Annotated in this window: 40 protein-coding genes and 4 pseudogenes; 23 read left to right on the top strand and 21 right to left on the bottom strand. The window is 39.6% G+C overall.

Annotation, left to right across the window (positions count from 1 at the left end; all coding sequences use genetic code 11):
* Positions 1-74: 74 nt before the first annotated feature.
* The 6 genes and pseudogenes from AB5443_RS23510 to glyA form a co-directional block, all read left to right on the top strand.
* Positions 75-653 (top strand): annotated as a pseudogene (locus tag AB5443_RS23510) (hypothetical protein); the annotation flags it as partial.
* Between the two features lie 103 nt (positions 654-756).
* Complete coding sequence (gene pyrB / locus AB5443_RS23505) at positions 757-1,698, top strand: aspartate carbamoyltransferase (RefSeq protein WP_044654187.1); 942 nt, start codon at positions 757-759, stop codon at positions 1,696-1,698.
* Positions 1,695-2,156, top strand: coding sequence for an aspartate carbamoyltransferase regulatory subunit (gene pyrI, locus AB5443_RS23500; protein ID WP_277135535.1), 462 nt, complete (start codon positions 1,695-1,697; stop codon positions 2,154-2,156). The genes pyrB and pyrI overlap by 4 nt, the downstream gene beginning before the upstream one ends.
* Before the next feature lie 36 nt (positions 2,157-2,192).
* Positions 2,193-2,762 (top strand): flavin reductase family protein, encoded by a 570-nt coding sequence (locus AB5443_RS23495; protein ID WP_277135536.1) that lies wholly within the window; start codon positions 2,193-2,195, stop codon positions 2,760-2,762.
* An 18-nt stretch (positions 2,763-2,780) separates the two neighbouring features.
* Positions 2,781-3,518, top strand: a complete 738-nt coding sequence (locus AB5443_RS23490; protein ID WP_082073412.1) for a porin family protein — start codon at positions 2,781-2,783, stop codon at positions 3,516-3,518.
* A gap of 135 nt (positions 3,519-3,653) precedes the next feature.
* A complete protein-coding gene (glyA, locus tag AB5443_RS23485) occupies positions 3,654-4,934 on the top strand; it encodes a serine hydroxymethyltransferase (RefSeq protein ID WP_044654190.1) in 1,281 nt (426 codons plus the stop codon).
* Positions 4,935-5,274: 340 nt separating this feature from the next.
* On the opposite strand, the gene AB5443_RS23480 is transcribed toward glyA, so the two are convergent.
* Complete coding sequence (locus AB5443_RS23480) at positions 5,275-6,942, bottom strand: formate--tetrahydrofolate ligase (RefSeq protein ID WP_022138024.1); 1,668 nt, start codon at positions 6,940-6,942, stop codon at positions 5,275-5,277.
* A 117-nt stretch (positions 6,943-7,059) separates the two neighbouring features.
* On the opposite strand from AB5443_RS23480, the gene aspT reads away from it, so the two are divergent.
* Together aspT and aspD are read left to right on the top strand one after the other, a co-directional pair.
* The gene (aspT, locus tag AB5443_RS23475; RefSeq protein WP_277135537.1) at positions 7,060-8,754 is read left to right on the top strand and encodes an aspartate-alanine antiporter; all 1,695 of its coding nucleotides are present in this window, start codon (positions 7,060-7,062) and stop codon (positions 8,752-8,754) included.
* Positions 8,755-8,806: 52 nt separating this feature from the next.
* Positions 8,807-10,450, top strand: a complete 1,644-nt coding sequence (gene aspD / locus AB5443_RS23470) for an aspartate 4-decarboxylase (RefSeq protein WP_368114528.1) — start codon at positions 8,807-8,809, stop codon at positions 10,448-10,450.
* Between the two features lie 2 nt (positions 10,451-10,452).
* Here the strand turns inward: aspD and AB5443_RS23465 are convergent, their stop codons facing one another.
* The gene (locus tag AB5443_RS23465) at positions 10,453-12,561 is read right to left on the bottom strand and encodes an outer membrane beta-barrel family protein (RefSeq protein ID WP_277135539.1); all 2,109 of its coding nucleotides are present in this window, start codon (positions 12,559-12,561) and stop codon (positions 10,453-10,455) included.
* A gap of 401 nt (positions 12,562-12,962) precedes the next feature.
* On the opposite strand from AB5443_RS23465, the gene AB5443_RS23460 reads away from it, so the two are divergent.
* Positions 12,963-14,069 carry a site-specific integrase gene (locus AB5443_RS23460; RefSeq protein WP_277135540.1) on the top strand — a complete coding sequence of 369 codons (1,107 nt, stop codon included), beginning with the start codon at positions 12,963-12,965 and terminating at the stop codon, positions 14,067-14,069.
* A 332-nt stretch (positions 14,070-14,401) separates the two neighbouring features.
* Here the strand turns inward: AB5443_RS23460 and AB5443_RS23455 are convergent, their stop codons facing one another.
* The 3 genes from AB5443_RS23455 to AB5443_RS23445 all read right to left on the bottom strand — a co-directional run bounded on the left by AB5443_RS23455 (position 14,402) and on the right by AB5443_RS23445 (position 17,139).
* Positions 14,402-14,812, bottom strand: a complete 411-nt coding sequence (locus tag AB5443_RS23455; protein WP_277135542.1) for a hypothetical protein — start codon at positions 14,810-14,812, stop codon at positions 14,402-14,404.
* A 265-nt stretch (positions 14,813-15,077) separates the two neighbouring features.
* Positions 15,078-16,346, bottom strand: coding sequence for a Y-family DNA polymerase (locus AB5443_RS23450; RefSeq protein WP_277135543.1), 1,269 nt, complete (start codon positions 16,344-16,346; stop codon positions 15,078-15,080).
* A complete protein-coding gene (locus AB5443_RS23445; RefSeq protein WP_277135544.1) occupies positions 16,321-17,139 on the bottom strand; it encodes a S24 family peptidase in 819 nt (272 codons plus the stop codon). The genes AB5443_RS23450 and AB5443_RS23445 overlap by 26 nt, the downstream gene beginning before the upstream one ends.
* 289 nt (positions 17,140-17,428) lie before the next feature.
* On the opposite strand from AB5443_RS23445, the gene AB5443_RS23440 reads away from it, so the two are divergent.
* The 8 genes from AB5443_RS23440 to AB5443_RS23405 all read left to right on the top strand — a co-directional run bounded on the left by AB5443_RS23440 (position 17,429) and on the right by AB5443_RS23405 (position 22,656).
* Positions 17,429-18,265: a helix-turn-helix domain-containing protein gene (locus AB5443_RS23440; protein WP_277135545.1), complete on the top strand. Its 837-nt coding sequence runs from the start codon at positions 17,429-17,431 to the stop codon at positions 18,263-18,265.
* 155 nt (positions 18,266-18,420) lie between these two features.
* Positions 18,421-18,561 carry a hypothetical protein gene (locus AB5443_RS23435; protein ID WP_277135546.1) on the top strand — a complete coding sequence of 47 codons (141 nt, stop codon included), beginning with the start codon at positions 18,421-18,423 and terminating at the stop codon, positions 18,559-18,561.
* A 338-nt stretch (positions 18,562-18,899) separates the two neighbouring features.
* Positions 18,900-19,172 (top strand): TfoX/Sxy family protein, encoded by a 273-nt coding sequence (locus AB5443_RS23430; RefSeq protein WP_032531279.1) that lies wholly within the window; start codon positions 18,900-18,902, stop codon positions 19,170-19,172.
* 120 nt (positions 19,173-19,292) lie between these two features.
* Positions 19,293-19,790, top strand: coding sequence for a GNAT family N-acetyltransferase (locus tag AB5443_RS23425; RefSeq protein WP_277135547.1), 498 nt, complete (start codon positions 19,293-19,295; stop codon positions 19,788-19,790).
* Positions 19,787-20,719 (top strand): hypothetical protein, encoded by a 933-nt coding sequence (locus AB5443_RS23420; protein WP_277135548.1) that lies wholly within the window; start codon positions 19,787-19,789, stop codon positions 20,717-20,719. The genes AB5443_RS23425 and AB5443_RS23420 overlap by 4 nt, the downstream gene beginning before the upstream one ends.
* Positions 20,720-20,721: 2 nt before the next feature.
* The gene (locus AB5443_RS23415) at positions 20,722-21,519 is read left to right on the top strand and encodes a helix-turn-helix domain-containing protein (protein WP_277135549.1); all 798 of its coding nucleotides are present in this window, start codon (positions 20,722-20,724) and stop codon (positions 21,517-21,519) included.
* Positions 21,520-21,589: 70 nt separating this feature from the next.
* Positions 21,590-21,958 carry a DUF6463 family protein gene (locus AB5443_RS23410; RefSeq protein ID WP_277135567.1) on the top strand — a complete coding sequence of 123 codons (369 nt, stop codon included), beginning with the start codon at positions 21,590-21,592 and terminating at the stop codon, positions 21,956-21,958.
* The gene (locus AB5443_RS23405; protein WP_277135550.1) at positions 21,955-22,656 is read left to right on the top strand and encodes an epoxyqueuosine reductase; all 702 of its coding nucleotides are present in this window, start codon (positions 21,955-21,957) and stop codon (positions 22,654-22,656) included. The genes AB5443_RS23410 and AB5443_RS23405 overlap by 4 nt, the downstream gene beginning before the upstream one ends.
* A gap of 189 nt (positions 22,657-22,845) precedes the next feature.
* Here AB5443_RS23405 and AB5443_RS23400 read toward each other — a convergent pair whose 3' ends face one another.
* The 6 genes from AB5443_RS23400 to AB5443_RS23375 form a co-directional block, all read right to left on the bottom strand.
* The gene (locus AB5443_RS23400) at positions 22,846-24,870 is read right to left on the bottom strand and encodes a hypothetical protein (protein ID WP_368114529.1); all 2,025 of its coding nucleotides are present in this window, start codon (positions 24,868-24,870) and stop codon (positions 22,846-22,848) included.
* 7 nt (positions 24,871-24,877) lie between these two features.
* Positions 24,878-26,638: a hypothetical protein gene (locus AB5443_RS23395; protein WP_277135552.1), complete on the bottom strand. Its 1,761-nt coding sequence runs from the start codon at positions 26,636-26,638 to the stop codon at positions 24,878-24,880.
* On the bottom strand, positions 26,635-28,311 hold the full coding sequence (locus AB5443_RS23390) for a hypothetical protein (protein ID WP_277135554.1): 1,677 nt from the start codon (positions 28,309-28,311) through the stop codon (positions 26,635-26,637). Before AB5443_RS23390 ends, AB5443_RS23395 begins: the two co-directional genes overlap by 4 nt.
* A 594-nt stretch (positions 28,312-28,905) precedes the next feature.
* Complete coding sequence (locus tag AB5443_RS23385; RefSeq protein ID WP_277135556.1) at positions 28,906-29,427, bottom strand: DapH/DapD/GlmU-related protein; 522 nt, start codon at positions 29,425-29,427, stop codon at positions 28,906-28,908.
* Positions 29,428-29,442: 15 nt separating this feature from the next.
* Positions 29,443-30,003: a flavin reductase family protein gene (locus AB5443_RS23380; protein WP_005820162.1), complete on the bottom strand. Its 561-nt coding sequence runs from the start codon at positions 30,001-30,003 to the stop codon at positions 29,443-29,445.
* Positions 30,004-30,009: 6 nt separating this feature from the next.
* A complete protein-coding gene (locus AB5443_RS23375; RefSeq protein ID WP_277135558.1) occupies positions 30,010-30,546 on the bottom strand; it encodes a flavodoxin in 537 nt (178 codons plus the stop codon).
* 305 nt (positions 30,547-30,851) lie between these two features.
* Here AB5443_RS23375 and AB5443_RS23370 point away from each other — a divergent pair.
* Positions 30,852-31,418: pseudogene (locus tag AB5443_RS23370) on the top strand (type 1 glutamine amidotransferase domain-containing protein); the annotation flags it as partial.
* Here AB5443_RS23370 and AB5443_RS23365 read toward each other — a convergent pair.
* Complete coding sequence (locus AB5443_RS23365; RefSeq protein WP_277135559.1) at positions 31,386-32,435, bottom strand: trans-acting enoyl reductase family protein; 1,050 nt, start codon at positions 32,433-32,435, stop codon at positions 31,386-31,388. The pseudogene AB5443_RS23370 and the gene AB5443_RS23365 overlap by 33 nt on opposite strands.
* 313 nt (positions 32,436-32,748) lie before the next feature.
* Here AB5443_RS23365 and AB5443_RS23360 point away from each other — a divergent pair, with 313 nt between their 5' ends.
* From AB5443_RS23360 to AB5443_RS23350, 3 genes are all read left to right on the top strand, one after another.
* Positions 32,749-34,263, top strand: a complete 1,515-nt coding sequence (locus AB5443_RS23360) for a sensor histidine kinase KdpD (protein ID WP_277135560.1) — start codon at positions 32,749-32,751, stop codon at positions 34,261-34,263.
* A gap of 32 nt (positions 34,264-34,295) precedes the next feature.
* Entirely contained in the window at positions 34,296-34,991 is a 696-nt protein-coding gene (locus AB5443_RS23355) for a response regulator transcription factor (RefSeq protein ID WP_022138014.1), read from the top strand.
* Between the two features lie 116 nt (positions 34,992-35,107).
* A complete protein-coding gene (locus tag AB5443_RS23350; protein ID WP_022138013.1) occupies positions 35,108-35,647 on the top strand; it encodes a hypothetical protein in 540 nt (179 codons plus the stop codon).
* A 48-nt stretch (positions 35,648-35,695) separates the two neighbouring features.
* Here AB5443_RS23350 and AB5443_RS23345 read toward each other — a convergent pair whose 3' ends face one another.
* Entirely contained in the window at positions 35,696-36,718 is a 1,023-nt protein-coding gene (locus tag AB5443_RS23345) for an SDR family oxidoreductase (RefSeq protein WP_195407875.1), read from the bottom strand.
* 192 nt (positions 36,719-36,910) lie between these two features.
* On the opposite strand from AB5443_RS23345, the gene AB5443_RS23340 reads away from it, so the two are divergent.
* Positions 36,911-37,813 carry an AraC family transcriptional regulator gene (locus AB5443_RS23340; RefSeq protein ID WP_044654625.1) on the top strand — a complete coding sequence of 301 codons (903 nt, stop codon included), beginning with the start codon at positions 36,911-36,913 and terminating at the stop codon, positions 37,811-37,813.
* 43 nt (positions 37,814-37,856) lie between these two features.
* Complete coding sequence (locus AB5443_RS23335) at positions 37,857-38,756, top strand: AraC family transcriptional regulator (RefSeq protein ID WP_277135562.1); 900 nt, start codon at positions 37,857-37,859, stop codon at positions 38,754-38,756.
* Between the two features lie 379 nt (positions 38,757-39,135).
* On the opposite strand, the gene AB5443_RS23330 is transcribed toward AB5443_RS23335, so the two are convergent.
* From AB5443_RS23330 to AB5443_RS23295, 8 genes and pseudogenes are all read right to left on the bottom strand, one after another.
* Positions 39,136-40,341 (bottom strand): reverse transcriptase/maturase family protein, encoded by a 1,206-nt coding sequence (locus AB5443_RS23330; protein ID WP_277135563.1) that lies wholly within the window; start codon positions 40,339-40,341, stop codon positions 39,136-39,138.
* A 132-nt stretch (positions 40,342-40,473) separates the two neighbouring features.
* Positions 40,474-41,766, bottom strand: coding sequence for a hypothetical protein (locus tag AB5443_RS23325; RefSeq protein ID WP_277135565.1), 1,293 nt, complete (start codon positions 41,764-41,766; stop codon positions 40,474-40,476).
* Positions 41,756-42,325: a hypothetical protein gene (locus AB5443_RS23320; protein ID WP_277135566.1), complete on the bottom strand. Its 570-nt coding sequence runs from the start codon at positions 42,323-42,325 to the stop codon at positions 41,756-41,758. Before AB5443_RS23320 ends, AB5443_RS23325 begins: the two co-directional genes overlap by 11 nt.
* A gap of 125 nt (positions 42,326-42,450) precedes the next feature.
* Positions 42,451-42,576 (bottom strand): annotated as a pseudogene (locus AB5443_RS23315) (helicase); the annotation flags it as partial.
* A gap of 53 nt (positions 42,577-42,629) precedes the next feature.
* A pseudogene (locus AB5443_RS23310) lies at positions 42,630-42,821 on the bottom strand (hypothetical protein); the annotation flags it as partial.
* Positions 42,822-42,825: 4 nt separating this feature from the next.
* Positions 42,826-43,053, bottom strand: coding sequence for a tyrosine-type recombinase/integrase (locus AB5443_RS23305; RefSeq protein ID WP_349815026.1), 228 nt, complete (start codon positions 43,051-43,053; stop codon positions 42,826-42,828).
* The gene (locus tag AB5443_RS23300) at positions 42,996-43,274 is read right to left on the bottom strand and encodes a hypothetical protein (protein WP_349815027.1); all 279 of its coding nucleotides are present in this window, start codon (positions 43,272-43,274) and stop codon (positions 42,996-42,998) included. Before AB5443_RS23300 ends, AB5443_RS23305 begins: the two co-directional genes overlap by 58 nt.
* Entirely contained in the window at positions 43,246-44,052 is an 807-nt protein-coding gene (locus tag AB5443_RS23295) for a phage integrase SAM-like domain-containing protein (protein ID WP_349815025.1), read from the bottom strand. Before AB5443_RS23295 ends, AB5443_RS23300 begins: the two co-directional genes overlap by 29 nt.
* Between the last annotated feature and the right edge of the window lie 77 nt (positions 44,053-44,129).

Here is a 44,129-nt window from a genome sequence, read left to right as displayed (position 1 = left end):
GGCAAACATAAAATTACTGTTTGCTAAAATTAATGGATTTAGCACATAAAAAAGCACGGAATTTGACGAAGAACCAAGAGGAAATAATGGAAAAGGTTATGGAACTATTATTGGAGAAGGGATTTTTCCATAAGGAGACGTTCGAAAAATATGGTGTACTGACTTCGGAAAGAATTCAGGAAGTGTGGTTCGAAGCAACTACGCGGCGAAAAATAGATTTCTCCCAATTACCTTATATATTGGAAAACAAAAAGAAAAAAGGGAAACAGAAAGAGGATGCGGGTAAAGAAAATGCAGACATTTTTCCAACTCAAGAGAACGTGAATCCGGAAAATGATGACATTTCCGGACAAACTAAACTAAAGCAAACTAAACTAAATCCTGAGGAAGAAGAAATAAGCGATGCTTTGTTTGAAATTCCGGGGTATGCCTACAATCAGGCTACGCACAACATAGCTGGGCTGATAGAAAGCCTGGAATGCCATAAAGTGACGAATCCGAAAGAGAGGCAGACGATTCTCCGGATGTCGGATTATGGCAGGAAAGGTACTCAGGTGTGGAAACTGCTTTCCAACACGTCCTGGAACAAAATCGGGGCGCCGGGGAAATATATCATTGCGGCGTTAGCCGGCGGACGGAAACAAGCCGGATGATAAAAAGCTGATAAAAAAGGTACGAAAAATCTGTGCTTTTCACAAATTCTTCGTACCTTTACACTCCGGTAAAACAAGTTCTATCCACATAAAATATAACAAAATGGAAAACAGAAGTTTAGTAACCATTGCCGAACATTCTAAAGAAAAAATCCTCTACATGCTCGAAATGGCGAAGCAGTTTGAAATGAACCCCAACCGCCGGTTATTGCAAGGAAAGGTTGTAGCAACCCTGTTCTTCGAGCCTTCCACCCGTACCCGCCTGAGTTTTGAAACAGCTGCCAACCGTCTCGGCGCCCGGGTTATCGGATTTACCGATCCCAAGGCTACCAGTTCTTCCAAGGGGGAAACACTTAAAGACACGATTATGATGGTGAGCAATTATGCGGACATTATCGTCATGCGCCACTATCTCGAAGGAGCGGCACGCTATGCCAGCGAAGTGGCTCCGGTGCCTATTGTCAATGCAGGAGACGGAGCCAACCAGCATCCGTCGCAAACCATGCTCGACCTTTACTCTATCTACAAGACTCAGGGTACGCTGGAGAACCTGAATATTTTCCTGGTAGGCGATTTGAAATACGGACGCACCGTACATTCACTATTGATGGCAATGCGCCACTTTAATCCTACTTTCCATTTCATCGCTCCCGAAGAGCTGAAAATGCCGGAAGAATACAAACTCTATTGCAAGACTCACCAAATAAAATACGTTGAACATACGGACTTCTCCGAAGAGATTATCGCTGATGCCGATATTCTATATATGACCCGTGTGCAACGCGAACGTTTCACCGACCTGATGGAATATGAACGGGTGAAGAACGTGTATATCCTCCGCAACAAGATGCTGGAAAATACCCGTCCGAACCTGCGCATTTTGCACCCGCTGCCACGTGTCAACGAGATTGCATATGACGTGGACGATAATCCGAAAGCGTATTACTTCCAACAGGCACAAAACGGCTTGTATGCCCGCGAAGCAATTCTTTGCGATGTGTTAGGTATCACATTAGATGACGTTAAAAACGATATTTTATTATGAGCGAAAATAAACAAGAACTGCAAGTAGCTGCCCTTAAGAACGGGACAGTGATTGACCATATTCCATCTGAAAAGCTCTTTACCGTAGTACAACTGCTCGGTGTAGAACATATGACGAGCAACATCACTATCGGATTCAATCTCGAAAGCAAGAAGCTGGGCAAGAAAGGCATCATCAAGATTGCGGATAAGTTTTTCTGCGATGAGGAGATCAACCGTATTTCAGTGGTTGCACCTCATGTCAAACTGAATATCATCCGTGATTACGAGGTAGTGGAAAAGAAGGAAGTGCAGATGCCGGACGAGCTTCGCGGAATCGTGAAATGCGCCAATCCGAAATGTATCACGAACAATGAGCCGATGGCTACGTTATTCCACGTGATAGACAAGGATAACTGCATCGTGAAATGCCATTATTGCGAGAAAGAACAGAAACGTGAGGAAATTGCCATCCTCTGAATTCTTTGATTCCTCATTTTTAAATCTTCATTCAAATTGAAACAGGACTGGAAACCAGGAACGATGATCTATCCGCTGCCGGCTGTACTAGTCAGCTGCGGAAAAGAAGAAAGTGAATATAACATTATCACTGTGGCATGGACGGGTACGATTTGCACAAACCCGCCCATGTGCTATATATCCGTACGACCGGAACGACATTCTTATAAGATTATCAAACGGAATATGGAATTCGTTATCAACCTGACAACTAAAGACATGGCTTTTGCCACCGACTGGTGCGGGGTTCGTTCGGGACGCGATTATCATAAATTCAAAGAGATGAAACTTACTCCGGGACGCTGTACGGTAGTCAGCGCACCGCTGATTGAGGAGTCTCCCCTTTGTATCGAATGCCGTGTGAAGGAAATTGTTTCTCTCGGTTCGCATGATATGTTCATTGCGGATGTGGTGAATGTACGCGCCGATGACCGGAACCTGAATCCCGAAACCGGAAAACTCGAACTGGCGGAAGCTAATCCGTTGGTATACGTACATGGCGGGTATTATGATTTGGGAGAGAAAATCGGTAAGTTCGGATGGAGTGTAGAAAAGAAAAAGACATAAACTAAGGACGATATAGCCATGAATATGCTGCGCAAAATCTTTCTTTTCGGTTCGTTATCTGTAGCCTGCATGGCTTTCGGGCAGAACTTTAACACAGATAGAGTAGACCGCCCCAATACGAAGAAAATAAATTTCGGTATCAAGGCGGGATTCAACTCGTCCATGTTCATGGTATCTGAATTGAAGATTAAGGATGTGACGATTGACGAGGTGCAGAATAACTATAAAATCGGTTATTTCGGAGCCCTTTTTATGCGCATCAATATGAAGAAGCACTTCATTCAGCCGGAAGTATCGTACAATGTGACCAAATGCGAGATTACTTTTGACAAGTTGGGATCGCAGCATCCTGCCATCGAGCCGGATTATGCTTCGGTGCAATCTGTACTGCATAGTATCGACTTCCCTGTCTTGTACGGGTATAATGTGGTGAAGAAAGGGCCGTATGGAATGTCTATCTTTGCAGGCCCGAAGCTCCGCTATTTATGGGGGAAGAAGAATGAGATCACTTTCAAGAACTTCGACCAGAAAGGTATTCACGAGAAGTTGTATCCGTTCAATATCAGTGCCGTGATCGGTGTCGGCGTCAATATTTCCCGTATCTTCTTCGATTTCCGCTATGAGCAGGGGGTGGGAAATATTTCCAAATCCATTGTGTATGATAATATCAATTCCGACGGTAGTACGGGAGTCAGCAACATCACTTTCCGCCGTCGCGACAGCGCGTTAAGTTTTTCGCTGGGATTCATCCTTTAGAAATAAAATATCATTAAATCCCGCTTTTTACTAACATTTTTCTTGCACTTCCTTCATTCTTTATTTATTTTCATTAACTTTGTGCGCTTAAAAATAGGTATCTCGAATTAGAAATTTAATCTTACTTATAAAAGAATGAAAAGAGACGACTTAATTTTCGACATCATCGAAAAAGAGCATCAACGTCAGCTGAAAGGTATCGAGCTGATTGCATCAGAAAACTTTGTGAGTGACCAGGTAATGCAGGCAATGGGTTCTTGTCTGACCAACAAGTACGCAGAAGGTTATCCGGGCAAACGCTATTATGGTGGTTGTGAGGTTGTAGACCAAAGCGAACAAATCGCTATCGACCGCCTGAAAGAAATCTTCGGAGCCGAATGGGCAAACGTACAGCCGCACTCAGGAGCGCAAGCTAACGCAGCAGTTTTTCTGGCTGTCCTGAATCCGGGCGACAAATTCATGGGATTGAACCTTGCACATGGCGGACACCTTTCTCATGGTTCACTGGTGAATACTTCGGGGATTATCTATACTCCTTGCGAATATAACCTGAATCAGGAAACAGGACGCGTCGACTACGACCAGATGGAAGAAGTCGCTCTGCGCGAGAAACCGAAAATGATTATCGGCGGTGGTTCTGCTTACTCACGCGAATGGGACTACAAACGCATGCGCGAAATCGCTGACAAAGTAGGCGCTATCCTGATGATCGACATGGCTCACCCGGCCGGTCTGATTGCTGCCGGAGTACTCGAAAACCCGGTAAAATATGCACATATCGTCACTTCTACTACACATAAAACACTTCGCGGACCTCGTGGTGGTGTCATCATGATGGGTAAGGATTTCCCCAATCCGTGGGGCAAGAAGACTCCGAAAGGTGAAATCAAAATGATGTCTCAATTGTTGGATTCTGCCGTATTCCCCGGTATCCAGGGCGGACCGCTGGAACACGTGATTGCTGCCAAGGCAGTAGCTTTCGGCGAAATCCTGCAACCTGAATTTAAGGAATACGCCAAACAGGTACAAAAAAATGCGGCTGTACTTGCACAGGCTCTTGTAGACCGTGGTTTTACCATCGTTTCCGGTGGTACTGACAATCACTCCATGCTGGTAGACCTGCGTAGCAAATATCCTGACTTGACAGGTAAAGTGGCAGAAAAAGCATTGGTTTCTGCTGATATTACCGTTAACAAGAATATGGTTCCGTTTGACAGCCGTTCGGCATTCCAGACTTCCGGTATCCGTTTGGGTACTCCTGCCATCACTACCCGTGGTGCTAAGGAAGACTTGATGATCGAAATTGCTGAAATGATTGAGACTGTATTGTCTAACGTAGAAAACGAAGAGGTTATTGCACAGGTACGTGCACGTGTCAACGAGACAATGAAGAAATATCCTCTTTTTGCTTATTAAAAATATTTATATATATGATAGTTTTAGCCGGCTATCATATTCTGATTTGTGAATTTTCATGGGTCTGCTCTTTGTGAAAAGGGCAGACTTTTTTTTGTATTTATTAACTCCGCTCTCCGAACTATCTGTCAGGTATTTCGTTTTTCTTATTGCAAAAAGGATATAAAAAATATCTCTTCAATAAAGATGAATTCAATCGTACAGTGTGCAAGAAGAGATATAAAAAAGCGCACTGGACTCTATATACAAGCATCCCCGTCTTTCCCTATTGATTTATAAGGAAAGACGGGGATTTACCAACGTAGCGTTGGAGCAAGGTTTCCTTGCGGTTCAACTGTTGTTAACTCAGCCCTTCAATTTCTCCATCCACAATGTCGATATGCAATGCCTGCGGCTCTTTCGGAAGTCCCGGCATACGAAGGATTTCTCCTGCTATCGCCACAATCATTTCCGCACCGTTATTGATAACTATATCCTTGATATGGAATTCGAAGTTATTCACCGCACCATAAATTTTAGGATCGGCAGAGAATGAGTATTGCGTCTTGGCGATGCAGACCGGATAGTGTGTAATTCCCATTTTCTCAATCAGCTTGATACGGTTGCGGGCAATGCTGCTGTAAGTGATGACACTTGCTCCGTAGATATTAGTAGCTACCTTTTCAATCTTCTGCTCTATGCTGTCTTCTTCTTTGTACGTATAACGCAGAGATTCAGACGGTTTGTTTTCGATGGTGTCCACTACCAGGCGTGCCATATCCACTGCCCCCTCTCCGCCTTCACTGAATGCGTTGTTGATGGCAAATCCTACGCCCAGTTGTTCGCAATGCTCGCGAAGCAGTTCCATTTCTTCATCCGTATCGGTAGCGAACTTATTGAAAGCAACAATCACAGTCTGTCCGAAAGAGCGGAGATTACGGACGTGCTTGTCGAGGTTGCGCAATCCTTCTTTCAGCCCTTCCATGTTCGGTTCCTTGATGCGGTCGAGACTGACGCCGCCATGCATTTTCAGCCCTTGCGCCGTGGCAACGATTACTGTCAGGCGTGGTTGAAGCCCGCTTTTACGACATTTGATATTATAGAACTTTTCCGCACCGAGGTCGGCACCGAATCCGGCTTCTGTGATTACGTAGTCGCCGAAAGACATGGCCAGTTTGGTAGCCAGGATAGAGTTGCACCCGTGGGCGATGTTCGCAAACGGGCCACCGTGTACGAAAGCGGCAGTTCCTTCAGTGGTTTGAACCAAGTTGGGGTGGATGGCATCTTTCAGCAATACAGTGATGGCTCCTGCCACCCCCAGGTCTTTAACTGTGAAAGGTTTGTCATCGTAAGTGAATCCGAGCAGGATATTTTCAATACGGCGGCGGAGGTCGTTCACGTCTTTAGAAAGGCAGAGGATAGCCATAATCTCTGAAGCGGGTGTAATGTCGAAACCGGATTCTTGGGTGATACCATTCGATTTCGGCCCCAACCCAACGACAATGCTGCGCAGTGAACGGTCGTTCACATCGAGCACCCGACGCCAAAGGATTTCTTTCAGTCCGAAACCTTTCGCCTGGTTCTGATAAAGATAATTGTCCAACAAGGCGGAAATCATGTTGTGCGCAGAGGTGATGGCGTGAAAATCACCGGTGAAGTGGAGATTGATTTTGTCCATCGGGAGTACTTGGGCGTATCCGCCGCCGGCTGCTCCGCCCTTCATGCCGAAGCATGGGCCGAGAGAAGGTTCGCGCAAGGCAACAATAGCGTTCTTTCCTATTTTATTGAGTCCCAGGGCAAGACCGATAGATACTGTAGTTTTACCGATACCCGCTTTGGTGGCTGTAATGGCAGTTACCAGGATAAGGTTACTCTTCTTTACTTTCTCCTCGTCAATCAGTTGTTCGGGAATCTTTGCGATATAGCGACCATAATTTTCTACTTCCTCGCGGGGGATTCCGATACTTTCAGCAACTTGCTTTACTTTCTTCAGCTCAATGCTGCGGGCAATTTCTATGTCTGATTTCATATAGAATATGGTTAGTTTTATTTTGAAAATGCAAAAGTAACAAATCTGCGTCGAGTAACAAACTCTTTCCGCACAATAACTGTTGTAAGTAACATAAACCTAAACAACAACTTAATTATGGAATGGATTATTAATCAACTAAGGGTACACCCGGAGCTTGCCATTTTTCTCACTCTCTTTGCGGGATTCTGGTTGGGCAGGCTTAAAATCGGGAAGTTTTCTTTAGGTACTGTGACCAGTGTCCTGTTGGTCGGGGTATTGGTAGGACAACTGAATATTACCGTAGACGGCCCGATGAAAGCCGTATTTTTTCTGCTCTTTTTATTTGCCGTAGGCTATAAGGTAGGCCCGCAATTCTTTCGCGGGCTGAAAAAAGATGGGTTACCACAAGTGGGATTCGCCGTGCTGATGTGTATTGTCAGCCTGATAGCCCCGTGGATACTGGCCAAAATCATGGGGTATCATGTGGGGGAAGCTGCCGGATTACTGGCGGGTTCACAGACTATTTCAGCCGTTATCGGTGTGGCAAGCGACACAATCAACCAGTTGGGTATCAGCGAAGCGCAGAAGGCTACGTATATCAATGCCATTCCGGTGGCTTACGCCGTGACTTATATTTTCGGTACGGCAGGCTCGGCATGGCTCTTGGCTTCCCTAGGCCCGAAGATGCTGGGCGGACTGGACAAGGTAAAGGCGGATTGCAAAGCATTGGAAGCACAAATGGGGACTTCGGAAGTAGATGAACCGGGATTCTCTCCTGCCCTTCGTCCCGTGGTGTTCCGTGCCTATAAAATCACGAATAAGTGGTTTGGCAAAGGAAAAAAAGTCAGCGAACTGGAAACCTATCTGACCGGGAAAGACAAACGGTTATTTGTGGAACGGGTTCGCCAGCAAGGAGTCGTGAAGGAAGTCAGTCCTGACATGATTCTCCAACCGGGAGATGAAGTAGTATTGAGCGGACGACGGGAGTTCGTTATCGGTGAAGAAGATTGGATCGGGCCGGAAGTGGTGGATGCACAGTTACTCGATTTTCCGGCGGAGACGTTGCCGGTCATGGTTACTCACCGGACTTTCGCGGGAGAAAAGATTGCGACGATCCGGGCACAGAAGTTTATGCACGGTGTCAGTATCCGCAGCATCAAGCGTGCAGGTATCAATGTTCCTGTACTTGCGCAGACGGTGGTGGATTCGGGAGATATCCTCGAACTTACAGGAATGAAGCATGAAGTGGAAGGAGCTGCCAGGCAGATGGGATATGTTGACCGTCCGACTAATCAGACGGATATGATTTTCGTAGGGCTGGGTATTTTGGTCGGCGGTCTTGTCGGTGCGCTTGCCATTCATTTGGGCGGTATTCCTATCAGTCTCTCCACAAGTGGCGGCGCATTGATTGCCGGACTTCTATTCGGCTGGCTGCGCAGCAAGCATCCTACGTTCGGTGGTATCCCCGAACCTTCTTTATGGGTACTGAATAATGTAGGATTGAACATGTTTATCGCGGTAGTCGGCATTGCCGCAGGTCCCAGTTTTATAGCCGGATTCAAGGAAGTGGGAGTTAGCCTGTTCATCGTCGGCGCGCTGGCAACAGCCATTCCTCTTCTTGCAGGGTTGCTGATGGCAAGGTATCTGTTCAAGTTCCATCCTGCCCTGTCTTTGGGATGCACAGCGGGAGCACGTACTACAACTGCCGCGCTGGGAGCTATCCAAGACGCGGTGGAAAGTGATACTCCGGCTTTGGGATATACTGTTACCTATGCTGTCGGCAACACGTTACTGATTATTTGGGGAGTGGTTATCGTGTTACTGATGTAGACGTTGACCGGATATTTTAGACAATTCATTAACAAATTATAGATTTCACATTATGGAAAAAAAAGACAATAGCCCGGCTATCAGCAAAAGCTACGCCAGGAGAATGGAAACCATCAGCCCGTTCGAGCTTAAAAACAAGCTCATTGACATGGCGGATGAAAGTATCAAGAAAATAGCGCATACCATGCTGAATGCCGGGCGAGGTAATCCGAACTGGATTGCTACCGAACCACGGGAAGCGTTTTTCCTGTTAGGACAGTTCGGGCTTTGCGAATGCCGCCGTGCGTTTTCACTGGATGAAGGGATAGCGGGTATTCCACAAAAGGCAGGAATTGCCGCACGTTTCGAGGCTTTCCTGAAAGACAATGAGAAAGCGGCAGGTGCCAACCTGCTGAAAGAAGGATACAACTATATGTTGATGGAACACGCTGCCGATCCGGACACGCTTGTTCACGAATGGGCGGAATCCGTTATCGGCGACCAGTATCCTGTGCCCGACCGTATCCTGCATTTCACGGAACTGATAGTACAGGATTATCTGGCACAGGAAATGTGCGACCGCCGTCCGCCGAAAGGAACTTTCGACCTTTTCGCCACTGAAGGGGGAACGGCTGCCATGTGTTACCTGTTTGATTCACTGCAGGAGAACTTCCTGCTGGATCAGGGAGATGCCATCGCATTGATGGTTCCTGTATTTACACCTTATATCGAGATTCCGCAACTACGGCGTTATCAGTTCGATGTTACCGAAATATCTGCTGACCAGATGACGGCCGACGGACTGCATACGTGGCAATATAAGGATGAAGATATTGACAAGCTGAAAGATACGCGAATCAAGGCATTGTTTATCACGAATCCGAGCAATCCGCCCAGTTACGCGCTCAGCGCGGAAACTGCCGCCCGTATTGTCAACATCGTAAAGAATGACAATCCGAACCTGATGATTATTACGGACGACGTGTACGGAACATTTATCCCCCACTTCCGTTCGTTGATGGCGGAATTGCCGCATAATACGCTTTGCGTCTATTCTTTCTCCAAATATTTCGGAGCTACGGGATGGAGAGACGCGGTTATTGCATTGCACGAAGACAACATCTACGACAAAATGATTGCCCGCCTGTCGGCGGAGCAGAAGGCAATCCTGAACAAGCGTTATTCGAGCCTGAGTTTGCAGCCGGAAAAGATGAAGTTTATCGACCGCATGGTGGCAGACAGCCGGCAAATTGCACTGAATCATACCGCAGGGCTTTCACTGCCGCAACAGATGCAGATGAGTCTGTTTGCCATGTTCTCACTGCTTGACAAGGAAGACCGCTATAAAGCCAGGATGCAGGAAATTATTCATCGCCGTCTGCATGCGTTATGGGACAATACCGGTTTCACACTGGTGGAAGACCCGCTGCGTGCCGGATACTATTCGGAAATAGATATGCTGGTATGGGCGAAGAAATTCTATGGAGATGATTTCGTCGCTTACCTGCAAAAGTCATATAATCCGCTGGATGTAGTTTTTCGTCTGGCAAATGAGACTTCACTCGTGCTGCTGAACGGCGGCGGCTTTGCCGGGCCGAAATGGAGTGTCCGCGTATCGCTCGCCAATCTGAATGAAAACGATTATGTTAAAATCGGGCAGAGCATCAAGCGGGTACTGGAAGAGTATGCCGAAACCTGGAAAGCATCCGTATCATAAGTTTATTTAAAACGGGAAGTATCAATTTCTTCCCGTTTTTTCTCTTTATATCCACCGAATTTATAGTTGAAAGAAATGCCGAACTCACGTGTTGTTCTCATATAATGGTTCTTCACGTTCTGATTGCCGAAACGGATGCGTGTGGAAATGGTAGAGGTATTGAATATATCATCGCATTTCAGTGTGAGTTGCGCCTTGCCCTTGGCGAAAGTATAACGCAGTGCTGTATTCAGGTTTCCCGAACGGGGAAGGTCGAATGTTCCCTGTATCATTTTGTTTTGATAAAAGCCGGTCAGGGTCAGCTTCAAATCCGGTTTGGTGGAGAGGGTGAAGGTATTGTTCATGGTCAGCACAAATGTATAGAGTTTGCGGTCGAACGGAATATCCCAAAAATCGCTGTCCTTTTGGTGGTAACGAAGTCCGACTGCCGTCAGGCGGGAATCCAGCCAATTCTTTATTTTAAACGGAACGGCCATCATAATTCCTGCCTGTTCTGAAAAGTCGAAGTTGAAAAATTTATAGATTTCTACCAAGCGGTCGGGAGATTGGTAAAGGGTCTGCATCTCATTATTTTTCGTATAGCTGTAATAGGCGGAAAAGACGTATTTGCCTTTTAAGATATAGCTAAGTGTCGTTTCATAATTCGCGGCGGGTTTGAGCAGGGGATTGCCCTGGATTTCGGAATAAGCACCCATATAAGAGGAGGCGTTCTGTACGCTCCAATATTCGGGATATTCCTTATCGCTGCTTAATGAGAGTTGCAGCATGTGCCCGGTGGCGGGAGTATAAGTAAGGTTGGCAACCGGATAGAAGCTCCATTCATTCCAAATGTCCGTATGATATTGTTCGGCCGCTAAAGAGATATCCGCCGAGAATTTCCGCCCGAAGCTTTTGCTCAGGCCGGCGTAGAAGTTGAGGGTTTGTTCACGGCGGCGGGACTGCATGTTATTGTCAGGCAGCAGGGTTTCAGTTTCGGGTTCGTAGTATCTTTGGAAGCTATGGTCTAAGGCGGTCGTGTATGCCATGCCATAGTTCAACCCCCAGTCCTTGCCTAAGGTATGTTCTTGTCCGGCATAGAAACGCCATTGGTTGATTCGCTGGTTATCCCGGCTTAGGAAGTTCATGGTTTCGTTTCCCAGCGTACTGTATAGAAGTTGGCTGCCGGGAGAACGGTAATAGGTAAATTCCACGCCGGCTTTCAGGCCGAACGGGGTTTGATAGTCGAGTTTCGTATTATGGAGCTGATTGTCCGCGTGCGAGTTTGTCAATGAGTTTTGTGCGCCGGTCACTGTGGCTTTGTGTTTGGAGTCTGTAAAGGCTGTTGTATATACAAGGCTGAGCAGATGTAGGTCTGTAAAGGCATAATCCATTCCGAGACGTATCTGATGGCTGTTGTTACGGGAGATTGTGTTTTCATACATATCCATCTGATGCGTTGAACCGTCGGCAAGCGTGTGAAGCGCTTCTTTATCCGTCTCTCTCCGGTCGCGGTCGTAAGAGTAAGAGTAAAGAAGGTCAGCAGAGAATTTACGGCCGGAATAAAGAAGGCTTCCACGCTCTGCCAAGGATTCGAAATGGTTTTGATTAAAAGCGGTATAGAGTTCTCCCTGAAGGGAAGGTTCGTATCCTGTGCCTGAAGCCAGTACCAGGTTTATCATAGCACCCCGGACTTGGTAACGTGCTGGGGCGGAGTACATCACTTCCGCCTTTTCGATCCGGCTGACGGGGATTGATTTCAATAATGCGTTTAATTGTCCGGTAGACAGGGTGGTCACTTTTCCATTGATAACGACGGTTACTTCCTGACCGCCCAGCATCAGTCCTTCCCCCAAGTCCATGACTCCCGGAAGGTTTTTCACGGCGTCATAGGCATTGTCTACGGGCAGGTTGCCTACCAGTCTCGGAAGGTCATAGACCAGCTTTCCCTGTTCCGCCTTAACGATGGGGCGTTCGCCGGTTATCATTACTTCGGGCAGTTCTTTGAATATGCTGTCGATGTAAGCTATATTTTTCACGCTATCCGCAGGGGCTTGCATTTGCTGTTCCTGCTGCGCCGCTACCGGCATCCATGCGCAGACGCAAAGCGGAAGTAGTAAACTGATTCGTTTCATTTCGTATTTCATTAATTTTGGTACTCTGCAAAATACGGCAGAAAAAGCGAGACTTTGCGTTATCGCCCGCTTATCTAGTGTTATTTAGTCTTATCGCCCGCTACCATACAAAACAAAGAAAAACAAGGTAATAATACCGATAACAGCTTGAATAACAACATCATGTGTCAATTGTTGGTTTTTTAGGGAGATAGGCTTTACAGGTCAAAAACAAGCCTTTTGAAGACAAGTTGGAGTTACCAATTCGTTACCTATTCCCAAATAAATCGTTACCGGTAACTATTTAATAACAAATTGTATATCAGCAATTTACAAGGGCGACATTTCATAGTACTGCTTCATTTTTCATAGAGATCATCTGAAAAGAAAGCATTAATTTTATCACCTAAAAAGATGTTCTTATGGAAGAGAAAAAATCGACATTCAAAGTGCTATTCTATTTAAAGAAGAGTGCACCTAAAAAAGACGGAACAGTACCCATTATGATTCGTATTACTGTTAACGGAGTTGACAAAACAAGAAGCGCAAAGATAAGCGTACATCCCGATCGTTGGGATAAGGTAAAAATGAGAGTAACAGGGAGAGACGCCTACGCTACAAAAATCAATAGTACGTTAGATCTTTGGGAACGTAACATTGGAGCTAAATACGATACGCTGTTCCATTATGAAGGATATGTTACCGCAGAGAAAGTGGATAATGCAGTTATGGGAACGGATATTAAGAAGATGACCCTCTTAACATTGTTCAAACAACACAATGATGAATTTAAGTTGAAAGTCGGAAAGACCAGAGCCGAAAGTACCCATCGCATGTATTGTGATGTGTACAATCATGTCTCTAACTTTCTGAAACTGAAATATAACATATCAGATATTCCGCTAGTTGAATTAAAAGAAAGCTTTATTAAAAACTTCGACTTTTATTTACGCTGTGAAAAGAATTTCAGAGCCAACACTGTACGTCTCTATATGGTTCCACTGAAAAGAATTTCAGCAATGGCACATGACTACAATATCATAGCCATTGATCCATTCAAGCACTTTGTAGCAGAAAAAGAAAGTGTGGATATAGGATATCTAACAATGGATGAAGTTGAAGCAATGATTTCGGTAGAATTACCGACTAATTTATTAGAAATTATCAGAGATATGTTTATTTTCTGCTGTTTTACAGGCGTTTCGCATACTGATTTAAAAATGCTCACTAAGCAAAATATACAAGATTTTTTTGATGGAAATAGTTGGCTAATATATAGGCGAAGAAAGACCCATATAAAATCAAGTATACCATTATTAGAGATCCCGAAGAAACTACTGGAAAAATATCGTGATTATCAAATTGGAGATCGTATTTTTCCTGTTCCTGAATATGATCCGTGTAATAATCTTATAAAAATCATCGCAGGGTTTGCTCGTATAAATAAACACCTGACGTTCCACCTTTCGAGACATTACAAATTGTCTTTACCATTGAAATTTAATGACTTGCATAAATCTGTCTCGTGATAGGTAACGACTTAGAAACGAGCAAAGTTCTGTATTCTATCTTGTTTTGCATTACATCAAAAGAACGCCTTTCTGTGAACAAAGATAATTTATTTCCAATAAAAAAACAAATCAAGTGCATACAGAAACCAATGTAAAATGACAGTATAATTATTTTGTGAAAAATTCGCTGTTACAGAATGAAGATAGCACATGAAGTTGCCCCCCTAATCCCTTCATGTGCTATTTTTATTGTAATTTTTCTGTGTTTTATCGCCTGAACTTATCCGGCAGGACATGATACTCCGGAAGAAGTCCGATGGCCCTCTTCTGATTCAGTCCGTAAAGTCATGTCATGCCACTTTATTCTTCCTTTTTTTGATCTTGTCTATCATCAGTACAGCATTTGCCGTATGTATTCCAAAGAAAATCCACAGGATCTCAGTCCTACAACTTATTGTTTTTTCCGGAATAACATTTTTACTTGGAGCAGTATTTCCAATAGATTTATCTTGAACAGACAAAACATCTTTGTCTTGGTTAATATCTTCGACCGGACTTCCTGATGTTTCTACTTCTCCCCCACCAATACATTTATTTTTAACTGATAAGATATTCTTTTTTATGGATCTGTGCGGTGGATTATTTAATTTATTCTTCTTGTTTCTTTCGTATTTACTAAAATACTTTCTTTTACTCTTTCTGTGTTTACGGTTTACTGAATGGAATTTATGGTGAATCCTTCTTTTAGTCCTGTTTTTCATGATTGATAGAATTAATATTCTCAAAGGTAAGTAAATATAGTGAGAAGTCCTTCCATATTCGTACATAGATTTAAAGAATTCTCTAATATACTAACAATTCATAAGACATACGCTGTGACTAAAGAAATTCATTGCAGGCATATTAAAGAAATCAAGGAGTTACTCTTTTTCATTCAAAAGCTGTAACCCTTCCAGATAGCAAAACAAATAAATAAGGCGCTCATTAATGAATAAAAAATATCTTCAGAATAATCAGGAAAAGAGACTATCGACAGTTTATAGATAAAATCTCTCCTATATTAGTTGTATAACATTGGGACAAATGGCTTTGCTTCAAATGCCATTTTGCAGATGCATCAGTACCTTGGGCTGCCAAGCGAACACCATACTTATACTTATTGTTAATACGATCAATAGCCTCCATCAACTTGTTTGATTTTCCAGTATCACATGCATTAAAAAGATTCAATTGAACACAATCCTGATCTGCAATCTCCGTGATTATTACTCCAGCCTTTTTATAACGAAAGCCCGAAAGGAATATTTTCTTTAGTCCTATTTGCGCATAATGAATGATTTCTCTCGTATCCGAAGATGGAACCGGCAATTTAATAAAGATATTCTTTGCATATTGAGGCTGATCAGTCCGGAAGTGATTGGTATGTATAAATACCATTAACGACACAGCTACAGATTTTTGTTGTCTTAGCTTATGAGCACAACTACTGGCATAATTTGCAATAGCCTCTGCCAAATCTTCATATTGAGAAGTCATCTCACCGAAAGATCGACTGGTACAGATCTGTTTTCGAGAAGGAGGCATAAGTTCCATCTCAATACAAGGTTCACCCAAGAGTTCCCGATACGTACGTTCTCCCTCGACAGTGAGGTTTTTACGAACCCATCCGATTGGTAAACATATAAAATCATAAGCCGTCCTTACTCCACGTCTTTCCAGTTTAGCTGCCTGCTTTTTGCCTATGCCCCAGACATCCGCTACATCAAATAACCTCAATGCCTTTTCACGTTTATCATTATTATCAATGATACAAACGCTCCGGTAAGCAGAATACTTTTTAGCAAATTTATTTGCGACCTTTGCAAGCGTCTTAGTCTCCGCAATCCCCAAGGAAATGGGAATACCGGTTCCCCGTCTTACAGTTCTTACAATCTTTTCCCCATATTCGTAAAGATTGTAGTTCTGAAATCCGTTAAAAGATAGAAAACTTTCATCAATAGAATAGATTTCATATTCTTCAACAAAGTTACCGAACAGCGTCATTACCCGGTTAGAAAGATCCCCATACAAAGCATAATTTGAGGAATATACCGCTATATTATGCTTCTCGATCATCCCCCAACTCTCATACAAGGATTGCCCCATTTTTATTCCATGATTCTTCGCCTCATTCGACCGGGCAATAATACAACCATCATTGTTTGACAAAACGACAACAGGACGGTCATTTAGTGAAGGATTAAACAGGCGTTCACACGATACATAGAAATTATTGCAGTCGGCCAGACCTACCACTGGTTATCCTCCCATAACGAAATTGTTTAATATTTGAAACGACAATTCCCCAGACGAGAAAATCATCATCCTCTGATAATTTAATTTCAGGATAAGCCGGATTAGATGGTAAAAGCCAGGCACACCCGTTATCCACTTTCACCCTTTTCAATGTAAACTCCCCGTTAATATAACAGGCAGCCAGGCATTGGTCATAAGGTGCAATTGATTTGTCAATAATCAGTAAGTTACCATCGTCAATGCCATCCTCTATCATAGAATCTCCATTTGCAACAGTCACAAATGTTGTAGCATAGTTCTTGAGTAATATTGTGTTAAGATCGATCTTCCCTACAACTTGCTTCCGCACCAAAGAAGGCAGAGACGGATATTCTTCAGGTAATATAGGTAAGGACTCAATACCATGATGAAAATGCTCCTTATAAATTTTGATGTTAGCAATTAACACACCTAACAAGATCAGATCGTTTTTATCTTCTTCCCCAATCCTGCCAATTAAAAATTCACCATCTTTTATATAAGCTAATAAATCGTTTTCACGTGGAGTCAACGACTGCTCTATTACCAAAAGGTTCCCCTCTTCAATACATTCCTCATTAGAAATACCTTTCTCAGCAATAATAATAAAGGTATTATCCGGTTTCTGGACAATGACCCGATTCATATTTATACTTTCCTGTAGATAATCTGTCGCAGGACTTGGAAATCCTGCTTTGATTCCATCTCCAATGAAAGTAACTTCACTCACGTGCATCGCTTGCACGCCATATATAGTTATTCCTTTTTTTTTCATTAATGATCTCCTGACACAAAATTAGGAAGAACTTTAGTTAAGTGATGCAAGGGAAAAAAAATAATGCTGATTTATAGTTAAGAACACCCTTAAATTATCAAATAGAACTCTAACAGAAAGAAATTTTGCAATGATGAAAGCTTAATCAACCATTACTATAATATTTGTAAAGTATATATAGAATCTATAATTATTAAGGTATTCTCTGTTTTCTTTTAAAAGAATGCTATTTATGGTAACCTTTTGCGCAATCTATTGATTAACTTTGTACCTAAATAACAGGGAATTCATGAGAATCAATACATTGCCTCAATCATTTGAATACAACATAAGAAACCTATACACTCCAGTTCAGCCAGCAGTAATGGGTACTGATGGCGAGATCTCATATGTTGAATTAGCGCCTGATGCCCAACTACAAGACTTTATTTATTGCTACTGGAATCTAAAGACAAATAAGCCGCTAAATAATATATACAATTATCGTGTAGTTTCCGATGGGTGTATTGATGTCGTTTTTAACTGTACTAATCATGATGAAGCATATATAATGGGGTACTGCAATTCTTTTGTGAAGATTGGTATTGATAAAGAATTTAGTTATTTTGGAGTACGGTTTCTACCGGGTATATTCCCTTTACTATTTAATATAGATGCGTCAGATTTAAGTAATCATTACGAGCATTTGAATATCGTACAACCTCATTTATATAACGCAATTCAACAATCGGAAAATGAATGCTCATGTCTTCAAAATTTGTGCAATGAACTCAATCGCTATTTCATTAATCATATTAATAAAACAGATAAACTTTTTGATAATAGATTTTTCTGTGCATTAGAAACTATTCTAAAAAGCAAAGGACTGATTAATATTGAGAAAGATTTGAATGATGGAATAAGTAGTCGTCATTTACAACGACTTTTCAATTTTTATATAGGAGATACAGCCAAATCTTTCTGCCGAATTGTTCGTTTCCAGAATCTTTTAAAGATTGATCCTTCAATCAAATCAATAAAAGCCGAAAAATCATTTTATGATTTTGGTTACTATGATCAAACTCATTTCATAAAAGAGTTTAAATTATTTTACGGTAAGACTCCCTCAAAGGTTGCTGCTGAATAAGCTGTCCGATTTTTCCTATTTTTGAAAAGTTCTATGTTTTAACTTCGCGGCATGGAATTACATAACATAAAGGAGCTGCTTATATCTTATGTAATAGCCAGTAAAAATGAAGCTAAAGATAAACAGCGATTGAAGAACGTCTTAATGACCAGGTAATGAAGTATATAGAAAGATATATTGTTGTAAACAAATGGATTGAAAGTTATGAAAATTCTATCATATTAAAGAAAGATGAAAAAGTTGTAATCAACTTAGCTATAAAAGAAACTGATCCGGAATGGGTAAATTGGGTTTGATGTATAGCGGGCAATGGAATGACAGGTTGGATACCTATACAAATTTTGAACGTATGTGAAACCTTACCGAATGAGCGACAAATAGCTATTGCATTAGAAGACTATTCAGCTTATGAGTTACCAGTAAATCAAGACGAGATAGTAATCGGCTCAAGATGCCTAAATGGTTGGTTATGGTGTCGAAAGGAAAATTCAACCAAGGAAGGTTGGGTACCGATTAGATGTTAAAGCAATCTATTGAATCATTGTAGAATAAGCATTGCCGAAATGACAGAATAATACCGAATTTGTAGATTATTACTACAAGAAGACTATATATTACGTAATCCATAGTAAAAATGAAACCAAAAATAGACAACAATTTAAGAAATGCGAAGAACATAGGCACAACTATTGAGAAATACCTTAATGAAATTGGTATATTTACTTTAGCCGATCTTGCAGAAACAACCTCTGTCAAAGCTTTTATAAAGATACGTGAACAACATCCTGAAAAGACTATACCTGTGTGCTATTATCTCTATTCTTTAGAAGGAGCTCTATTAAACTTACACTGGAATGATATTCCATCAGAATTAAAAAAAGAACTAAAAGATAAAATTCAGGATTAACTATTAGAACAAATTTGATTAATGATTAGGCTATTAAATAGAATTAGCAGATTGATTCATTTTTACACTTATTAATATGACATATGAGATTACCTTTGCAAAAACAATAAGTACATTAAAATGATACGATTACAAAATATAAACCTAAATCCACCTGAGGATATACAGCAATTAGCAAATACTCACGCTATCGCTGTAAACTTACGGGATACTTTTCCATATCCTTATAAGATTGAAGATGCTACTACATTTCTTGATTTAGCTACAAATGGATCATTAGGAAACGTCTTCAGGATATATGAGAATAATACATTCGTTGGTTGTTGCAGCCTAATACCACAGTATGACGTATATCGTATTAATGCAGAAATTGGATATTGGATTGGAGAACCTTATTGGGGCAAAGGATATGCTACCGAAGCGGTAAGGTTATTGATAAAATTTGCTTTTGAAGAACTTGACTTATTGAGGATTTATGCGAAAATTTACGAGTATAATATAGGTTCAATGAAAGTTTTGGAAAAAACAGGTTTTGAAAAGGAAGCCATTATTAAGTCCTCGGTTATAAAAGAGGGACAAATAGTTGATGAACATTTATATAGTATTAGGAAAAAATGAAAAAAGATATAGGCGATCACATTATTAGTAAATTAGATTTGCAGGATATAGTTAAAGTGTTGTCTGATGAATTAAGCGGGTCGGAACTGAACACTGTTTTACTGGACGTTTTCAACAAGCGTGTTGGGCAGGAAACTCCCTCGTCTTTACTAAGTAAATATGAGGGTAACAAGCTTGTTAAGCCCGCCTTATTAGAAGATGTTTTAGAATATAAAGAAAATGAATTACGGTGCTATAAATTAATAGCAGGTAGAGGATTTGAACCCATAGAACTTTCCCCGGTCGCTCAGTTTGGGACAAGTAGTGTTATAGCAACAGTAGATCAGAAAAAAGTCCTTACTTCTTTAAGAAACACAGAAGTACAGGCAGACCCGACGAATGCAATAGCATTACATTACGCATTGTTAAAGAAAAAAGGAGAATTAGATAACAAAACCTATAATTACAGCAACATTTCACGGGTAATAAGGACACAGGTATTTAATAATCCTAATTTCACTCCTCATTTTACTGTTCTCGCCCTTATTTCATGTGGTAGAGATACTGGTAGCTTTAATTTTGAGAAAGAAGAACTATTAAAACATTTAACTACATCGTATGAAATATGTAAAAGTTACGGTGTGGAGAAAATATATTATGAGATTATTCCATGCAAAGGTTATGACAGTCAAAGCCCGCTTATAATGGAATCAATATCGTATGTCCGGGAAAAGAATAGTAATCTTGAGGTCTTGGTTATAGCACCGGAACATGATAATAACTATTATCATGGTTTCAGAATAAAGCAGCAAATAGTGATCGGCGGCAATACTATTGAAATTGCTGACGGTGGATTGCTTGATTGGACACAACAGCTATTAACCAACAAAAAAGAGCGAATGATGACATTCGGGCTTGGTATTCAGGTATTATATCACCTAACTAAATAAACATGGTAAAGAGTAAAGTCATATTTGAAGATGAAGAACAAGTAGAGATTAAATATCCTTGTTTTGAATTAAAGGATATTGTTGAGTATTATTTTGAAATATGTACTCCTAAAAATTCTATAACTCCATTTTCACTTGTGGCTTTGCCCAATGCTAATATCTTAGTTTCAATTTATATCTCCGATAGTAGTCAGACATTCAAAGTACCTCGTGAACATGGTATAATTGATACATCGGGTGATAAGATATCTGGTAGCTTAACAGAAGCGATCACTGTAATACACGCTCCCGGAACCCATGAATTTTCAATAAAATTCAAGCCGGGAGTTTTGTACTCCTGTTTATCTAAAGATATTTCAACTTTGGTGGATAATTATTTGTCTCTGCAAAAGTATCTAAATCAAAAAGTAATAGACGAACTAAAATTGCAAAGCTCTTTTGCCGAGCGAGTTCAGTTTGTAGAGAATTGGCTTTTAAATAATATGAAAATCTTTAGTTCTGATTTCAAACTCAACACTGTAATAAAAACAATTTACTATATCAATACTAATCGTAATTACAAATTGAACACAGTAAGTAAGGAAGTTGGTGTGTCAAATCCTACACTCAATAGATATTTCAAAGAAGTATTAGGTATATCACCCAAACAATGCTTTAAAGCTTTACGCTTTAAAACTGCATTGAAGAACTATCGTGCAAATGGTAGTTATGATTTATACGACGAATTGGGATATACCGACTTTTCCCATTTTGTAAAAGAAGCTAAAAATTTGGCAAACACAACTCCATCAGAACTATAAGAAAAAGAGAAAGTAATAAAGACTATAAAAGCACATTAATAAAATATTATCTATGACAATGAATGAAAATATGAAACTTTGGAAATACAGTGGGACATTTCTTGTTATAACAGGAGTAATCCACACAGTATATGCACTATTACTTGGGAAAGAGGACTTTACGGACATGATAAAAGATGGATTAATAAACTCCACAGATGACAGTTACAGCCGTGCTTTCGCCCTTTGGTTTTTAGTATGTGGGATTATACTTATTCTTTGGGGGCTAACACTCCAATGCTATATCAAAAAAGAGCAGAAACCCGCACCTCTGTTTTTGGGGTATTGTATTTTGGCGTTTGCTGTGGCTGGATGTATCATAGAGCCGATTTCCGGTTTTTGGCTGTTTTTGCCGCAAGCATTGATAATAATTACTGCAAATAAAAAAATGGAAACATGAAATACTTAAACCAAGAGATAGAAAACGAATTAAAAAATCAAGGAGCAGAACTGATACGTTTTGTCAGTATATCGCATTTAGACGAAAAGCAAAACAGACAACTCCCGAATGCCATCGTTTTTGCACTTCCGCTAACCGCAGAATATGCTAAAATGGTATTTAATATTCCCGACTACGTACAAGCACGGATAGCGGATAATTACAATTTCGACGATGATGAATATTCGCAAACCGAACATAAGGCGGGAGAAATAGCAGACGAACTGACCAAGTTCATCACCGGAAAGGGTTATAAAGCCATTTCACAATCCGATACAGGATTAGTGGCTGACGGCGTATTCAATTTTGAAACAAAAGAATCAGTATTGCCCCATAAAACCATTGCACTACTTGCCGGATTAGGGTGGATTGGAAAAAATAACCTGTTAATTACCCCTGAATATGGCGCAGCGCAATGTCTCGGTACGGTTTTAACTGATGCTCCACTGGAAACGGTATTGCATGAACCCTTATCTCCAAAATGCGGTAATTGCATTACTTGCGTCACTATCTGCGAGAGAAAGGTCCTTAAAGGTAAAGTTTGGAGTAGATCTGTTTCAAGAGATGAAATCGTTAACATACATGGATGTAGTACCTGTTTGAAATGCCTTGTGCATTGTCCCAGAACACAAACATATATAAAGAGGAAGATTGTCTGAATCTCCACAAGTAACAAACGAGAGTTCACAAGAATAAAAACGGAAAAGGGGGATGTGTCAAAACACCAAAAATATGAAAATCACCCCCGTCACAGATATCTGTAGCAAGGGTGATTTTGTTAAAAAGAGAGTTTTGACACACCCTCTTCGCATTTTCCTCTGATCCCTCTTAGAAGGAACCGCTATACATTAAATAGCTTCAGTTATCTTTTTATCCTCGATGATAACCTGTAAGAAAACGCCTATGAACATGGATATACAAGAGAATATTGTTAAGAACGCAGGAAAGTACCTTATATATATTCCAGAGATCAATTTCTTTTCAACAAACAAATTAGTACTTACAGGATTATTACTGAATTTCAAATATTTCAAACTGTCAAAATAGCTGTTTGCTGATAGTTTATAGGTCATCAGCTTCTTGAAAAGGGATAAACACTGCCAGTTATCATGATCACTAAATGTTTGCATGGGAATTTCATAATAATGAGAGATTCCATAACAAATAGTATCACTAAGAATATCTGAACATACGATATACATTAATCTACTATGATTTACTTCACTTCCTAATAAATTATTCCATTTATTAGGAAGCTTTTCAAATTTGATCTCCTGAGAACAAATGGGATTTTTACCTATTATAGAATCTATTGACAGACTATCATTATTAATTATTCTTTCAACCCTTTTCATATATTGGTCCGCCTTACCAGGATCAAGACATTCATTGATAAAAGTCCTACCCAAATATGAATAACATTCATCCATATCCAATGATTGTCGTTCTAAAATCGCCGTATTAAGAAAATCTTTTAAATATGTGGTATTTCCCAGAATTTTCTTACTGGCGAAACTACTTAACGCAATACCGATGACCAGAGAATATACAAATCCTAATGTAATAATCCAGCCAGAGGACAAAAATTTATTTCTACTCGTTACAAATGGATTTACTTTTTTAATTTCCACCACAAACAGGAACATGATCGCAAGAATAATAAGGACCTGTAAACAATAATTTCCCCAGTTAAGCTCCAAGTCACAAAAACATTTCAATATTTCAGTATTACAGATAAGTACAATCCAAGTAGACATGATTATAGCCCAAAGTCTTGGCAACAATAAATTCAATGCAGAATGGCATTTCTTTTTATAGATAGCAATAATCCAATATACTAGAGCAGCCAAAGGGATGAGAATTAAAAATCGATATAGATTGACTAAAAAGAATATGAAAACAAAGATCACTAAGAAATATTGACAAAAAATCAAGCCAAACTTCATCTTCCCATGTTTTCCAATATTTTTAGCAGGTGTTTCTTTATATGATGGAAAGAACATTGTTAGCGTATTTCTAAAGGAGAATCTTTTTACTAACCAATTTATTGACAAATCCCACATCTCCTTCCAATTCTCATTGTTCTTTATGGGTATATCAATTTTTTCATCTTTCACAGGCCGGAACATATCCACTAACTCCGATTCTACGTCGTCACACCAATCTGAACTATGAAAGAGATATTCATTATCTCCGGTTCTTATAAAGTTATTCCAGTCTTTAGCATTCTGTATAAACTGTGGCAGAATCGTTTTTCTGACTACGGCCTGTTTATAAATATAATACTCTTCTTGAGAAAAATAAAATCTGGCCTTTTTGACAATCGCGTTAAAGAGCTGATTTCTACACACTTTAGACAACAGGGCAACGCTATTGGGAGACATATCAAAAACAGAAGCCGACCGGTCTAAGTCAAATAAAAAATCCAAGATAATCTTCCTTATCAAATAGAAAGGCTTATCCTCATTTTGTTCCTTATTAAAAACCTGAAGGGTTGAATACGATTTATACTTATTTTTCTGAGAATTATAGGATTTAAGCAAAAGCTGTAATATCTTATGATCCGGGTCTTCATTGAATAATGCAGAATACGACCTTTTAAGCATATCTGTAAAGTCTCCCCCTGATATCATCCCTTTATCAAGTGGTATTCGGAACAAGCTAAAATGAGTATGCGATCTATCATTTTCATTATTTGAAACATGCACTTCAAAATTTATAAAATAGGGAGAAATATATACGTAAATAGGGTATCGAGTAGAACCGATCTTTTCCCATTCACTTATTTCAATCCCTCTATAATTAAAAACAACAATTCTATTTGTTAGATCAGAATGTTCTCTATTCAAAGAAAAAAAAATCCCGTAATTCATACCTATATTAATTATAAACTTTAGACAACCGCAAAATATACACACGGATTACTTCTATCACTTCTTCCAAATCTTTCCCATCCAGACAATATAACTCTTCTAACATCTCATGCCATTGAGGAGCATTTCCATGGGCAATAAGAAACATCAGATGTATCAAATGTTCCCAGAAGGAATTTTCATATCGACCCATGTCTTTGTATATTGATTTAATAAGGATAGATGAATATTTTTTCTCCTTGAATAGAGTAATTTCATTTTTCAAAATCCGGTAATTACCTCTAATCTGAAGAAAAACCTCAAAATTCTTTGAAATATGCTCTGATAGACTATTTATTGCGTCTAAATTTTGCAAATCAACGCTATGAGTTTCACTTTGCTGGATTTTTACACTTGCCAAAACACCGTCGATTATTTTATCCAAAAGCTCCTTTAGTGTAAATATACCTCCCAAATCATCACTATTTTTTCTTATAGATAAACTTAAACTATTAATCTGCTTATCCATAAAATGGTATAAACGGTATTCAAACAATTCGGGGGTATTGATTGGACAAGCCCCCTGTCCTATCTGCCAAAACTCATCATTATAACTATAGCCTTTTTCCTGTAAGCGTTCTTGAATAGCACTTCTAAAAGAAGAAATATGGAAAATCCAAAATTTTTTAAATGGTCCGGCCAAACGTTGAAGCGCTTTATCTCCTTTGATAGCATCTAATAATTCATAGCTATATTCTCTTTGTACGGCATTTTTATACTTCAGTAGATAATCTAACAAGATTATATCATAGCATCTATACTTTAACAATTCTATTGCCTGTGAATGGATCTCCGATATAGTATCAATCCATATTTTCACTTTATTATCTGTTTCTGTATATAACGCTATAGAATTTTGGAATACTCTGTACTTGAGCCCAAATCGTTTTGATAAAATATTTACTATTATCTCCGTTTTACTTAAATTACTACCACCTTTAGGATAAGTCTTTAATGCTTCGGATGCAAAATCATCAATAATGAGCATTCTCCATCTAAAACCATCGTTAAAATACTTTTTGATCCTCTTAGACTCCTCATTAGAGATAAGTAGCTGCTCCATTTCTGTTTCCGAATGGAACAGATGAGGAGATACATTTTTAGTATGCGCCCCTACCCCAGACATAAATGCCTGTTTAGCTTGCCTGGCATGCAAATCTGCATATTCTCTTGCATTATTGATAGTATATAGCCCATTTACAGAATTTGATATGATTTTCGATAACGTCAAGATGAATCTGTCTTTAAATGCTTTGGACGAATTCCCTTTCCTATCGAAAGGAACATAATAATTCCATATACTGCTATCAATATATTTAATATAGCGTGGAAGTATTATTCCTCTGGCTTTAATGACCTCTTCATCAAAATAGTCTATACAACTCATATGAAGAATAGGAGCATAAAGAGGATAGAATCTTCTCTGAGGATTGATACAAGTAAATCGATCCAGTAAGAAGCTATCTTTAACCTTCTTCTTATAAAGTCCTTCTGTATCTGGATTCTTATTATATAAATCCCTTTCGTCTGCATGAAAACTACTGAGTTCTATAAAATTAATATAGAACGTGACACTTGTATTTCTGACATTCTCATCAAGATACCGAAATAACTCGTTATAATCGTATGATCTTATCAATCGTATAAACAAATTATTTTCTAACTTCTTCGGAATGATCAATTTAATATCGAAGTCATTTATTTTTATAGTTACTTTATATCCTTTCATATTGAGTTTATATCTTTAATCAGTTCTACAGGAATACAGATTTTCTTTTCAATATCAGTTCCTTCTTTTTTAGTAATCAGGAAATAATTATCCAAAACTTGCAGCATTTTGGTCAAGAATTCTTTTTCTAACGAAAGACTGCTATCATTAGCCTTTTGATTATTCAAATCCGATAAAGCATTTCTAACTGAAATATAAAACAATCTCAATTTCTCATTGAGTTTTGCAATATCAAGCTTGCCATAAATCATCTTTTCTATATCTATCATCGTTTGAACTCTCAACTCCATAATAAGTTGCCTATATTCAAAAAGACGTCTCAAAGGCTGTATCTCTTCTTTTTTAAGTATTTTAGCAATTTCTCCTTTATTATGTTTAAACACAATTATGTTTTCTATTTTGCCGAAATAAGTTTTACGATTAGGTATACGTATTTTGATAAGTTCCCGATAAATATCAAAATTTTCCGATTGCAGAATACTGAAATCCAATTTGGGTTGAAAGACTGTTTTAGTATTAAAAAAATCATCTGCATTTGATATCGATGGAGAAAGTTCTTTTTTGCCTTTAACTATTATTTCTAATTCTTTTTCTGCCAATGATTTTTTGATATTATCCAATACGAATTTAAATTCTTTCTTTTGAAGCAACACTGAACTTCGTATTAGCTTTCTGCCTATATCATAATCATGTATAAGGATATTGTATTTGTATGTTTTATCAAGTTTATCTTCAACCTCCTCAATAAGAGATAATAGGTAGTCCAATCCAAAATCCGGGTCTGTTCTCATATCAAAACATTGAACTATAAACCATTTCTCGTTTTCAGTATCTATGTTATATTGATAAATAGGTTGTTCTAATGAAAATTGGTTTTTGACCTCTTGGGAGTGTAAAGATTCTGCTTTCTTGAACACATCTTTCCCTTTCAGAAAATCATAGCAAGCTTTTGCATCTTCACTTCCCCAATACAAGCATTTGTTCTTTAGGTAAATCTGCCGGTGCCACCATGTTGGAATAGATTCTATTACAATTCGCTTTAAAACGCTATTGATTACAGTATCAATAACCATAGTAACAGAGCTCTGCAAACCTTTATATTTCCATTTGAAACTTTTATTTTCCACAACCATATCGACAACTTTCCCTATATCCTCATTGTCTAGTGCATAAAGCAAATCCCACGTTTCTTCAAATATTATCAGAGCAACTTCGTTGATGGCATTTTTCATCATAGGATAAAGTTTATCATAGTCAATTTTGTCATTATCTATATTAACAGCTTTATCTTTACTACTACTTTCAAATGCAAATCCTCCTTTTGCCGTTTTCAAAATTAACAATATCGTATTTAAGATTTTAAGAACGATGTTAATCTTACCTTCTTCTTCTCGTTTTTCAATCTCTTTATTTATCTCCTCTCTCGTAATTTCTTCAATATTATCCAATCGGTCACGAAAAGATCTATTCGCTTTCGTACGAATGAGTTTTTCTACCACCCGTATATCCGCAAATTGTATTATATCGGTAAAATAATGAGGGAAAGCGATTTTATACCAATCTCCATCCTTATTGAAATTTACTGGAGAACAGTTTTCTCTGTTAAAGAGCGTTCTTTGATTTGCTTCACAATTAAAACTTCGAGTCGTTACTATATAAATTGTTTTGTCCATGAATATAAGATTTAGAAATAGCTGGTTAACACTTATATTTTTTATGAAAATAGTGTTGCAATGTATAAATTTTAAATTGAATGTCCAAAAAAGAAGATACAATTATCTTACTTTTTCAGAGAAAACCACAAAATTCTCTACACATTGTATTTCGATCTCTCTGAACGAGTAAAAAACTACCATTATTTTCATTATCCACTGCACAGTAGAAAAACATTCTCGCTTCTATCTGTATTTATTTCTTAATTAAATTATATTTCACTCCGCCGATTGGAAAAACATCGTTGAAGATAAATCCGTGCCTATTATCGAACCACAAAATATTCCCGTATAATTTCTCATTGCTATTCTAAAAAAGATACAAATATTGTCATGGCACTATTCCATATCTACTATTTGCATGAGTAAAAATATGAGTTGAGCTTGTCAATACCACAAAACGGTTATTATTTAATTGAAAATCAGGTGTTAAATTAGAAGTTGAATCCGAATCAAGTCTCTACTTTATGGGTATTGTCAAATGAAAAAACGGAAGAGAAATCAATCCCTTCCGTTTTTATTCTTATATTTTTCCATAACCAATAATCGGAAAATCTAAATCTTCCGAATTACTCTGGCGGGATTACCTGCCACAATCGTGTTCGGTTCTACATCGCTGGTCACAACACTACCCGCTCCTACAACACTATTCTCACCGATTGTAACTCCCGGAAGGATCGTAGCCCCTGCTCCTATCCATGCCCTACGGCAAATATGCACTGGCTTACAAGTAATAATCGAGCGATTGTCGAGATCATGATTATTTGATATCAGTTGTACGTTGGCGGCTATCTGAACATCATCGTCAATCGTGATACCACCGGCAGACATCATCAGGCAACCATTCATTATAACGACATGACGGCCAATCTTCACCTCATGAGGACGAACGACAGTAAGCGGGGTATTCACACGACTGCCTTCCCCCATATTTGGAAAAAGACGATGAAGCAGCTCATCATATTCATCCGTCATCAGCATAGTATGGTTCAGGCGGAATACCAATTGTGCCTGTTCTTTTGCCAAAGCAAGCTCCGCCTCACTCTGGTGTGCACAGTCTATTCTTATTTCTTTCATATATAATGCTACTCCTTATTTCAATCTCTTCCCATCCGAAAAGGCGTTACCTACCTTCTTACCCACTTCCAGGTAATCGTTATTGAACGGATCGAATATAATAGGAGACACTTTGGATACATCCACTTTTCCGTTTTCGTCAAGAACACGTTCATCTACACTCACATTTATTATTTCCCCACGCAAAATACAGGTTTCAGGATTATAATCCTTCAACTTACATTCCAGCACTACAGATAATTCGTCGATCAACGGTGCATCTACAAACTCCGAACGAGTAGCATGGAAACCTGCACGAGCAAATTTATCCGATACCTTATTACCGGAAACAATACCCACGTAATCACAGGCAACAACTTGTCCGACCTCTGCCATACTCACGGTAAAAGCCTTACGCTTCAGTATATTTGCAGTCGTCTTATGTCCCTCACTAATACAAATACTAATTTCATGCATCTCGCTGATACCACCCCAAGCCGCATTCATAGCATTGGGAGTACCATTTTCATCATAAGCAGCGATAATAAACACCGGCTGCGGATAAGTAAAGGGCTTTGCCCCAAAATTCTTTCTCATAATAATTTATTTTTTAGTCCATTTCTTAATATCTTCTTTTGTCGCGTCATTCAAAAGTCGGCCTTTCTGCCATTTCAGACCAGGATAGGTTTCCTGTAGCTCTTTTCCAGCATTAGAAATACTGCTGCTACCCGATGTTGCAAACGGAATAATCGTCTTGCCTGCAAAATCATCGCTTTCAATAAAAGTATTGATGATTCTCGGAGCTGAATTCCACCAAATAGGGAAACCGATATAAATGATATCGTAATCTGCAAGATTCTCCGGTTTAGATTTTAATGCAGGGCGTGATTTAGCATTTGACATCTCCACACTGCTACGTGAAGACTTGTCATGCCAATCCAAATCAGCAGTGACATATTCCTTTTCAGGTTGTATCTCGTAGAGCGTACCACCTGTAACTTCTACAATCAACTTTGCTGCTTTCTCCGTCGTTCCTGTTGCCGAGAAATAAGCCACCAATGTCTTATTACTCTGTTCCTGTGCATTTATAGTGATACATAACATCATGATCACTACCATAATCATACTTTTAATCTTCATTGCCCTTTATAGTTTTAATTTCTATTATCATGGTACAAAATTACAGAATAATATCTATCATAAAGGTATATAAATCACTGATTATCTAACCAAAATCACTGATAAAAGAAAAAACGAAGGACAACCTTAAGTTTCAATCAGGATTTACTATTGAACTTTCGATTCCAATAAGACAGAATACAACCGATTTGAGTAATGTATGACCGAATCGACGATCCATCCGTTCCTATACGCCACTACAGTTTGTACATAACACTGCTTGGGTAGAGTAATGCTGGCTTATTAATTTCTCAGCCTTTCATGTTAAAGGTGGTAATGTGCCTATTGACCCCGAGAGTTTAAAACCACTGCTATTAGACCAAATATCCAGGAAGTATTGGGACGATCCGGCATTCAGACGCATGTTGCAACATACCCAAAGCTTGGATGCAATATCGGGAAAGATGTTCGATTGCATTTATCTTGCGGGTGGGCATGGCACGATGTACGACTTCCCGGACAACGCAGTCTTGCAATCCATCATTAAATCCCATTATGAAAGCGACAAGATGGTGGCAGCCATTTGTCATGGTGTATGTGGATTGCTGAACGTCAGACTCTCCGACGGAGAGTATCTGGTGAGAGAAAAAGAATTAATCGGATATAGCTGGTTCGAAGAAATTTTGGCAAGGCGGGAAAAGGAAGTGCCATTTAATCTTGAAGAGACACTGAAAAAGAGGGGTGCCGATTACCGGAAAGCCTTTATACCGATGACATCTAAAGTCTTGGTGGACGGTAACCTGATTACCGGTCAGAACCCCTTCAGTTCGAAAGAAATAGCGAAAGTCATTCTGCAACAATTAGAGCACTCTTATATCAATACCCGGAATTGAATCGATGAAATGGCTCCCTAATAACATGGAGGGGGTGTAATATCCGCTTTTCCCGTGGTTGCCTAAACAGTACCCGGCAATTCGGATACCTACCTCGACAGTCAGCGAATAGACGTTCGGAGTTGACATGGTCATTTCCACTTTGTCGCCGCCGGGCGCTTCCGCTTCTCCCCAGAATTGCCCCCGCTGCGTTTCTCTTGCTTGTTCGTCGGGACCTTTCTTTATGAATTTGCTTACCAAACTCTTGCCCAAGTCCTGCCCAAAACGGGTGTTCATAATCCCTTTAAACGGATTGGACAGACGCAACATATAAATGCTCAGTTTGGTCATCGCCATATAAACCATTCCGTCAGGTACTCCGGTAGATATTCCCGATGTGAAGACGTCGCCCCAGGGAATAGTTACCGCCCATTGCGGTTGATTCTGGAAAGGAATCTTCTTCATCCGATATGCATTGGGCACAGTCTTGAGCCGACCGCCTTCCCTGATTAATCCTCCTTTTCCAACACTTTCGATGGAAGTTTTCACGGTGCCGATGCTCGGGCTTGTACCAAAAGAAAAAGCAAGGTCGATACGGGTGGCAGCAGGCAGCCTCTCTTTCAGCATGGCTGCCAGGCAGTCGGTCGGTACGATGTCGGTTCCCACACCCGGCATCACGATTACGTTACGGCTTTTGGCTTCATCGTCCAGCGCATAGCATTTTCTAAAAACATCTATCTCGCCGGTAATATCCAAATAATGTACCTTTTGTGAGAGACATGCCTTTGCCAAAGCTTCTGCCGTAGCAGAAAACGGTCCTGCACAGTTCAGCAAAACGGTTACGTCCTGCAAATACCCTGCGGCATCCTTCACGCTGAATACCCTATATTCCAAACCAAGTTCGTTGGCTATGGGCAGCAATTTTTCGGCAATACGTCCTGCAACCACCGGTTTAATCCCTTGCTTGATGGCTTCGCGCACCATTAACTCTCCGGAATACCCATAAGCACCGTATATAATTAGTTTACTTTCATTCATAATATGCATATCAATAATGAGTTAATAACACTTTTGGTACCCATTAGGTTTTTGCATTTTACACGACAGCTACATTGGAAACTCTCTACATATACGGACAAACCCGGTCAACCCATAATAACATAGTGGTCTAGTTTTGACTTCTTCCACAACAATATTGAGATATAAAATAGCCTCTAGTATTCTTACTCGTTACCTACTTTTTTTCAATGTTTATAGGTATCTGTGCAACAGACTGTTAATTTCACATTTCTGTGTTATTTAGTCTTATCAAAGAGAAGGGATATAATTGTTTCCTCTTATCTTTGCGGGTATGAAATTACCATTGAAACATATCGTTATTCTAGTCATTTGCTCGTTAGCGGGTATCTTTGTCTATCAGGCTTATTGGTTGACAGGGCTTTACCGGACTATGAAGCAGGATATGGAAAATACCATCAGGGATGCCATGCGTACGAGTGACTTCAACGAGATAGTGCTCCGGGTGAATGAACTTCAGAAGGATAATGTGGAGCATGGCTCGGTGACGGTGTCTGCCGGATATGGCGCGGACGGTAATTCATTAGTGACAAGTCAGACGATTTCTTATACGGACAGTACTTATAAGGATACGCTACATTCACGGACGGAGACAATAGCTGACACTGTAAGGACGGATACGGGAAGTAACGAAGCACGGGCAGTTGCGTCCAGTGAAAGCGGACTGGACGTTTTATTGAAGAAGCAGGATTCTTTGAAGGAACTGCTGCTTAGTATTCAGCAAGGTATCCATGCGGGAGTAGATACGTATATCGACATTAACCTGCAACGATATGACAGTCTGCTGAACAATGTGCTGAAGGAACATGAACTTGAAATTCCGCATCATACTTTATTGATTCATACCGGAAGGAATGCGGATTCCACCATTATGTATATTGATACTGTCGGTATGGCGGGAGACAGCAGTTACATCCCTACTCCACAGGCGGTTCGTTACGATTACGACTTTAACATGAGTCGCAGCCAGCGTTACCAGCTTGTCTTTGAACCTGTCGATTCACTGGTATGGAAACATATGACGGGAATTCTGGCTACTTCTTTCATTATTCTACTTATTTTAGGATTCTCCTTTTGGTTTCTTATCCGGACGCTACTCCGGCAAAAGACATTGGAAGAAATAAAAAGTGATTTTACCAATAATATCACGCATGAACTGAAAACGCCGATTGCGGTGGCTTACGCGGCGAACGATGCGTTACTCAATTTTAATCAGGCGGAAGAAAAGACGAAACGAGATCAATATCTGCGTATCTGCCAGGAACAGTTGCAACGTTTGAGTAGTTTGGTAGAACAGATTTTATCTATGAGTATGGAACGCCGCAAGACTTTTCGCCTGCATCCCGAAGAGGTCAATCTGAAAGAGTTGATCGTTTCATTGGTGGAACAGCACCAACTGAAGGCGGACAAGCCGATGCAAATAACTTTGGAGATTGAACCGGAGACACTGACTATCGTAGTAGACCGGACACATTTCAGTAATATTATCAGTAACCTGATAGACAATGCCGTGAAGTATTCGAAAGAGAGAGCCGATATTACCATTCGTTGCCGACAGACGGAGCAGACGGTTACAATCAGTATCGCCGACCGGGGAATCGGGATTCCTTTGGATAAACAGAAGCATATATTCGATAAGTTTTACCGGGTTCCGACAGGCAATCTTCACAATGTGAAAGGGTATGGACTGGGACTTTTCTATGTGAAAAGCATAGTGGAGAAACACGGCGGAACGATTACCGTAAAAAGCGAACCGGGAAAAGGAAGTATATTTACCATCACTCTATAAAATACACTTGAACTCTATAAAACACTTGGGTCATGAGCAAAAATGAAATAACAGTACTGCTGGTAGAAGACGAGCTGACTCTCGCCATGATTATCAAAGATACGCTTGAAGATAGTGGATTCATTATCCATACAGCCGCCGATGGAGAGGAAGGGCTGCGTCTTTTCTTCGAACTCCGGCCGGATGTATTGGTGGCAGATGTTATGATGCCCAAAATGGATGGTTTCGAAATGGTGCGTAGGATTCGTCAGACGGACAAGCAGACCCCTGTCCTGTTCCTGACTGCCCGTTCGGGCATCAATGATGTGGTGGAAGGCTTTGAGCTCGGTGCCAATGATTATCTGAAGAAGCCTTTCAGCATGCAGGAGTTGATTATCCGTATCAAGGCGCTTATGGGGAAAGCATTCCTTTTCTCTGAAAATAAAACTTCCAACCGTTTCGAGATTGGGAGTTATCTGTTCGATCCCATAGCACAGACATTGCTGCATGCCGGAGTGAAACAGGAACTCTCTCATCGTGAATCGGAGATTTTGAAACGGTTGTGTGAGAATCGTAACCAGGTAGTTAACACGCAGGATGTATTGCTCGAACTTTGGGGAGATGACAGCTTCTTCAATTCCCGGAGCCTGCATGTGTTTATCACGAAATTACGTCATAAGCTCTCGTCAGACGAACAGATTCGCATCGTAAATGTACGGGGAATCGGATATAAATTGATTGCTACTTAAACTGGCATATAAATAATGTCAGCATGTTTTAAGGAGTTTTTCTCTAAGAAAATATAACGAAGGTGGGTAGTCAGGCTGAAAATTTCTATCTTTGTCGTAAATCAACCTTTACGAAGATGAAAAAACTGATTCTATTTCTTTCGCTGGCATTATCAGTCGGTTTTGCATCCGCACAGTCGGAAATTCCTTCCGATAGTATTCGTCGTGCCCCATCAGCCAATGTAAAAGAGTTCGGCGGTTTCTTACTGGATATGGGATTGATGAATGTCACTGCTCCCCAACTGCCTAAGTTTGATTTGAGTATGCCTGATTTGAGTAAAGACTACAATCAGATATTCCGTTTCAATACGGATGCTACCTATACGCAGGGATTTACGGATGCTTTTTCTTCCTCTTCTTTTTCCGGTTTCGGATATGGATATGGTTGGGGATTGTCTTCTTCTCCGCAATTTATGCAGATGGGCTCTTTCAAGCTGAAAAATGGAATGAGAATCAATACGTATGGAGATTATGATAAAGACGGTTGGAGAATACCCAACCGGAGCGCTATGCCTTGGGAAAAAAATAATTTCCGGGGTGCATTCGAGCTAAAATCCGCCAATGGTAATTTCGGCATACGGATTGAAGTGCAGCAGGGGCGCAATGTCCCCTACTAAAACCCAAAAGGAATCGACAATCCTAAGGGAATCGGTTACTGGAAAAAATTAACGGGAGTCCCTTAGAAAAGCTTCGTCCGCAGCCCTCATCGAACCGGCTATACGGTCACACCATGAATCAAATTCCGGATCGGGTGTTTGAGATTCAGGATGGGTAAGCATATAGTGTACAGATTGTCTCAGACCGTCCGCCATGGAAATATGGCAAATAAAATCAGGCACGAGACGTTTTATCTTCGAATTATCAAAGACAACGGTAGCTGCTTTGTCTCCCAGCAGTTCACCTCTGAAATCATAATTTTCTCCATGACTGGCAAGGAAATCGGAAGGAACGTGTAATGCATTCAAAGGTTTTCCTAAAGCATCGGCAATCGTTTGGTAAATCTGATTCCAGGTCATGCTTTCATCGGTAGTGATATGAAAGGCATTCCCTATGGCATGGGGATTTGACATCAGTCCTACATATCCTTCGGCAAAGTCCTTGGAGTGTGTCAATGTCCACAGAGATGTCCCGTCACCGGGGATAATCACAGGTTTTCCGTCGAGAATACGTTTTAAAATCTGCCAGTTGCCTTTGTTTCCATGTACGCTGACAGGCGGTTTCGTGCCATTATAGGTGTGACTGGGGCGGACAATGGTTACCGGGAATCCATCCGACCGATAAGCTGCCATCAGTACTTCTTCCGCTTCTATCTTATTTCGCGAATATTGCCAATAGGGATTTGACAAAGGGGTGCTCTCTGTTATGCGGTAATCAGCCAATGGTTTCTGATAGGCGGAAGCACTGCTGATAAAGATATATTGCCTGGTCTTATTATGAAACAGACGAATGTCACGCTTCACATCTTCTGCCGTGTAGGCTATGAATTGGGCAACTACGTCGTAACTTTCATTTGCGATGGCTTTTGCCACAGCGTCTTCATCGTTTATATCTGCAAGGATGCCGCGGATTCCTTCCGGCATCTTTTTCGAACCGCGGTTGAGAAGGGTAATCTCCCACCCTCTTTGTTGTGCCAATGCAACGACATCGGTACTGATTGTACCTGTTCCACCAATGAATAATGCTTTCATAAAAATAGGTCTTTAAATTCTGTGGAACAAATATATCAATTCTATGGTTCATTTCCGCCAATCGTTGGTATTAATTTGCTGTAGTATACAAATTACAGATTCTTATACCCTTATTACTGATTTGAATATCAGAATGAGAAAGATATATCGAAATGTTTTATCTTTGTGGCAGAAGATAAATAACAAGGCACTATGGATGAAATAACTAAAATTGAGACTATTGACCAGTACGACCAACTGTTTGGTCTGGAAACGTTGCACCCGTTAGTTAATGTGGTTGAATTCGCAAAGTCCACAAGGACGGTCGAATATATCCGCATGAATATCGGGTTCTATTGTTTATTTCTAAAGGAAGCGAACTGCGGTGACCTCAGATATGGACGCAAGTATTACGATTATCAGGAAGGGACAGTGGTCTGCATGGCTCCCGGACAGGTCACCGGAGTGGACAAACGAAATACGACAACTCCACGGACAAATTCTATCGGCATTTTATTCCATCCTGATTTAATCCGGGGAACGTCATTGGGGCAGACGATTAAAAACTATACTTTTTTCTCTTATGAGGTGAACGAAGCACTTCATCTCTCCGATCAGGAAAAAGAAATCGTAACCGACTGTATCCATAAGATAAAACTGGAACTGGAGCATCCTATCGACAAGCATAGCAAGCAGCTTATCGTCCGTAACATCGAGTTATTGCTTGATTACTGTATGCGTTTCTACGAACGCCAGTTCATCACACGTAATCAGGAGAATAAAGATATAATCGTGAAATTCGAGCAACTGCTGGATGAATATTTCCTGAATCAGCATGCGCTGACAGAAGGGCTGCCTTCTGTGAAATACTTTGCCGACAAAGCTTGTCTCTCTCCGAATTATTTCGGCGACCTGATTAAAAAGGAGACAGGAAAAACTGCGCAAGAATATATCCAGTGCCGGATTATAGAGCTTGCCAAGGAACGGATACTGGAAGGAAACCAGACCGTCAGCCAGGTAGCTTATGAATTGGGATTCCAGTATCCGCAGCACTTCAGCCGGTTGTTTAAAAAACACGTTGGATGCACACCAAACGAATATAAACAAAATAACTAAAACATCGTTTTTAGGGTAGCAGATATAGGAGATAGTTTACGTCATGGGAGATAAAATACTCAAAATAGGAACCGTACATCAATGTAACTGTTGTTTGGGAAGTAAGACACTGCACCCGATGGTGAGTGTCATCGACCTCTCAAAGGCTGACTTGTCACCACACACTGATATCAAGTTTGGATTTTATACAATTCTGTTGAGTGAGTGCAAGTGCGAAGCATATACATACGGTCATCGGTATTATGATTTTTCGGATGGTACTCTTGTCTGCCTTGCTCCCGGAGAGTCAATCAGTATAGAAGCAAATAATAAAAGACTTCCTTCCAAAGGATGGATATTGGCATTCCATCCCGATCTTATTTGCGGTACTCCCCTCGGGATGAATATAAAGGACTATACTCTTTTCTCTTATCACCTCAAGGAAGCACTGCACGTCTCCTTACGCGAGAAACTGGTAATTCTGGAATTTATGGATAAGATAAATCAGGAACTGGAACGTTGCATCGACCGTCACAGCAAGAAGATTATCTCCCAATATATCGAGTTATTGCTCGATTATTGCGTACGCTTCTACGAACGCCAGTTTATTACACGCAACGAAGTGAATAAACAGATTATCGAACGGTTCGATAAAATCCTCGATAGTCATTTTGAAACGAAGCCTGCCCAGACTTTCGATATACTTTCGAATGAGACATATGCCGGACTCCTTCATTTATCTTCTGAATATTTCAATGATTTATTGAAATATGAAACAGGGAAATCATTTAAAGAGTATGTCCAGTTCAAACGCTTCGAGAAAGCGAAAGAGTGGCTGACAAATACCGATAAGCCACTTAGTCAGATAACACAGGAGCTTGGGTTTCAGAATCCGCAATATTTCAGCAGGCTATTCAAGAAGATTACCGGGTGTTCACCGAATGATTTTAGGATGCCTAATTAAAAAAAGTGTTTAATAAGAATAGAATTGGAAGTTCAAATTCTTAATCTATGTTATGAAACATACTTTTTTTCTTGGATTATTTGCAGATATCACAAAAGTACGTACCTTCGCAATGTGTTTTTCATAGTATTAGATTTAAGGTTAACAAAGGTTGGAGCAAGGCGTTGCTCCTTTTTTTATGCCCAATAGTGAGAAATCCGCTAATTTTCAGTAATTCTGGAAGACTTTTCTTAGTGCCTTATACAAAGACCCGTTTTTGAGGTAATGAATTGGCAACCGTGCCTATTTCTGCGCTTTACCTTGAACTGCTTTTCAAGTAACTCTTATACGCACGAAAGTACAAAATAAAAACGATTTTGAAATCCTTAAATAGACTTTTTTAGCCATAAATATTCAACCAGCCATACTCTTCGCCAAATTTTATCGGATGGAACAGTTTAGTTATTCTGCTATTTTGACGTTTTCTTGTCTTCAAAACTACATCAGCTATATTAACCTTAGGTATATTCAATTTGTATTTGTTTATTTGATAATTAATTGTATTATTCATCCATTTGATTTGGCCATTGGGAATGTCAGTAAATGCATAATAACCGCACCATTGGGCAATAGTTTTTTTTATAGCCGTTTCTTTTTCTTCGGAAGTTGATGTACATTTGAGTATGGTTTTAATTCTCCCTATTAGATGTTCACAACATTCTTTTGTCGGGAATAAATTTTGACCATCAAAAATTACGCCCAAATATTTCATGTTATTTTTCTTTGGATTTAGAAAAATAGCGGTTTTTGCATCAGAGGAATTTTTTAAAGGATGTATGACTAATTTTCGATTATCCAATAAGTATTTCTCAACTTGAGACAATATAAGTTGAGCTTCCTCAATGTTAGATACAGAGAATATTATATCATCTGCATACCTAACCATCTTCCAATCATTAGATATAGCTAACTTATCTAATTCATAAAGATACAAATTGCTTAATACCGCTGAAATTGGATTTCCTTGAGGTATTCCCCCTTTAGGAAATTTATCAATGTCACTTTTTTTAAGACTTGAATAGTCAATAACAGGGTTAATACTTTTGCAAATCAAATCCTTAACATAATCATCTATTGGATGTTGGTCTAACAACTGAATAAGAATTCTCTTATCAATTTCATCGAAAAAATGCTTAATATCTATTTTTAATAAGATGTTTTTGGGATTATGCATCCTCTTTAATTGAATTAGAGCATCTCTGGTACTTTTCCCTTTTTGATAAGCATAACTAACAGAGCTAACACTGTTAAATACATAAAATAAAGAATCAGACAGATAGTCGCTCATAGCTTTTAATACGAGTTTATCACTAATGGTATTTGGAATGATAAGTGGTCTATTATCTCCATCCTTTTTCGGAATCAGAGTTGCTTTCCATTTACTAAAATTATAATCTTTCCGTTGAAGATGTCGTTCTATAACTGCTAATCTTGTTTTATAGGTCTCTGCAAAAGAATTAAGGTATGGCATAAAATCTTCATCATTATTCTTTTTCTTCTCGAAAAAACTGTTCCATGCATCATATAAGAATTTATGCCACTTCATAATTATTGGAGTTTAAAAGTAAAGCGAATATGTTTTGAGTAAATATAAAAATTAAGATAACGACACATATTTCCATAGAATAATGCCGTTATCCCAACTCTTAAGGTCTTAATGTTCAATTATCATATTACATCAATAATTATCGATTGTAATGTTATTATCTATGTTAATATCGTGTGTATCTGTTCGTACAAAACGAGCTCGTATCTTTAATTTTTCTTTCTTTTCATTTCCATGATTATCTACAATTGTCACAGGGATAAAATTATCGCCATCTTCTAAGTGCATATTTACTGTAGCTTGTAATGGATTTTTTTCTTTTGTTAAGTCAAATATAAATCTTTTAGTTGACAACCATTTCGCAAGTTTCCCTTCTCTGGATACAATAACCTTTTGAACATCACCGCTATATGATATATGTAAACTTACATTGCATTCAAGTCCATTACCATCCCAATCCGCAACATAAACATTACATTGTCCGTATATAATAGGTTTTGTTGGTGGCATTTTTATTCGTATTTCGTTTCCAAAAGAGATTGTACTTTGGTCATTAACATTCTCACCTTCATTAGGTGCCAAATTATCTATTGCTACAAGACCTAACGGTTGTATCTTGTAACTCCAATCATTGTTTATGGCCACCAAACATATACATTTATATCCATTGCTATTAGATTTCCGATAACAATCCATACCACCTCCAAGAACTTTTGAGCACAAGTCAAAATCATTAGATATGACATCTTCTGTAAATTCATCAATTTCTTTTGTGGAAGAACAAGCGTACAACACATAATAATCTGCCACAATAGAAGAATTGACTTTGTACTTCAAACCAGAGAAACTATGAATAACTGGGATAGTTGAATTTGTTACATATTCTATTGTATTATTTTTGGACAATTGATTAACTAACCCACGTAACAAATGTATGTTTGCATTATCCAAATGTTCTTTCTTCCTAAATAGCCACTTTTTAATATCAACAGTTTGCGTAGGGTTGGAAAATTTAGATACTAATGGGGCACATTGACCTGAAATTGAAAATATAACATCTTCATAGTATGGTGAAATATTATAATTGTAGGCTGTATCTATTTCGTTTTCAACAACGACTTTAATTTGCAACACATTATTATTCTTTAAAGCTTGTAGAGCGGTTTCATTCCTATCTTTGCATTTTCTTATAGCATCAAGCAACGATAGAGAAATAGAATTCTCTTTACCTCCATTAAACGACATGACATTTTCATTTTGTACAGATATGGAGATATTTTTATTAGATATATTATCAATTGACAATGTGTCAGTTGTAAATCCAATTTTGGACTTGGGGTGTTTTGACGCAGTATTGCCATTGTTGCATGACGAACAACAAATCAACAACATCATCAAGAGTGTATAGAGAATTTTACTGTACATATTTTCCGGATTTTGATTTTTTTGAAACTGAACGAGTTTGCGAGTCTTTTTTTAGTGGGTTGTTTAGTGATTTTTTTTGCTTTGAATTCGTCTTTGTTTGGGGCGTAAAAGGAGCTTGCATAGATGCCAATTCATTATATACGCGCTCTCTCATACCCTCTGATTTACAGACAAAAGTAAACCAGTCCACTAATATATTTTCTGACTCATTACCTGTTTTGCGAACAACAATATTTCCTGGGCTTGCAAACCAAGTATTGTAATTATATCCCGTTCCTTTTTCTATTTTTACCTTTTTCAAATCTACTTCAACAGAATAACAACTTGTATACGACTGATTTCCAAATGTATATTGAAAAGTTAAAATACCATTTTCAATATGCATATTTCGCACTTCATATGGAGTTCTACTCATTAGTTGTTTTCCCTTGTAGTATTCGGGTAACTCTATAGATGATTTGAATTCATTTATAAGTTTCTGTAAGTCTTGTTGCGCATTGATGTTCAAATTAATGGTCATCAATATTACAATCGTTAATAAGAGAAACCGTTTATTCATAATATATCTTTTGCTAAGAGTTTTTTATAAAAGACTAAGTTGTCCCAATCAGATTACAAAAGTACAAAAAGTCCGTGATATCACATTCAACTATCACGGACTTTATTTTGATTTGCAGTTGCATCCCCCCTATTCTGTCTCGGTTGCTCCACAATCTTGTAGAGCGTTGTGCTGATACGGATGAACTTTTCCCTTGCCATGCCGCGGTCCGTTGGCGGTCGGTGGCTGTCTTTTACTTTGTTTGCTTTCATATTTCAATGATTTAAGTTTGAAAAAATGTCAGCAACAAAAGTATAATCAAATATCGGATGGTACGCTTTATCTCATGCTCCCTCAAAACTCCATTTTTGCAGAGAGTCTTTATCCCTGCTCGGATTGTCAGGACGATACCCCCGAACAGCTCGCAGAGTTCCCACTCGGTCATGGCGGTTGCGCCTGTATCGGTCGGTAGGGCGATGTTACCCTGTCCGTTCAGCGTGATGATGTTCCTTTCCATAAGTTTATCTCATTGATATGTTATTAGACGATGGTTGGTTGAGCTTGTTTCCGAATTTAGTAAGGTCGTCATCTATCTTCTGTATGGTAATCTTTGCATAGAGTGGGGTCGTGACTATATTCGTATGCCCCAAAACACGACTTACGCTCTCAATTGGTATTCCTTTACTCAAAGCTAGCGTTGCGAACCCATGTCTTGAGCAATGAAATGATATTGACTTGGTATACCACATTCCTTTATCATCTTTTTCAGCGGTTTGCATACTGACCAATAGTTGAGATTGGGAAACACAAGGTTGTTTTCCTGTTGCGGTTTGTAACGTTCGATAATCTGCAACGGAATATCCAGCAGTTTCACTTGGAACGGTACTTTTGTCTTGTGCCGTTTGGATAATATCCACTTCTCACCGTTCACCTCCACGATATCATCGTTGGTCAGTTCCTGAATGTCCACGAATGAGAGGGCGGTAAAACTGGCAAAAACGAAGATATCGCGGATATATGCGAGTACTATCTGCAAACTTGTGTGTCATTACCGCTTTTAATTCTTCTTCCGTGAGATATTCCCGTTCCTTTACATTGGGGCTGATGTAGAACTGGGCGAAAGGGTTGCGTGGTATTAGTCCATTATAATGCGCTTTCATGACCACACCTTTCAGCCACATGCAGTTTGCCCATATCGAATCATTCTGCAATCCTGCTTCCGTTGAGAGATATGCGGCAAGCTCCTTGATGAAGTCAGATGTAAGCTCCAACATGGACATGTTACTGCGCTTGTAGAACGACTTGATAAAGGCGGCTACATGGTTTCTCGCTCGCACACGTGCCCGATAGGTAGTCATAGCCCTGTCTTTACCCACACGCTTCTTGAATGTCTCGTTCTCCTTGTCAAACACTTTCAGCAGGGTTTCATACTCGCTTCTAATCCCTTGATAGGCATTGCGCACCATTTCAGCTGTAACGTATGCCTCACGGTCTGATATGCACTGGTAATGCTTGATGATTTGCGCCTTGATGTTGTCTAAGGCATGGTTGATGTCCCGTGTGTCCTCCATGCCCTTGCCTTTGGCTCGGTTGCCTTTCGCATCCCAAAGCGTTTTCGGGATGGTCTTCTTACAACTGAACTGCGCCACCGTTCCGTTGATTGTCACTCGTCCCATGATGGGGACAATACCGTTTTTCTCCTTACTGCCGTTCACGTAAAACAGCACTTTGAATGTACTTCTTGCCATAGGTTCTTCGTCAAATTCCGTGCTTTTTTATTTTTAAATATGCCTTGTTTATATTTTATTATTTAGTTATAAATCAA

Source organism: Bacteroides sp. RTP21281st1_H5_RTP21281_210402, from assembly GCF_040918965.1.
GTDB classification, from domain to species: Bacteria; Bacteroidota; Bacteroidia; order Bacteroidales; family Bacteroidaceae; genus Bacteroides; species Bacteroides congonensis.
This window is presented reverse-complemented; position numbering and strand designations above follow the sequence as displayed.

Coding starts and splice junctions, on each gene's coding strand:
- AB5443_RS23390 (WP_277135554.1), bottom strand. CDS start 28,311: ATGGACAAAACAATTTATATAGTAACGACTCGAAGTTTTAATTGTGAA.
- AB5443_RS23360 (WP_277135560.1), top strand. CDS start 32,749: ATGAAATTACCATTGAAACATATCGTTATTCTAGTCATTTGCTCGTTA.
- AB5443_RS23490 (WP_082073412.1), top strand. CDS start 2,781: ATGAATATGCTGCGCAAAATCTTTCTTTTCGGTTCGTTATCTGTAGCC.
- AB5443_RS23380 (WP_005820162.1), bottom strand. CDS start 30,003: ATGAGAAAGAATTTTGGGGCAAAGCCCTTTACTTATCCGCAGCCGGTG.
- AB5443_RS23415 (WP_277135549.1), top strand. CDS start 20,722: ATGGTAAAGAGTAAAGTCATATTTGAAGATGAAGAACAAGTAGAGATT.
- AB5443_RS23425 (WP_277135547.1), top strand. CDS start 19,293: ATGATACGATTACAAAATATAAACCTAAATCCACCTGAGGATATACAG.
- AB5443_RS23405 (WP_277135550.1), top strand. CDS start 21,955: ATGAAATACTTAAACCAAGAGATAGAAAACGAATTAAAAAATCAAGGA.
- glyA (WP_044654190.1), top strand. CDS start 3,654: ATGAAAAGAGACGACTTAATTTTCGACATCATCGAAAAAGAGCATCAA.
- AB5443_RS23455 (WP_277135542.1), bottom strand. CDS start 14,812: ATGAAAAACAGGACTAAAAGAAGGATTCACCATAAATTCCATTCAGTA.
- AB5443_RS23355 (WP_022138014.1), top strand. CDS start 34,296: ATGAGCAAAAATGAAATAACAGTACTGCTGGTAGAAGACGAGCTGACT.
- AB5443_RS23440 (WP_277135545.1), top strand. CDS start 17,429: ATGAGAATCAATACATTGCCTCAATCATTTGAATACAACATAAGAAAC.
- AB5443_RS23330 (WP_277135563.1), bottom strand. CDS start 40,341: ATGAAGTGGCATAAATTCTTATATGATGCATGGAACAGTTTTTTCGAG.
- AB5443_RS23325 (WP_277135565.1), bottom strand. CDS start 41,766: ATGTACAGTAAAATTCTCTATACACTCTTGATGATGTTGTTGATTTGT.
- AB5443_RS23410 (WP_277135567.1), top strand. CDS start 21,590: ATGAAACTTTGGAAATACAGTGGGACATTTCTTGTTATAACAGGAGTA.
- AB5443_RS23295 (WP_349815025.1), bottom strand. CDS start 44,052: ATGGCAAGAAGTACATTCAAAGTGCTGTTTTACGTGAACGGCAGTAAG.
- AB5443_RS23340 (WP_044654625.1), top strand. CDS start 36,911: ATGGATGAAATAACTAAAATTGAGACTATTGACCAGTACGACCAACTG.
- AB5443_RS23385 (WP_277135556.1), bottom strand. CDS start 29,427: ATGAAAGAAATAAGAATAGACTGTGCACACCAGAGTGAGGCGGAGCTT.
- AB5443_RS23350 (WP_022138013.1), top strand. CDS start 35,108: ATGAAAAAACTGATTCTATTTCTTTCGCTGGCATTATCAGTCGGTTTT.
- pyrI (WP_277135535.1), top strand. CDS start 1,695: ATGAGCGAAAATAAACAAGAACTGCAAGTAGCTGCCCTTAAGAACGGG.
- AB5443_RS23460 (WP_277135540.1), top strand. CDS start 12,963: ATGGAAGAGAAAAAATCGACATTCAAAGTGCTATTCTATTTAAAGAAG.
- AB5443_RS23375 (WP_277135558.1), bottom strand. CDS start 30,546: ATGAAGATTAAAAGTATGATTATGGTAGTGATCATGATGTTATGTATC.
- AB5443_RS23320 (WP_277135566.1), bottom strand. CDS start 42,325: ATGAATAAACGGTTTCTCTTATTAACGATTGTAATATTGATGACCATT.
- aspT (WP_277135537.1), top strand. CDS start 7,060: ATGGAATGGATTATTAATCAACTAAGGGTACACCCGGAGCTTGCCATT.
- AB5443_RS23395 (WP_277135552.1), bottom strand. CDS start 26,638: ATGAAAGGATATAAAGTAACTATAAAAATAAATGACTTCGATATTAAA.
- AB5443_RS23465 (WP_277135539.1), bottom strand. CDS start 12,561: ATGAAACGAATCAGTTTACTACTTCCGCTTTGCGTCTGCGCATGGATG.
- AB5443_RS23445 (WP_277135544.1), bottom strand. CDS start 17,139: ATGAAAAAAAAAGGAATAACTATATATGGCGTGCAAGCGATGCACGTG.
- AB5443_RS23430 (WP_032531279.1), top strand. CDS start 18,900: ATGAAACCAAAAATAGACAACAATTTAAGAAATGCGAAGAACATAGGC.
- AB5443_RS23400 (WP_368114529.1), bottom strand. CDS start 24,870: ATGAATTACGGGATTTTTTTTTCTTTGAATAGAGAACATTCTGATCTA.
- AB5443_RS23305 (WP_349815026.1), bottom strand. CDS start 43,053: ATGTGGTATACCAAGTCAATATCATTTCATTGCTCAAGACATGGGTTC.
- aspD (WP_368114528.1), top strand. CDS start 8,807: ATGGAAAAAAAAGACAATAGCCCGGCTATCAGCAAAAGCTACGCCAGG.
- pyrB (WP_044654187.1), top strand. CDS start 757: ATGGAAAACAGAAGTTTAGTAACCATTGCCGAACATTCTAAAGAAAAA.
- AB5443_RS23335 (WP_277135562.1), top strand. CDS start 37,857: ATGGGAGATAAAATACTCAAAATAGGAACCGTACATCAATGTAACTGT.
- AB5443_RS23435 (WP_277135546.1), top strand. CDS start 18,421: ATGAAGTATATAGAAAGATATATTGTTGTAAACAAATGGATTGAAAGT.
- AB5443_RS23420 (WP_277135548.1), top strand. CDS start 19,787: ATGAAAAAAGATATAGGCGATCACATTATTAGTAAATTAGATTTGCAG.
- AB5443_RS23345 (WP_195407875.1), bottom strand. CDS start 36,718: ATGAAAGCATTATTCATTGGTGGAACAGGTACAATCAGTACCGATGTC.
- AB5443_RS23365 (WP_277135559.1), bottom strand. CDS start 32,435: ATGAATGAAAGTAAACTAATTATATACGGTGCTTATGGGTATTCCGGA.
- AB5443_RS23480 (WP_022138024.1), bottom strand. CDS start 6,942: ATGAAATCAGACATAGAAATTGCCCGCAGCATTGAGCTGAAGAAAGTA.